This is a genomic window from Stenotrophomonas maltophilia, assembly GCF_039555535.1.
Lineage (GTDB): Bacteria > Pseudomonadota > Gammaproteobacteria > Xanthomonadales > Xanthomonadaceae > Stenotrophomonas > Stenotrophomonas maltophilia_Q.
In genome coordinates, this window is sequence record NZ_CP154630.1 from 1,454,083 (window position 1) to 1,511,753 (window position 57,671).

Annotated in this window: 45 protein-coding genes (2 of these 45 only partly in view); 28 read left to right on the top strand and 17 right to left on the bottom strand. The window is 66.5% G+C overall.

The features are described 5' to 3' along the window. Positions 1 to 1,835, top strand: partial view of a TonB-dependent receptor gene (locus tag AASM09_RS06735; RefSeq protein WP_049430121.1) — the 3' portion only. Its footprint begins 1,189 nt before the window's first position; only the last 1,835 of its 3,024 coding nucleotides appear in the window; the start codon falls outside the window, past its left edge; the stop codon is at positions 1,833 to 1,835. A gap of 131 nt (positions 1,836 to 1,966) precedes the next feature. Here the strand turns inward: AASM09_RS06735 and AASM09_RS06740 are convergent, their stop codons facing one another. The 5 genes from AASM09_RS06740 to AASM09_RS06760 all read right to left on the bottom strand — a co-directional run bounded on the left by AASM09_RS06740 (position 1,967) and on the right by AASM09_RS06760 (position 14,754). After that, positions 1,967 to 3,976 carry a M13 family metallopeptidase gene (locus tag AASM09_RS06740; protein WP_049430122.1) on the bottom strand — a complete coding sequence of 670 codons (2,010 nt, stop codon included), beginning with the start codon at positions 3,974 to 3,976 and terminating at the stop codon, positions 1,967 to 1,969. Positions 3,977 to 4,198: 222 nt separating this feature from the next. Then, positions 4,199 to 6,301 carry a M13 family metallopeptidase gene (locus AASM09_RS06745; RefSeq protein ID WP_100443862.1) on the bottom strand — a complete coding sequence of 701 codons (2,103 nt, stop codon included), beginning with the start codon at positions 6,299 to 6,301 and terminating at the stop codon, positions 4,199 to 4,201. 170 nt (positions 6,302 to 6,471) lie between these two features. Beyond that, positions 6,472 to 8,499 (bottom strand): alpha/beta hydrolase family protein, encoded by a 2,028-nt coding sequence (locus AASM09_RS06750; protein ID WP_049427108.1) that lies wholly within the window; start codon positions 8,497 to 8,499, stop codon positions 6,472 to 6,474. Between the two features lie 91 nt (positions 8,500 to 8,590). Then, the gene (locus AASM09_RS06755) at positions 8,591 to 11,563 is read right to left on the bottom strand and encodes a TonB-dependent receptor plug domain-containing protein (protein WP_049427105.1); all 2,973 of its coding nucleotides are present in this window, start codon (positions 11,561 to 11,563) and stop codon (positions 8,591 to 8,593) included. Positions 11,564 to 11,946: 383 nt separating this feature from the next. Beyond that, positions 11,947 to 14,754 carry a TonB-dependent receptor plug domain-containing protein gene (locus AASM09_RS06760; RefSeq protein ID WP_049427103.1) on the bottom strand — a complete coding sequence of 936 codons (2,808 nt, stop codon included), beginning with the start codon at positions 14,752 to 14,754 and terminating at the stop codon, positions 11,947 to 11,949. 212 nt (positions 14,755 to 14,966) lie between these two features. Between AASM09_RS06760 and apbC the strand changes: the two genes are divergently transcribed. Together apbC and dcd are read left to right on the top strand one after the other, a co-directional pair. Next, positions 14,967 to 15,821, top strand: a complete 855-nt coding sequence (gene apbC / locus AASM09_RS06765) for an iron-sulfur cluster carrier protein ApbC (protein WP_005414099.1) — start codon at positions 14,967 to 14,969, stop codon at positions 15,819 to 15,821. 78 nt (positions 15,822 to 15,899) lie between these two features. Continuing rightward, entirely contained in the window at positions 15,900 to 16,472 is a 573-nt protein-coding gene (gene dcd / locus AASM09_RS06770) for a dCTP deaminase (RefSeq protein ID WP_005410499.1), read from the top strand. Between the two features lie 86 nt (positions 16,473 to 16,558). Here dcd and AASM09_RS06775 read toward each other — a convergent pair whose 3' ends face one another. From AASM09_RS06775 to AASM09_RS06785, 3 genes are read right to left on the bottom strand one after another with little or no spacing between them, the layout of a single operon-like run. After that, positions 16,559 to 16,726, bottom strand: a complete 168-nt coding sequence (locus AASM09_RS06775) for a LiaI-LiaF-like domain-containing protein (protein ID WP_005410498.1) — start codon at positions 16,724 to 16,726, stop codon at positions 16,559 to 16,561. A 15-nt stretch (positions 16,727 to 16,741) separates the two neighbouring features. Next, entirely contained in the window at positions 16,742 to 17,164 is a 423-nt protein-coding gene (locus AASM09_RS06780; protein ID WP_049427102.1) for an HIT domain-containing protein, read from the bottom strand. Beyond that, positions 17,161 to 17,832: a dienelactone hydrolase family protein gene (locus AASM09_RS06785; RefSeq protein WP_049427120.1), complete on the bottom strand. Its 672-nt coding sequence runs from the start codon at positions 17,830 to 17,832 to the stop codon at positions 17,161 to 17,163. The genes AASM09_RS06780 and AASM09_RS06785 overlap by 4 nt, the downstream gene beginning before the upstream one ends. 205 nt (positions 17,833 to 18,037) lie before the next feature. On the opposite strand from AASM09_RS06785, the gene rimO reads away from it, so the two are divergent. Both rimO and AASM09_RS06795 read left to right on the top strand, forming a co-directional pair. Next, positions 18,038 to 19,399, top strand: a complete 1,362-nt coding sequence (gene rimO, locus AASM09_RS06790; RefSeq protein WP_100443788.1) for a 30S ribosomal protein S12 methylthiotransferase RimO — start codon at positions 18,038 to 18,040, stop codon at positions 19,397 to 19,399. After that, a complete protein-coding gene (locus AASM09_RS06795; protein WP_049432402.1) occupies positions 19,396 to 20,235 on the top strand; it encodes a DUF3025 domain-containing protein in 840 nt (279 codons plus the stop codon). Before rimO ends, AASM09_RS06795 begins: the two co-directional genes overlap by 4 nt. Positions 20,236 to 20,257: 22 nt before the next feature. On the opposite strand, the gene greB is transcribed toward AASM09_RS06795, so the two are convergent. After that, positions 20,258 to 20,764, bottom strand: a complete 507-nt coding sequence (greB, locus tag AASM09_RS06800) for a transcription elongation factor GreB (RefSeq protein WP_049432400.1) — start codon at positions 20,762 to 20,764, stop codon at positions 20,258 to 20,260. A 117-nt stretch (positions 20,765 to 20,881) separates the two neighbouring features. Further along, positions 20,882 to 22,387, bottom strand: coding sequence for a helicase HerA-like domain-containing protein (locus tag AASM09_RS06805; RefSeq protein WP_049432398.1), 1,506 nt, complete (start codon positions 22,385 to 22,387; stop codon positions 20,882 to 20,884). Between the two features lie 122 nt (positions 22,388 to 22,509). Between AASM09_RS06805 and AASM09_RS06810 the strand changes: the two genes are divergently transcribed. Beyond that, entirely contained in the window at positions 22,510 to 24,114 is a 1,605-nt protein-coding gene (locus AASM09_RS06810) for a transglycosylase SLT domain-containing protein (RefSeq protein WP_100443789.1), read from the top strand. 24 nt (positions 24,115 to 24,138) lie between these two features. Then, on the top strand, positions 24,139 to 24,486 hold the full coding sequence (locus AASM09_RS06815; protein ID WP_049432396.1) for a ribonuclease E inhibitor RraB: 348 nt from the start codon (positions 24,139 to 24,141) through the stop codon (positions 24,484 to 24,486). A 141-nt stretch (positions 24,487 to 24,627) separates the two neighbouring features. Here the strand turns inward: AASM09_RS06815 and asd are convergent, their stop codons facing one another. Continuing rightward, positions 24,628 to 25,470, bottom strand: coding sequence for an archaetidylserine decarboxylase (gene asd, locus AASM09_RS06820; RefSeq protein ID WP_049432393.1), 843 nt, complete (start codon positions 25,468 to 25,470; stop codon positions 24,628 to 24,630). Continuing rightward, positions 25,467 to 26,117, bottom strand: coding sequence for an SCO family protein (locus AASM09_RS06825; RefSeq protein ID WP_049432390.1), 651 nt, complete (start codon positions 26,115 to 26,117; stop codon positions 25,467 to 25,469). Before AASM09_RS06825 ends, asd begins: the two co-directional genes overlap by 4 nt. A gap of 122 nt (positions 26,118 to 26,239) precedes the next feature. Here AASM09_RS06825 and prmB point away from each other — a divergent pair, with 122 nt between their 5' ends. The 13 genes from prmB to AASM09_RS06890 all read left to right on the top strand — a co-directional run bounded on the left by prmB (position 26,240) and on the right by AASM09_RS06890 (position 44,627). Continuing rightward, positions 26,240 to 27,169 carry a 50S ribosomal protein L3 N(5)-glutamine methyltransferase gene (gene prmB, locus AASM09_RS06830; RefSeq protein WP_005410487.1) on the top strand — a complete coding sequence of 310 codons (930 nt, stop codon included), beginning with the start codon at positions 26,240 to 26,242 and terminating at the stop codon, positions 27,167 to 27,169. Further along, entirely contained in the window at positions 27,166 to 28,269 is a 1,104-nt protein-coding gene (gene aroC / locus AASM09_RS06835) for a chorismate synthase (protein ID WP_049432386.1), read from the top strand. Before prmB ends, aroC begins: the two co-directional genes overlap by 4 nt. Continuing rightward, on the top strand, positions 28,262 to 29,299 hold the full coding sequence (locus AASM09_RS06840; RefSeq protein ID WP_049432384.1) for a 2-hydroxyacid dehydrogenase: 1,038 nt from the start codon (positions 28,262 to 28,264) through the stop codon (positions 29,297 to 29,299). The genes aroC and AASM09_RS06840 overlap by 8 nt, the downstream gene beginning before the upstream one ends. A gap of 93 nt (positions 29,300 to 29,392) precedes the next feature. Beyond that, the gene (locus AASM09_RS06845) at positions 29,393 to 30,421 is read left to right on the top strand and encodes an aspartate-semialdehyde dehydrogenase (RefSeq protein ID WP_012511725.1); all 1,029 of its coding nucleotides are present in this window, start codon (positions 29,393 to 29,395) and stop codon (positions 30,419 to 30,421) included. Positions 30,422 to 30,551: 130 nt separating this feature from the next. Then, on the top strand, positions 30,552 to 32,594 hold the full coding sequence (locus tag AASM09_RS06850) for a FimV/HubP family polar landmark protein (protein ID WP_100443790.1): 2,043 nt from the start codon (positions 30,552 to 30,554) through the stop codon (positions 32,592 to 32,594). A 26-nt stretch (positions 32,595 to 32,620) separates the two neighbouring features. Further along, positions 32,621 to 32,983: a VOC family protein gene (locus tag AASM09_RS06855; RefSeq protein ID WP_049429540.1), complete on the top strand. Its 363-nt coding sequence runs from the start codon at positions 32,621 to 32,623 to the stop codon at positions 32,981 to 32,983. A 32-nt stretch (positions 32,984 to 33,015) separates the two neighbouring features. Next, the gene (gene truA / locus AASM09_RS06860; protein ID WP_049429514.1) at positions 33,016 to 33,786 is read left to right on the top strand and encodes a tRNA pseudouridine(38-40) synthase TruA; all 771 of its coding nucleotides are present in this window, start codon (positions 33,016 to 33,018) and stop codon (positions 33,784 to 33,786) included. Beyond that, a complete protein-coding gene (locus AASM09_RS06865; protein WP_049429515.1) occupies positions 33,783 to 34,439 on the top strand; it encodes a phosphoribosylanthranilate isomerase in 657 nt (218 codons plus the stop codon). Before truA ends, AASM09_RS06865 begins: the two co-directional genes overlap by 4 nt. Positions 34,440 to 34,607: 168 nt before the next feature. Beyond that, positions 34,608 to 35,279: an OB-fold-containig protein gene (locus tag AASM09_RS06870; RefSeq protein ID WP_049429516.1), complete on the top strand. Its 672-nt coding sequence runs from the start codon at positions 34,608 to 34,610 to the stop codon at positions 35,277 to 35,279. Beyond that, complete coding sequence (locus AASM09_RS06875) at positions 35,279 to 37,297, top strand: hypothetical protein (RefSeq protein WP_049429517.1); 2,019 nt, start codon at positions 35,279 to 35,281, stop codon at positions 37,295 to 37,297. Before AASM09_RS06870 ends, AASM09_RS06875 begins: the two co-directional genes overlap by 1 nt. A gap of 84 nt (positions 37,298 to 37,381) precedes the next feature. Then, positions 37,382 to 42,769 carry a DNA repair ATPase gene (locus AASM09_RS06880; RefSeq protein ID WP_049429518.1) on the top strand — a complete coding sequence of 1,796 codons (5,388 nt, stop codon included), beginning with the start codon at positions 37,382 to 37,384 and terminating at the stop codon, positions 42,767 to 42,769. Then, entirely contained in the window at positions 42,766 to 43,473 is a 708-nt protein-coding gene (locus AASM09_RS06885) for a hypothetical protein (protein WP_049429519.1), read from the top strand. The genes AASM09_RS06880 and AASM09_RS06885 overlap by 4 nt, the downstream gene beginning before the upstream one ends. A gap of 44 nt (positions 43,474 to 43,517) precedes the next feature. Further along, a complete protein-coding gene (locus tag AASM09_RS06890) occupies positions 43,518 to 44,627 on the top strand; it encodes a toxic anion resistance protein (protein WP_049429520.1) in 1,110 nt (369 codons plus the stop codon). A gap of 71 nt (positions 44,628 to 44,698) precedes the next feature. On the opposite strand, the gene AASM09_RS06895 is transcribed toward AASM09_RS06890, so the two are convergent. Beyond that, positions 44,699 to 45,586, bottom strand: coding sequence for a LysR family transcriptional regulator (locus AASM09_RS06895; RefSeq protein ID WP_049429521.1), 888 nt, complete (start codon positions 45,584 to 45,586; stop codon positions 44,699 to 44,701). Between the two features lie 96 nt (positions 45,587 to 45,682). Between AASM09_RS06895 and trpB the strand changes: the two genes are divergently transcribed. The 5 genes from trpB (at position 45,683) to glmM (ending at position 50,832) form a co-directional block, all read left to right on the top strand. Next, positions 45,683 to 46,900 (top strand): tryptophan synthase subunit beta, encoded by a 1,218-nt coding sequence (trpB, locus tag AASM09_RS06900; protein ID WP_049429522.1) that lies wholly within the window; start codon positions 45,683 to 45,685, stop codon positions 46,898 to 46,900. Continuing rightward, the gene (locus AASM09_RS06905; protein ID WP_049429523.1) at positions 46,897 to 47,577 is read left to right on the top strand and encodes a hypothetical protein; all 681 of its coding nucleotides are present in this window, start codon (positions 46,897 to 46,899) and stop codon (positions 47,575 to 47,577) included. The genes trpB and AASM09_RS06905 overlap by 4 nt, the downstream gene beginning before the upstream one ends. Before the next feature lies 1 nt (position 47,578). Then, the gene (gene trpA / locus AASM09_RS06910) at positions 47,579 to 48,388 is read left to right on the top strand and encodes a tryptophan synthase subunit alpha (RefSeq protein ID WP_049429524.1); all 810 of its coding nucleotides are present in this window, start codon (positions 47,579 to 47,581) and stop codon (positions 48,386 to 48,388) included. 207 nt (positions 48,389 to 48,595) lie between these two features. Continuing rightward, entirely contained in the window at positions 48,596 to 49,471 is an 876-nt protein-coding gene (accD, locus tag AASM09_RS06915; RefSeq protein WP_005410473.1) for an acetyl-CoA carboxylase, carboxyltransferase subunit beta, read from the top strand. After that, entirely contained in the window at positions 49,471 to 50,832 is a 1,362-nt protein-coding gene (glmM, locus tag AASM09_RS06920; RefSeq protein ID WP_049429525.1) for a phosphoglucosamine mutase, read from the top strand. Before accD ends, glmM begins: the two co-directional genes overlap by 1 nt. A gap of 80 nt (positions 50,833 to 50,912) precedes the next feature. On the opposite strand, the gene AASM09_RS06925 is transcribed toward glmM, so the two are convergent. The 3 genes from AASM09_RS06925 to AASM09_RS06935 are packed head-to-tail and all read right to left on the bottom strand — an operon-like array spanning position 50,913 to position 54,806. Next, a complete protein-coding gene (locus AASM09_RS06925; protein WP_049429526.1) occupies positions 50,913 to 51,770 on the bottom strand; it encodes a polysaccharide deacetylase family protein in 858 nt (285 codons plus the stop codon). Beyond that, positions 51,763 to 52,908, bottom strand: coding sequence for a glycosyltransferase family 4 protein (locus tag AASM09_RS06930; protein WP_049429527.1), 1,146 nt, complete (start codon positions 52,906 to 52,908; stop codon positions 51,763 to 51,765). Before AASM09_RS06930 ends, AASM09_RS06925 begins: the two co-directional genes overlap by 8 nt. Before the next feature lie 20 nt (positions 52,909 to 52,928). Continuing rightward, positions 52,929 to 54,806 (bottom strand): DUF3413 domain-containing protein, encoded by a 1,878-nt coding sequence (locus AASM09_RS06935; RefSeq protein WP_049429528.1) that lies wholly within the window; start codon positions 54,804 to 54,806, stop codon positions 52,929 to 52,931. Between the two features lie 146 nt (positions 54,807 to 54,952). Between AASM09_RS06935 and AASM09_RS06940 the strand changes: the two genes are divergently transcribed. Continuing rightward, the gene (locus AASM09_RS06940; RefSeq protein ID WP_049429529.1) at positions 54,953 to 55,933 is read left to right on the top strand and encodes an isopenicillin N synthase family dioxygenase; all 981 of its coding nucleotides are present in this window, start codon (positions 54,953 to 54,955) and stop codon (positions 55,931 to 55,933) included. Here AASM09_RS06940 and AASM09_RS06945 read toward each other — a convergent pair. After that, positions 55,920 to 56,144 carry a hypothetical protein gene (locus AASM09_RS06945; protein ID WP_152906583.1) on the bottom strand — a complete coding sequence of 75 codons (225 nt, stop codon included), beginning with the start codon at positions 56,142 to 56,144 and terminating at the stop codon, positions 55,920 to 55,922. The two genes, AASM09_RS06940 and AASM09_RS06945, sit on opposite strands and share 14 nt — an antisense overlap. 412 nt (positions 56,145 to 56,556) lie before the next feature. Between AASM09_RS06945 and tpiA the strand changes: the two genes are divergently transcribed. Beyond that, positions 56,557 to 57,312 (top strand): triose-phosphate isomerase, encoded by a 756-nt coding sequence (gene tpiA / locus AASM09_RS06950; RefSeq protein ID WP_049429530.1) that lies wholly within the window; start codon positions 56,557 to 56,559, stop codon positions 57,310 to 57,312. 31 nt (positions 57,313 to 57,343) lie between these two features. Further along, positions 57,344 to 57,671, top strand: partial view of a preprotein translocase subunit SecG gene (gene secG / locus AASM09_RS06955; RefSeq protein WP_049429531.1) — the 5' portion only. Its footprint extends 110 nt past the window's final position; the window shows 328 of its 438 coding nt (coding positions 1-328); its start codon is at positions 57,344 to 57,346; its stop codon lies beyond the right edge, outside the window.

A 57,671-nucleotide genomic window follows, 5' to 3' on the forward strand; every position in this document is an offset into this window, starting at 1 on the left:
TCCCGAACACCACGAAGCTCAAGGACGACTTTGACATCTTCAAGTACACCGGCTACCTGAACGATGACCTGACCCTGAGTGCGGTATGGGGTCGTAGCAAGGAGAGCAATCTGGAGTCGAATCCGCTGGATACGGCCAACCCCTATCTCAGCAGCCCGGGCAATCAGGATCCGTCCATTACCGGTGGCCGCCCCATCCGCAATGACCAGTCGGCGCTCTATACCAAGTCGTCCGATGCGGGCAGCAAGACCCGAGGTCTGCGTGTAGACCTGCAGTACCGTATCGGCAACCACGAGCTGACTGGTGGCATCGACAACATGTACTTCCAGGGGCATAACGAAGGCCAGGCGATGACCGGGCCGGGGTACGCCTGGATCTATGGCCGTGTCGATCCGGCCTCGTCGCCGAATCCGGGCTTTGACATCACCCCGCCGGGCGGCAATGGCTACTTCGTGCAGAAGTACATCTTCTCCACGACCACCAGCATGTCGGTCAAGCAGAAGGCCTACTATCTGGAGGACCGTTGGCAGGTCACGCCGAACTGGTTGGTGACCCTCGGCATCCGCAATGACAAGTTCACCAACTACAACAGCGCGGCCAAGCCTTACGTCGACAGCGGTGACCAGTGGGCGCCGCGTCTGGGCGCGAGCTGGGACGTGTTTGGCGATTCGTCGCTGAAGGTGTTCGCCAACCTGGGCCGTTACTACCTGGCGTTGCCCAACAGCGTTGCCATTCGTGGTGCGTCCGCCTCGACGTTCACCCGCGAGTACTTCACCTATAGCGGAATTGATGCCAACGGCAACCCGACCGGGTTGACCGCTCTGGGCCCGGGCCCGGTGTCAGCCAACAATGAATATGGCCAGACCCCTGATCCGTTGTCGATTGCGCCGACCGACCTGAAGTCGCAGTACCAGGACGAGCTGATCCTTGGCTTCGAGAAGACGCTGGGCGAGCGCTGGAGCTCCGGTGCCAAGTTCACCTATCGTCGCCTGCAGACGGCCATCGACGATACCTGTGACTCCGATCGCATCCATGACAAGCTTGCCGCGATGGGCGTCGACGACAGCAATCTCGATGTCCCGGGCTGTGTGATCTTCAATCCGGGCAAGACCAATACCTTCATGATCCGGCACGCGGATGGTTCGGGTTACACGCCGGTGCAGATGAGCTCCGCCGACTGGGGTTACGGCAACAAGAAGGCCAAGCGTGACTACATCGCCGTCGATCTGTTCATCGAGCACCCGCTGAGCGACAAGTGGTACGGACGTCTGGATTACACCTGGTCGCGCAGCTTCGGCAATACCGAAGGCCAGGTGAAGTCGGATATCGGCCAGGATGACGTCTCCAAGACCCAGGACTGGGATGCCGCGGCACTGATGGAATACGCGGGCGGCTATCTGGCGAACGACCGTCGTCACCAGCTGAAGGGCTATGGCGCCTATATGTTCAACGACGAGTGGTCGGCGTCGGCCACCCTGCGGATCATGTCGGGAGCGCCGAAGAGCTGCCTGGGCTACTACGGCACCGATGAGAGTGATCCGCTGGGCTACGACGCTGCCTATCACTATTGCGGTGGCAAGCCGTCGCGCCCGGGTGACGCAGGCCGGCAGCCCTGGACGACCCGCCTGGATCTGGGCGTGATGTATCGCCCTTCGTTTGCCGATCACAAGCTGGCTTTCAGCCTGGATGTTTTCAATGTGCTGAACCAGCGTCGTGCCGTGCAGTCTGACGCGGTCTATGAAGATGGCCCCTATACGGTGTCCAACACCTACGGCATGGGTACCTACTTCAGCGCACCTCGTTCGGTTCGTGTCAGTGCGTCCTACGACTTCTGATCGCAGCACCTGATCGATCTCTCCAGAAAACGACCTGGACCCCGGCCATGCCGGGGTTCCTTTTTTGGGTCGCCAGGCGAAAAAAAGGGCGCCCGAAGGCGCCCTCTGCATTACCCGTTGCAGCAGCTAGCTCAGCGCCAGACCTTGATCTGCTCGGCTTCGCTGCGCTGCATCGGCTGGCCGGCCTTGCAGCTGAAGGTGGCACCGAATGCCGGCAGGTTGGCCAGCGTGCCGTTGCTGCGCCACAGGCCCGGCGCACGGATGTCGGCGGTCAGGCGACGCACGGCCTCGTTCGGCGACAGCTGCTGCGCCCACAACGCCGACCACGCGCGGAAGAAGCCCTGCTGCTGTGCCTGCTTGGCTTTCGGCTCCTGCGCGGTGTACGCGGCCCAGGCCAGTTCCAGGCCGGCGATGTCGGCCAGGTTCTCTTCCTGGGTGAGCGTGCCGTTGACCTTGGCACCCTTCACGCCCGGGAAGTCGTAGGCGCTGTACTGCGCGGCCACGCGATTGCCGAGCAGGGTCCAAGCGGTCTTGTCTGCCGGAGTCCACCAGCTGCGCAGTTCGCCCTTGGCGTCGACCAGCGCGCCCTTGGCATCGATCGCGCGGGTCAGCTCATGGCCGACCAGGCCACCGAAGCTGCCGAACTTGTCGGCGGCGTCGGCCTTGGCGTTGAACACCGGGCCCTGCAGGATCGCAGCGGTGACGATCAGGCGGTTCTGCGCCAGATCATAGGCCAGCGACGGCTGCTGCGGCAGCACGTCCCAGCGACGGTCAGCGTTGCCCTTGCCGATGCGCTTCATTTCCTCGCGATGGCGCCAGGTCGAAGCAATCAGCATGTTGCCGCCGAAGGAACCACGGCCCATCGGCTGCACGCTGTAGTCCAGGTCGCGCAGCGGGGTGCCGATCTCGATCTTCAGCGCGGCCAGCTTGGCCTGCGCTTCGGTCTTGGCTTCGGCACTCATCCAGCTGCTGTTCTTGACCGCCTCGATCTGCACTTCGCGCACCTTGTCGACGATCCATGCGGCCTGGCGACGATCTTCTGCCGACAGGTAACGGGCGGCGTATTCGCGGCCGAGCATCGGGCCGGCGGCCACGTTGATCGCCTCCAGCACATCTTCCCAACGCTGCGGCGGCAGCGTTTCGCCACGCAGCACGCGGCCACGGAATTCAAACTCGGCGTCGCGGTAGGCCTTGGACAGATACGGCGCCATCGAGTCGCCCACGCGCCAGCGCAGGTAGGCCTTCCACTGGTCCGGCTTGAGCTTGGTGACCATGCCGTCGAGCTGCTTGAACAGGCCCGGGTCGGCCAGCGAGACCAGGTCGTCGTCCACGCCCTGGGCCTTCAGGAAGGCATCCAGCTGCAGGTTGCGGTAGCGGCTGTTGAGCTCCTTGGTGGAGATCGGTGCGTAGTTGTTGAACGGGTTGTTGATGCCGGCCAGCGACTGCGCGTTGCGCGCCAGTTCGGTTTCCAGCGCGATCACCGATTGCGACTCGGCATCCAGCTTGGCGGCCGGAGTGCCGGTCAGTGCCAGGATCTGCTTGACGTAATTGCGGTAGCGGCCCATCAGCGCGACGGTGTCGGCGTCGGTGCGGGTATAGAACGCCGGGTCCGGCAGGCCCATGCCACCCTGCATGAAGTAGCCGATGTGGCGGTCCAGCGCCTTCAGGTCCACGTCCGGGCCGAAGTTGAAGGCCACCGGGATGCCGACCTGGTGCAGCGCGGCGATCGAGGCCGGCACGTCCTTGGCTTTCTTGATGGCGTTGATGCGGGTCAGCAGCGGGGCGATCGGATTGGAACCGTCGGCTTCCACGGCGGCTTCGTCCAGGCCGCTGGCCCAGAAGTCGCCCAGTAGTTTCTGCACGTTGCCCTGCGGCGCCTTCATCGCTGCGTCGAGCAGTTCACGCTGCTGCTGACGGCTGCGGTCGACCAGCTGGCCGAGCGCGGTGGTGGCACCGGTCTGTGGCACCGGATTGGCCTTCAGCCAGCCTGCGTTGGTGGCGTCATAGAAGTCGCTGCACTGGGCACTGACAGCCGGGGCGCGGGCGGCCTTCTTCTTGGCGGCGGCGAACGCATCGTGGGTCGGGACCAGGGTCGCCAGGCTGATGCCCAGGGCGATGGCAAGCGGACGGAAATTGGGCATGTGGAACGAATCCGTGATGGATTGAGGGCGCGCGCACTATAGCAAGCCGGGCATGGACGCGGCATGCACGCATCACGCTGCTTTCGCCGGCCAGGGTCGGCCGCTACCGGGGAGCGCCGAGATCAGTGGATCCACGCCATGCGTGGATGAAAAGCACCCCGGAAAAACAAAGGCCCGGGAATTCCCGGGCCTCTGCAGGTCTGCAACAGCGTCAGCCGTGGCTTACCAGATCACCACCTGCTGGTCGCCGCTGCGGGCCATCGGCGAACCGGCCTTGCACTGGAAGGCGGCCGCGAAGGTCGGCAGGTTCGACGGCGCACCCATGGCGCGGAACTGCGCCGGGGCGTGCGGGTCGGTCGCCAGGCGGACCTTGGCGTTTTCCGGGGTGTACTTGGTGCGCCACACGGTGGCCCAGTTGAAGAAGAAGCGCTGGTCGCGGGTGAAGCCGTCCACCTTCGCGTCTTCCTTGCCTGCGCTGGCCTTCTGCAGTGCGTCGTAAGCGGTGGCCAGGCCGCCCAGGTCGGCGATGTTCTCGCCCAGGGTCAGGTGGCCGTTCACCGCCTGGCCGTCGACCTTGTACTGGTCGAACTGCTTGACCAGCTTGCCGGTCAGGCCTTCGAAGTTCTTCTTGTCAGCGGCGGTCCACCAGTCTTCCATGTTGCCGGTCGGCCCGAATCGTGCACCCTGGTCGTCGTAACCGTGGGTCATTTCGTGGCCGATCACCGCGCCGATGCCGCCGTAGTTCAGCGCGTCGTCGGCCTTCGGATCGAAGAACGGCGGCTGCAGGATGGCGGCCGGGAACACGATCTCGTTCTGCAGCGGGTTGTAGTAGGCGTTGACCGTCTGCGGGGTCATGCCCCACTCGGTCTTGTCCACCGGCTTGCCGATCTTGGACAGGTTGAACTTGTAGTTGAACTCGTTGGCCGCGCGCACGTTGCCCAGGAAGCTGTCGCGCTGGGTCTGCAGGCCCGACCAGTCACGCCACTTGTCCGGATAGCCGATCTTCGGGGTGAAGGTTTCCCACTTGGCGATGGCCTTGGCCTTGGTTTCATCGCTCATCCAGCTCAGGCCCTGGATGCGTTCCTTCAGCGAGGCAGCCAGGTTCTTCACCAGTTCTTCCATCTTCGCCTTGGCTTCCGGCGAGAAGGCCACCTTCACGTACAGCTGGCCGAAGGCTTCACCTGCGTCGTTCTCGATGGTGCCCAGCACGCGCTTCCAGCGCGGCTTCTGTTCCTTCTGGCCGTTGAGGGTCTTGCCGTAGAACTCGTAGTTCTCCTGCACGAAGGCGTCGGCCAGGTACGGCGAGGCGCTGTCCACGGTGTGGAAGCGCAGGTAGGCACGCCACACAGACGGATCGGTGTCGCCCAGCGCCTTGCTCACTTCCTCATGGAAGGCCGGCATGGCCAGCGAGAACTTCTCCGGTGCGGCCACGCCCTGCGACTTGAAGAACTCGGTCCAGCTGAAGTTCGGGGTCAGCTTGTCGGCGTCGGCCAGGGTGACCGGGTTGTAGTACAGCTCGACGTTGCGCGACAGTTCGACGCGCGACTTGGAGGCCTTGGCCAGGCGGGTCTCGAACCTGACCACTTCCTCGGCCTGCTTGGCAGCGTCGGCAGCGGCAACACCAGACAGCTCCAGCACCTTGGCGACGTGTGCCTGGTAGGCCTTCAGCTTGTCGGCGTTCTTGGCGTCGGTGTAGTAGGTGCTGTCCGGCAGGCCCAGGCCGCCCTGGCTGGCGTAGGCCATGTTGACGGCCGAGTTCTTGAAGTCGGCTTCAGCGCCGAAGCCGAACAGGACGTTGTCACCCTTGGCGGCGCTGGTGCGCAGGTAGTTGGCAATGGCCGCCTTGTCCTGCAGCCCATCGATCGCGGTCAGGTCGGCCTTCAGCGGCTCGATGCCCTGGGCGTTGATCTTGGCCTCGTCCATGCCGGTGGCCCACAGGTCGCCGACGATCTTCTCGATGTGGTTCGGGGTCTTCACCTGTGCCACCTGCTCGGCCAGCTGGTGCTGCACGGCCACCGAGCGCTCGTCGAGGATGGTGAAGGCGCCCCAGCTGGTGCGGTCGCCCGGGATTTCATTGGCGGCCAGCCACTTGCTGTTGACGTAGTCGCCGAAGGCGCCGCAGGCGTCCTTGCTGGTATCGAGGTCGCTGGGCTGGAAGGCGTTGTAGGCCGGCAGCTTGCTCTCGTCCAGGGTGTAATTGGTGGCTTCGGCGGCAGCCGGCGTGGAGGCGGTGGCGTCCTTGGCCGGGGTTTCGTTCTTGCCGCAGCCAACCAGCGCGGCCGAAACGGCCAGGGTCAGCAGCACGATCTTGGGAGTACGGGTCACTTTGATGGCCTCCAGGCCGAGTGAGTCAGGGAAGGGCCGCAGGGACGGCCGTGGGCCGAACGATACGCCGCCGGCCTGCCCTGCAAGGGTGTCGAAGGTCATGGCCGGGCGCAAGGGCCAGAACGAGCAAGGGCGCCCGGTGGGGCGCCCTTGCCTGGGTAACGCATCGATTACAGGCCGCCGCCGCCGCAGCCCTTGCCCAGGTAGTCGTCGATCAACCTGAGCTGGTCGCCCATGATCGCGCGGGTCCAGGCCGGCCCATGCGCATAGTCGGCGATGGCGTGGAACTCGACCGGCTGCCCCGAGCCCTTGGCCTTGTTCACGAACCACTCCGACTGCTCGATGGGAACCGTACGATCGCGGTCACCGTGGTAGACCATCAGCGGAATCTTCATCTCTCTCGCCTTGTCCAGCGGGTTCAGGCCCGCCACGGTCGGTGCCTGTGCCTGGCGGAAGAACGGATTGGTATAGAAGCGCGACCAGATCTTCTTGATGTCCGAGACGCCGGCACCGGCAATGGCGCATTTGTACAGGCCGTTCGGGCGCACCGAGGCCGCAAACGCCGAGTAGCCGCCATAGGAGAAGCCGAACATGGCGATGTGGCCGGGGCGGGCGATCTTCTGGTCGATCATCCACTGCGCGCCGTCGTCCTTGTCATCCTGCATCTTCTGGCCCCACTCGGCGTCACCGGCCATCCACAGCTTGCGGCCCCAGTCGGCCGAGCCGCGGAACTGCGGGCGCAGTACGGCCATGCAGCGCGATGCCATCAGCGGCACCCACATCGAGCCGTCGAAGTCCATGCCATCGCGGGCCCACGGACCGCCATGCGGGTGCACGACCGCCTTCCAGGGACCGGCACCACACAGTTCGGTGTTGGGCGTGGTCAGGAATGCCGGAATGTCCAGCCCGTCGCGGGCCTTGTAATAGACCAGTTTGGTGTCGCCCAGGGCTGCAGGCTGGATGTCCGGATAGGCCTTGGCCAGCAGGGTCAGCTTGCCGTTGCGCAGCAGGTGGTACTCGGGCGGGTTGGACGGGCCCGACGTGGCCACCAGCACGGTGGACAGGTCGGGGGTGTAGTCCACCACCTGGTAGCTGCGGCCAGTGTCGTAATTGGTGGTGAAGCGCTGGCCATTGGCGGTGTCGACCATTTCCAGCGGTTGCTGCTGGATGCCCAGGGCCTGGCGAAGGCCCTGGTCCAGCGCCTTCATCCGCGGCGACGTCCACTGCAGGTCGTCACCGCGCGGGCCCGCATAGCGGATGCCGAGGATCTCGCCGAACGGAATCGCGCCGTTGCGATAGCGGTTGATCGACATCGAGCTGGCGTTGAACAGCTTGTGTTCGTACAGCACTTCCTTCTGCTTGCGTGCGGCGATGTCGTACTCGTACACGATCGCCTTGTCACGGCCGACGTTGCTCAGCACGAAGGCGATGTTCGGGTCATCGGCAAAGCCGATCACCTGGTTGACGTCGCGGTTCTTCACATAGGAGCGGAAGTGCTCTTCCCACGCACCGCTGCCGGTGTTGCGGAACTCGGTAGCGACGTAGGCGCCGGTTCCGTCCACGTCCTGGCGCAGGCGTGCACGCAGTTCGCTGTCCAGGTCGGTGACATAGCCGGCCACACGCTCTTCGGTCTTCTGCACGCGCTGTGAGGTGAAGCTGCGCAGGTCGACCTTGTAGACATCGCCGGAGCTGCCGCCGCTGCCGTTGATCACCAGGATGTGGTCCGGATCATTGGGGAGCGTGTCCAGCACCGTCGGGTTGGACAGCGCCTGCTCGAGTTCCTCGCTGCGGCTGCTGGCACGCGGCGGCGTAATGGGCTCCTTCCACTGCTTGCCCTCGATGTCGGTGATGAAGAACTTGCTGACGAAGGTCTTGGTGACACGGTCGGCGCGCAGGTCGAAAGGCTGCCATAGCACCACGGCGAGCTGCCCATTCTTGATGAACGATACGCTCTGGAACTTCATCCGGTTGGCACCGATCACCGTGGGCGCCTTGTCCAGCGCATCGGTGCGCCAGACCACGATCACGCGTTCTTCGCCGTTGGCGCGCAGGCCGGCGATGTGCTGCCCATCCGGAGACAGTGACAGGCTGGAGATGGCAGGGAAGGCCGCCAGCTGTTCAATGGTGGGGGCGACAGGCTTGGCATGCAGCCAGGGGGAAATGCTGGCCAGGGCTGCCAGCAACAGGGTTCGCTTCATTGCTTGCCTCGATCTCAGGGCGATCCCGGCGCAAGGCCGGGGCCGGAAACGAAACCGCCGCCCCGAAGGGCGGCGGTGGGTAACGACTGGATCAGAATGACCGTGTGATGTTCACGAAGTACGTACGGCCGAAGTAATCGAAGCCGCTGTACAGGGGCGCGTTGCCAACCGTGCTCAGCACGCCCTGCGAAATGGTAGGCGGCTTCTTGTTGGCGAGGTTGCGCACGCCACCGGTGACCGACCACTTGTCCGCTTCATACTGCAGCGAGGCTGCCTGGATGAAGTAGTTCGGGGTGTACATTTTGTACTGGCTGGTGGCCGGATCGAACAGGCCCGGGTTGCGCTCCTCGTAGTAGGCGTAACTGTCCATCTTGTCGATCCAGTCCAGACCGTAACGGACTCGCCAGTTCTTCCACTTGTAGTTCAGGTCCAGGGTGGCGGTATTTTCCGGCGAGCCGATCATGCCGGCCGAGTCGACCTTCGGATCGTCCGAGAACAGCTGGCTGGTCTGCTCGAAGTAGTGCGTGCCCTGCAGGGTGGCACGGAACTCGCCCGGGCCGATGTCACGCACATAGCGCAGGGTGAAGTCCAGGCCGCGGACCTTGTTGGTGGAGACGTTGATGAAGCCGTTGGTGACCGTCAGCTGGTTGGTCTGCGGGTTGCGCTGGATCAGGCGGCACAGGCCGTTGCCCGCAGTGAAGTCCGCGGTGGAGCTGCCGTAGCAGTTGCGCAGGATGGCGGCGCCGCCTGCGTCCTGCACACCGTTCTCGACCTTGATGTCGAAGTAGTCCAGGGCCAGCGACAGATCGCCGAAGGCCGGGCCAAATTCCGGCTGCAGGACCACGCCGAAGGTTTTGGCGGTGGAGGTTTCAGCCTTCAGGTTGTTTTCCGCGCCGCCCTGGGTGTAGACGGTGATGCCCTGCAGCTGGGTGAACTCCGGATCCAGGCCCAGCGACGCGCAGTTCTGGTAGCGCATCGATTCCGGGCGGGCCTCAATGTAGTTGTCGCAGGGGTCGGACGACTGCGGCAGGAAGCCGGTGGTGGCGCCCAGGAACTGTTCGAACAGGGCGGGTGCGCGGTACGAGGTGCCGTAGGATGCGCGGAACGACAGCCACTTCACCGGGGTCCACAGGGTGCCGATCTTGTAGGTCTCGTCGGAACCATAGGACTTGTAGTCGGTATAGCGGCCGGACAGGTTGACCGACAGCTCCTCAGCGCCGGTGACGCCGGACAGCAGCGGCAGTTCCAATTCGCCGTAGGCTTCGAACACCGAGTCGCTGCCGCGGGTCGGCGAGGAAGCGGTCAGGTTGTACAGGTCCTGGTCAATGGAGTACTGCGACGGGCTGTCGTCGATGCGGGCCTTGCGGTACTCCACACCGAACGCGCCACCGGCCGAACCATAAGGCATGTCGAACAGCGGGCCGTTGACGTTGAAGTTGACCGTGGTTTCCTTGTACAGCGTGTTGCCGGTGACCGGGACGAACACCCAGTCCTTCCAGTCCTGCGGCAGACGGCCGCCGATCGTGTTGTTGTTCACCGGGGGGGCGGCGACGCAGCCGTTGGAGGCATCACGGCAGACGAAGCCACCGGCGCCGTTGGAGACCACATCCAGGCTCTGCGCCAGGCGGCTGGTCAGGAAGCTCTGGAAGGTGTAGTCCGCATCGCTGCGCGAATGCATGATGTTGAAGTCGTAATTCCATTCCGAGCTCAGGTGACCGCGAAGGCCAGCGTTGAAGCGCAGGAAGTCGACCTTCTGCTTACTCTGGTCGTTGCCGAAACCAATGAAGGCACGTACGCCCATCGGCACGCCATTGGTCTGGTCGGTGGCCGGGCCCGCAACGCTGTCGCGGAGGTTGGCCGGGATAAGCGGATTGCCCACTGCATAGTCCAGGGTCAGCTGGCGATAGCCGGTCTGGGTCGACTTGCGGTGGTTGCCGAGGAACTCGTAGTACAGCTCAGCGTCGCCCAGCGCGTTCAGGTCGAAGCCGCCCTGGAAGTAGGCGGTGTGGGTCTTGACCGGGGAGATCAGCGACTGATTGAGCATCTGCGGGTCGAAGGTGTCGCGGTTCAGCGCACCCACGCCTTCGTAGCCGACCAGGCCGGTGGTGACCGACGAATTCGGGCGCCAGCGGTTGAAGCGGGTGCCGCTGCCTCCCGGCGCGGCGACGCCGGTACGGGTGTTGGTGCCAAGCGTGTTGATGGTCACGCCGCCGCCGTCGAGGGTGTAGCACTTGGACTTGCCGGTCAGCGGATCGATGAAGTCGCCGCTGCCCCAGTAGTCGCCGGCCTCGATGTCGCGATACTTGTCGGTGGCGCAGCGGGTCCAGTCGCGGTCGCCGAGGTTAAGTGCGTTGCGCACCGTGTACTCGTACGAACCGGAGAAGTGCGAGCGCTCGCCGGTGCTGCCGAAGGTCAGCGCATAGCGACGCTCATCGCCGCCACCGCCGTCGGTCGCGTTGTGCTGACCTTCGAAGGTGACACCGTCGACCTTCTTCTTGGTGATGATGTTGATCACGCCCGCGACCGCGTCGGAGCCGTAGATCGAGGACGCGCCGTCCTTCAGGATTTCGACGCGGTCGACGATCGAGTTCGGCAGCACGTTCAGGTCGGTCGAGCCGACCGAGCCGCGCGAGCCGGCCGGCGAAACGCGGCGGCCGTTGAGCAGGATCAGGGTACGGGTCGGGCCGAGGCCACGCAGGCCCAGGGTGTTGGCGCCGGGGCCGCCGTCGGTGACGTAGCCACCGTAGGCGTTGTTGATCTGCGATGCACCTGCGGTCACCGCGGTGCTCTGCAGTGCGGCGGTGGTCGAGTTGAAGCCGGCCAGCGTGGTTTCCTCACGGGTCACGACCTGGACCGGGGACACCGAGTTGAACACGTCGCGGCTGATGCGCGAGCCGGTGACGGTCACCGTGTCCAGATTGGTTGCCTTCGACTTGGCCGCTTCCTCGGCCGTCTGCGTCGAACCCGCGTCCTGGGCGAATGCCGGAGCGGCTGCGATGAGCAGCACGGCAGAAGCGAGGGCAAAGCTCAGCGGATGCCTGCCGAGCGACTTGCGATTGATCATCTGAAATCCCCTTGAATCCAATGATTGCGTCGTACACCGGGGACATTGCCTCGCGGGCGTCTCCGTGTGCCCCTTGCCCGGTGTTGGCAGTGGTTATGCCCCCGGTTGCACCGGCTTCACGGGCCGGTAACTCGAGATTAACACGGCATTAACTGATGCTGTCAAACGTTCATAAGGGAGTCATCAAGCTGTGGTCTGGAGCCTCCTCGCTCTCCGTGTAGTTCGATCCAAATTCATACAACTTATTGATTTTATTTATTTTACTCGAGAGGCGCGAAACATGTCTGGATGCTGAATGATTCCTGCAGGCCCGACGCGGCCGCAAAAAAAGGCCCCGCCGAAGCGGGGCCTGGTCCAGATACAACGTCCGGAAAACGACGGGATCAGAAGTTGTACTTGACCTGGGCCGAAATCTGGCGGCCGTAGACGCTGTAGAAGCCGTCATTGAACGGGGTCGATTCGTTGCCCGGGTAGTTGTAGCGCTGGCCTTCCGGCAGCTTGTTGAACACGTTGTTGACCATCAGCGACAGGACCAGATCGTCCTGTGCCTGGTAGTTCATGCTCAGGTTGTACGTGGTGTACGAACCCCACTTGCCGGCCTTGGCGCCGGAAGAGTGGACATAGCCGTAGCTGCGGCCGGTGTAGGCCAGGTAGTTCGGGGTGCTGCCGACGTAGTTGGCGTACACGGTGGTGGTGAACTTGGCGATGTTCCAGGCCACCGACAGATCGCCACGGACCTTGGCGAAGTTGTCGTAGTACCACATGTTGTACGGATCGCTCAGCAGGTCGAGCTTGGCGGCGCCCGGCATCGGCTGCACTTCACGCTTCAGCATGTTCGTGTAGTTGCCGGAGAACATCAGCGAGCCGAAGCGACCGATATCCTGCTGGTACTTGGCAGCCACCGTCACCGCTTCCAGGTTCTGGCTGGCGACGTTGAGCTTCGGCGTGTACACGCGGGTCAGGTTGCCGCCGGCATCGCGCGACACCCAGTCGGTGACGTTCTGGCAGCTGGCCGAGGTATTGTTCGGCAGGCCGTTGTGGCACTGGTACTCGGCCAGCAGCAGCTGGTCGGTGCTAAGGGTCTTGACCTCGTTCTTGATCTTCCAGTTGTAGTAGTCGGCCGACAGCGAGAAGTTACTCACCGGGGCCCACACCACGCCTGCGCTCCACACGTCGGCGGTGATCGGCTTCAGGTCCGGGTTGCCGGACTTTTCGCTGTACACCGAGGTGTTCTTGTAGAACGCGCACTTCTCGTCGCGCAGGCCGTAGCCCAGCTGGCTGCAACGGTAGTAGTCGTTCTGGCCGGACGAGTACGAGCCGCTCATGCCCTGGAAGGCATCGGACAGGGTCGGTGCACGGAAGGCGGTGCCGTACTTGCCGCGCAGCAGCAGGCTCTCGATCGGGCGGAATTCCAGACCGATGCTGTAGGTGGCCTTGTCGACGGTCTTGTCTGCGATCTTGAACGCGTCATAGCGGCCAGAGGCGCTGACGGTCAGCTTCTCGAGCAGCGGCATGCGCAGTTCGCTGGTGACCGCGTAGTTGCTGCGGTGGCCGGCGCCGGCGACGGCGGTGGTGCCCCACACGTTGCCGTCGACGAAGGCCTGGTCCGGCGAGTAGTCCCAACCTTCGCTGCCACCTTCCAGGACGACGGCAAGGCCGGCGTCACCGCCCGGCAGGCTGAACAGCGAGCCGTTGGTCACCTGCACGCGACCCAGGTTCTGCCAGGTCTTGCTGCGGTGGGTACCGTAGCCGGTGAAGCTGGCGAACTGGTCCGGGGTGATCGGCGAGTAGAAGGCAGCGTAGTTCGGGTTGTAGATGCCGAACGTGGCGGTCGGGTCCTTCGGATCGGTGTAGGTGCCCAGGCGCGGGCCCAGCACGGTCTGGCCGAAGAAGTCCTCGATCTTGTCCTTCCAGCGCACGAAGCGGTTCTGGTCCAGGCGGTACTCGCCACGGGTGAAGCTGGCGCTGTAATCCCAGTCGCCGACCATGCCCTTGCCGCCCAGGGTGACCTGGTAGGCGCGGCTCTCGTCGGAGTTCAGGATGTTGTTGTAGTCGCCCGCGCCGATCTCCTCCGGCGCGAAGGCGCGCTGCAGGTTCACGACCTTGCCGGCGCCCTGGTCGTAGAAGCCACCCATGACTGACTTGGTGCCCCACCACAGGGCGCTGGAGCCGGAGGTGAACTCGGTCTTTTCCTTGCTGTACAACACGTCGGCGAACAGCTGGAAGTTGTCGTTCACGTCGAAGGTCATCGACGAGTAGAACTGGCCGCTGTTCTTGCCGTTCTTCAGGGTCTTGTAGCCAGCGCTGTATACCGAACCGCAGGACTCGCCCGAAGCGCGCTGGCCAACGACGGTGGTGCCGTCGTACAGGCCTGCCACGTTGGCGCAGCGGCTCGGGTCCATCATCAGCAGCTTGTTGTCTGCGTTGGTGATGACTGCGAAGTCGTTCGACGGCACCTGTGCGGTATAGCCAACCGGGTTGTTCTGCTTGGTGATGTCACGCTGGTAGCCCCAGATCGGGCTGCCGTTTTCGATCTGCACGTTGACCAGCGCATGGAAGCGATCGTCGAACGCGTTGAAGCCCTTGGCTGCGCTGAAGCGGATGTTGCTGCCGCCGCCTTCGGTGTAGGTGCCGCCACGGACGGTCATCGTGCCGCCGTCCATGCGCTCCTTCAGGATGATATTGACCACACCGGCGATCGCATCCGAACCGTACAGCGAGGACTGGCCGCCCGGCAGCACTTCGATGCGCTCGACGATGTCGATCGGAATGCCGCTGATGTTGTTGAAGGTGTCGCTACCGTTGTACAGCGCCGGATACGAGAGCATCGGGCGGCCGTTGATCAGATACTTGGTGTAGCCCGGGTTCAGGCCGAACATGCCGGCCGCTTCGGCGCCCTGGGTGAACGAACCCGAGGTCTGGCCGCCCTGCAGGCCGCCAGTGGTCAGCGACGACTGCTGCAGTACTTCAGCAACGCTGCTGAAGCCACGGGTCTGGATGTCTTCGGCGGTGATGGACATCACCGGGGTCTGGGTTTCAACCTGGGTCTGCGGGATCAGCGAACCGGTGACGGTGATCTTGTCCAGGTTGGTCGCCTTGTCCTGGGCCATTGCCGGGGCGGCGGCCATCAGGGCGGAAATCAGGGCGACGGCGAGCGTGTTGCGACGTGCGGTGTTGCTTACGTATTTCATGTAGTTCCAATAGAGAGCAAAAACAAAAACGGCACTGCGCATGCGCCATCGTGCGCGCTGGGAACCAGCTTCGCAGCCCAAAACAGTGCTTCAGGAACGTAACATGAACTTAACAATCTGTGCACGAATCTGTAGCAATCCTGAATTTCAGTCAGGCTACGTCCAGCTTGTATGATGTTGGGTTATTCCCCCTGATACAGCTGGTGCCCGTTGTGAACAGTTCCCCCCGCCGCCCCCATGCCAGCCAGGTCCAGAAGGGACTGACGCCACATGCCCGCATCCGCAATGTCATCGCGGTCGGCTCCGGCAAGGGCGGCGTGGGCAAGTCGACCACCGCGGTCAATCTGGCCGTCGCGCTGCAGCAGCTGGGCGCACGTGTTGGCGTGCTGGACGCGGACATCTACGGCCCCAGCGTGCCCGCCATGCTGGGCTTGTCCGGGCGGCCGGAAAGCCCCGACAACAAGAGCATCGAACCGCTTCGCGCGTTCGGCGTGGACACCATGTCGATCGGCTACCTGATCGAAGAGGACACGCCGATGATCTGGCGCGGTCCGATGGCCACCTCGGCAATGACCCAGCTGTTCAACGACACGCTGTGGGATGACCTGGATTTTCTGCTGATCGACCTGCCGCCGGGCACCGGCGACATCCAGCTGACCCTGACCCAGAAGATTCCGCTGGCCGGTGCAGTGATCGTCACCACGCCGCAGGACATCGCCACGCTGGACGCAAAGAAGGCGTTGAAGATGTTCGAGAAGGTCGAGGTGCCGGTACTGGGCATCGTCGAGAACATGGCGGTGCATACCTGCAGCAACTGCGGGCATGTCGAGCACCTGTTCGGTGAAGGCGGCGGTGAGCGCATGGCGGCCCAGTACGGCGTACCGCTGCTGGGTTCGTTGCCGCTGCAGATCGGCATCCGCGAGCAGGGCGATAGTGGTACCCCGATCACCGTGGCGCAGCCCGATTCGGTACCGGCCCAGGCGTACCGCCATGCCGCACAGCGCCTGATCGAGGAAGTGGGCAAGCGCCCGCGGGCCTCGATCCCGATCCTGTCGTCGCTGCTGTAAGCACCTCGGCGGGGGCCGCCGGCGACGCCCGGCCCCCTGCTAGAATCCTCGCGCCCCCTCGTACCCCCAGGACAAAGCATGAGCATCAAGAGTGACCGTTGGATCCGCCGCATGTCCGAGCAGCACGGCATGATCGAGCCGTTCGAGGCAGGGCAGGTCAAGCAGGCCAACGGCGAGCGCATCGTCAGCTACGGCACCTCCAGCTACGGCTACGACGTGCGCTGCTCGCGTGAGTTCAAGGTGTTCACCAACATCAACTCGACCATCGTCGATCCCAAGCATTTCGACTCGGGAAGCTTCGTCGACATCACTGCCGACGAGTGCATCATCCCGCCCAACAGCTTCGCGCTGGCGCGCACCGTGGAGTACTTCCGCATCCCCCGCGACACCCTGGTGGTGTGCCTGGGCAAGAGCACCTACGCGCGTTGCGGCATCATCGTCAACGTGACGCCGCTGGAACCGGAATGGGAAGGCCACGTCACCCTGGAGTTCAGCAACACCACGCCGCTGCCGGCGCGCATCTATGCCAATGAGGGCGTCGCGCAGATGCTGTTCTTCCAGGCCGCGGCCGATGACATCTGCGAGACCTCGTACCGCGATCGTGGCGGCAAGTACCAGGGCCAGACCGGTGTGACCCTGCCGCGGACCTGATCGCCCGCGTCATCGCACGACGAAAACGCCGGGCATGCCCGGCGTTTTCGTTTGTAGCGCGCGCCCGGGCATGGCCGGGCGCTACCTTACTTCCCGCGCCCGAACAGCATCGCGATGCCGACACCCACCAGCGCCACCGGCCACCAGGTCAGCAGCAGCTTGGACAGGTTCAGGTGCGTCCAGCCGAGATTGCTGGCGAGCATGAACAGGCCGATCAGGATCAGCAGGATGGCGGCAACGAGGTTGAATCGCATCGGGTCGGCGAAGGCTCAGGAGTGGGCCGGATATCCTAGCCGTTCCTTCCAGTAGGCGACATGCTGGTCCAGCGTGCCTGGCTCGTAGCGGTGCGCGGGACCGCTGCCCCAGACCGGGCCCGGCCAGGCCGGATCTCCGTCATGGCGGCCGATCACGTGGAAGTGCAGCTGGCGCACGATGTTGCCCAGCGCGCCGATGTTGATCTTCTCCACCCCGTCGGAGCCCTTCAGGGCCTTGCAGGCGCGGTTGAGCTCGGTGCGCAGCTTGTCCTGCTGCTCGCCGTCCAGCTCGATCCACTCGGTGACCCCGGCCAGGCGCGGTACCAGTACCAGCCACGGGAATCGTTCGTCGTTCATCAGCCGCACTTGCGACAACGGTCCTTCGGCCACCAGCACGCTATCGGTGGCCAGGCGTGAATCGAGTTCGAATTCGCTCATCCAAGATGCTCCGAGAAGAAGTCCAGGGTGCGTTGCAGCGCCAGGGCGGCGCTGTCTGGATCATACGCATGTCCGACCTCCCGGTTGAAGGCGTGGTCGGCCGGATAGACGAAGGTGGCCATCCGCGGCAGCTTTTCGCGGTGGGCCTGGACGGCCTCCGGCGGGATGCTCCTGTCCTGGGCGCCGAAGTGGAAGATCACCGGCGCCTTCGGCGTCTCATCGAGGAACTGGACGTTGCGCGCACCGTAGTAGCTGACAGAAGGCAGGCCCAGGCGCACTGCGGACAGCATCGCCACCGTACCGCCCCAGCAATAGCCGACGGTGCCGACCTTGCCGTAGGGGGCCAGGCGGGTGGCCGCCGCGCGGACCACTTCCAGCGCCCGTTCCATGCCCAGCGCGGCTACCCGTTCCAGCCCCTGCTTCACGCCGTCGGCGTCGTAGGGCAGGGCATCCGGATCGGCCTCGGGTCCATCGACCAGGTCGAAGAACGAAGGTGCCAGCACCGCATAGCCTTCGGCGGCGAAGCGCTCGGCCACGCTGCGGATATGCGGGTTGGCGCCGAAGATTTCCTGCACCACCACCAGCCCGCCGCGCGGGGTGCCCTCGGGGAGTGCCTGCCAGGCCCGTACCGCGCCGTGGTGCGTATCCAGGGTGATCCACTCGGCCATCGTCATCTACTCTCGTTGCAGGGGACAGGGCTGCATTGTCGGTGCTGCGCGGGTTAGCGCGGTGTCAGCGGCTGTGCGTGATCGGGCGGCTGGCCGTTCAGAGCGAGGCCGCCAACCCCGGTATACTGGCGCTCTTTCAGGCCCCGGCCCCCAGGAACCCCTGCCATGCCGGCAGGGGCCCAGGCCCCCAGAGTCCCGCGATTCCATGTCCCAGCTGAACCCCAAAGTCGGCTTCGTCAGCCTTGGCTGCCCGAAGGCCCTTGTCGATTCCGAGCGCATCCTCACCCAGCTCCGCTCGGAAGGCTACGACATCGTCCCGTCCTACGATTCGGCCGATGTGGTGGTGGTCAACACCTGTGGTTTCATCGATTCGGCGGTGACCGAGTCGCTGGACGCGATCGGCGAGGCGATGAACCAGAACGGCAAGGTCATCGTCACCGGCTGCCTGGGCAAGCGCCCCGAGCAGATCCGCGAGGCGTACCCGAACGTGCTGGCGGTGTCCGGTCCGCAGGACTACCAGAGCGTGATGGAGGCGGTGCACGAAGCGCTGCCGCCCAAGCACGATCCGTTCGTGGACCTGGTGCCCGACTACGGCATCAAGCTGACCCCGCGCCACTACGCCTACTTGAAGATTTCCGAAGGCTGCAACCACAAGTGCAGCTTCTGCATCATTCCGTCCATGCGCGGCAAGCTGGTCTCGCGCCCGGTCGATGAGGTGCTGCGTGAGGCCGAGCGCTTGGTGCGTGGCGGTGTGCGCGAGCTGCTGGTGGTGTCGCAGGACACCTCGGCCTACGGCGTGGACGTGAAGTACGCCGAGAAGATGTGGCGCAACAAGGCCTACCAGACCCGACTGAAGGCATTGTGCGAAGGCCTGTCCGAACTCGATGCGTGGGTGCGCATGCATTACGTCTACCCGTACCCGCACGTGGACGAGGTGGTGCCGCTGATGGCCGAGAACCGCATCCTGCCGTACCTGGACATTCCGTTCCAGCACGCCAGCCCACGCATCCTGCGCCTGATGAAGCGCCCCGGCGCGGTCGAGAAGACCCTGGAGCGCGTGCAGAACTGGCGCCGCATCGCGCCGGACATCACCGTGCGTTCGACCTTCATCGTCGGCTTCCCGGGCGAGACCGAGGCCGAGTTCGAAGAACTGCTGTCGTTCCTGGACGAAGCACAGCTGGATCGCGTAGGTGCGTTCGCCTACTCGCCGGTCGAGGGCGCGACCGCCAACGACCTGCCCGATGCCGTGCCGGAAGAAGTGAAGCAGGAACGCCTGGCCCGCTTCATGGAGAAACAGGCGCAGATTTCCGCCGCGCGCCTGGAAGCCAGGATCGGTACCGTGCAGCAGTGCCTGGTTGATGCCATCGAAGGTGACATCGCGGTTGCCCGTTCCAGGGCCGATGCGCCTGAGATCGACGGTCTGGTGCACATCCAGAACGCCGATCAGGTGCCGCTGCGCGTGGGCGAGTTCGTCGACGTGGAGATCACCGAGAGCGACGAGCACGACCTGTACGGCGATGCGCTGGCGGCTGCGGGCCGCCCGGCGTTCGACCTCAAGGTGCTGTGACCGCAACGACGACCGCCGCTGGCGACGGCGGCGGTTCCCGGCGCTTCGTGCCGCCGCCGCGTGCGGCGGTCGATCTGCAGGTGTTTGAACATCCGCTGTTTGCCGGCTTGCAGGACTTCCGTGATCTGCTGGACGGTGCGGCATGGCCGTCCATTGCTGCGCTTGATGCGCGGCTCGCGTTGCCCGGCAAGCGCCTGGTGGAACAGGATGCCGCGCTGCTGGCCGACGGCCTGCATTACGAAGCGCGCATCGCGCAGGGGCATATCGCCACCCGTGCCGGCAACTGGCATGACCTGTTCAATGCGCTGGTGTGGGCCTCCCATCCGCAGCTGAAGCGTGCATTGAACGCGCAGCAATGCCGGCATATCGATGCCATGCCGCCCGGCCAGCGCAATCGCGCACAGGCGGCGCTGACCCAGTTTGATGAAACCGGCGTCATCGTGCGCGTGCGCGATGAGGCGGTGCTGCGCGCGTGGGACCGGCATGACTGGCCTGCATTGTTCGAGCCGTCATGCTGGCAGAGCGGTGACATCGCCATCGCTGTGGTGTTCGGGCATGCGCTGATGGAGCAGGCACTGCTGCCGGGGCGATTGCTGGTCGGCAAGTGCGTGGTGGTGCAGGGCGATGTCGATGCCGCCTGTGTTGACGCGGTGACCGCGGCCATTGCCGAGGGCAGGGCAGTGACTGATCCGCTGCAGCTGCGGCCCCTGCCATTGGCCGGTACTCCCGGCTGGCACGCCGTGCAGGATTGCGCCTTCTATCGCAATGCCGACTATTTTCGCCCGCTGCGAGCAGGACGCGCGTACCCGCCACCGTTGCTGCGGTTGCCGTTGTAGAGCCGTCGAACATGGCTCGACGCTACACAGGCGGGTATTCCACGCTGATCACCGCGAAGGTGAACTGGCCGCCGGGCAGCTCCACTGAAAACTCGTCATCCAGCCGCTTCTTCAGCAGCGCACGCGCCAGCGGCGAATCGATGCTGATCCAGCCCAGGCCCGCATCGGTCTCATCCGGCCCGACAATGCGGTAGCGGCTGGTGTCGCCGCTGTCCACGTTCTCCAGCTCCACCCACGCACCGAAGAACACCGCCTGCGGATCGGTTGGCGTGGTATCGACCACGCGCAGCGATTCCAGCCGCTTGGTCAGGTAGCGCACGCGGCGGTCGATCTCGCCCAACTGCTTCTTGCGGTAGGTGTATTCGGCGTTCTCGGAACGATCGCCTTCCGCGGCCGCGGCGGACAACGCCTTGACCACCTCCGGCCGTCGTACCCGCCAGAGTTCATCCAGCTCGGCCTTCAGGCGCGCATGGCCGGAGGCGGTGATCAGGGCGGTGCTTTTTTCTGCGGGCGGACGCCAACGGGACATGCGGTACGCTTTCTTTTCAGGGGAACGAAGGGGGCAGAGCCCTTCCATCCGGAAGGGAGCCGACCCCGGGGTCAGATCCCTTTCCCACGGAAAGGGCTCTGACTCCACGAAGCGATCTCAGCGCTTGCCGCCGAAAATGCCACCCAGGATGCCGCGCACGATCTGGTTGCCCAGCTTGGTGCCGACGGTACGCGTGGTCTGCTTGGCCATGGTCTCGATCATGCCCTGGCGGCGCTTGGTGCCGAAGATCGCATCCTTGATGGACTGGCCGAAGCCTCCCTCCTGCGCCTCGTCCTGCTCACGGCTGCGGGCGGCAGGTGCCTCGGCCTTCTCGGCCGCCTTCTGCGCACGCTGGGCCAGAAGTTCGGCGGCGGACTCGCGGTTGATCGCGGTGTCGTAGCGGCTGCCGACCGGGCTGCCGGCGCGCACCTGCGCGCGCTCGGCCTCGGTGATCGGTCCCATCCGGCAGCGTGGCGGCGCGATCATCGTCTGCTGCACCGGCATCGGCACGCCCTTGTCCTGCAGCGTGGACACCAGCGCCTCGCCGGTGCCGAGCTGGCTGAGCACCTTGGCGACGTCCAGCTTCGGGTTTGGTACGAACGTCTCGGCAGCGGTCTTTACCGCCTTCTGGTCGCGCGGGGTGAAGGCACGCAGCGCGTGCTGCACGCGGTTGCCCAGCTGGCCGAGGATGTTGCCCGGCACGTCATCGGGGAACTGCGAGCAGAAGTACACGCCAACGCCCTTGGAGCGGATCAGCCGAACCACCTGCTCGATGCGCTGCACCAGCGACGCGGGCGCGTCGTCGAACAACAGGTGCGCTTCGTCGAAGATGAAGACCAGCTTCGGCTTGTCCAGGTCGCCCACTTCCGGCAGCTGCTCGAACAGTTCCGACAGCAGCCACAGCAGGAAGGTCGAATACAGCTTGGGCTTGAGCACCAGCTGGTCGGCGGCAAGGATGCCGATCATGCCGCGGCCGTCATGATTGACCCGCATGATGTCGGCCAGTTCCAGTGCCGGTTCGCCGAAGAAATTCTCGCCGCCGTCCTGTGCCAGGCGCAGCACCGAGCGCTGGATCGCGGCGATCGACTGCGCGCTGACCAGGCCGTACTCGGTGGAGATGTCCTTGCGCTCCTCGGCCACCAGGCCGAGCAGGGCACGCAGATCGTCCATGTCCAGCAGCAGCAGGCCACGGTCGTCGGCCAGCTTGAACACGATGTCGAGCACCCCGGCCTGGGTGTCGTTCAATTCGAGGATGCGCGACAGCAGGGTCGGGCCCATCTCGCTGACCGTGGTGCGCACCGGGTGGCCGAGCTTGCCGTACAGATCCCAGAAGATGGTCGGGCTGGCGGCCGGCGCATAATCCACCACGCCGATCTCGGCGGCGCGCTGCAGCAGGTTCTCGGCGCCGGTGCCGGGCACGGCCAGGCCGGACACATCGCCCTTCACATCGGCCAGGAACACCGGAACGCCCAACCGCGAGAAGCCCTCGGCCAGGGTCATCAGGGTCACCGTCTTGCCGGTACCGGTGGCGCCGGCCACCAGGCCGTGGCGGTTGCCGAGTTTCGGCAGCAGGGTGACGGCAACATCGTCGGTAATGCCTTTGCCGAGCAGAATCGGATCCATGGTCCAGCCCTTGTGGTGAATAGCCCAATGTTAACCGCCGGCGGTGACGGGCCGAAGGTCGGCTTGCCCGGACCTTGGCGGCGCCGCTACTCTGCCTGCCTGTTTCGCACACAGTGCCATCAATGCCCGTTCCTGTCCTGATTTCCCGTGGTTGGCCGCTGCTGGCCCTGGCCGGCCTGGTTTCCCTGGCGCCCGACGCCCATGCGCAGCGGGTTTCGGCCCGGGACAAGGTGAAGGTGGATGCGCTGCAGCAGCGCATGACCGCCGCCGAGAAGCGCTACAGCGACGCCCTGTTGCTGGTCGCCAATTCCGACCCGAAGGGCAGCAACGAGGCCGATGCCGCGCTGGAAGACATGGAAGACGTCCTCAACGACTGCGTGAAGCAGAAGGGCTGCCAGATGGGCACCCTGCTGGCCAGCTACAAGCGCCTGCTCAAGCACGACGCCGATGCGGCGGGCAGCGATGAGGTGACCGACGAGAGTGGTGACCGCCTGGAAGCCGACCCCGACCATATCGGCCCGCTCACCGCCGATGTGCCCGAGGCCGCCCGCGCCGCCGCGCTGCTCAACGACAAGCGGCACGCCTTCGACACCATGGTCGAGTACAACCCGGCCGTGCAGGCCGGCATCCGCCGCTGGCTGACCGACATGCGCCCGGCGTTGCTGACCAGCTACGAGAACTACCAGAACCTGCGCGCGGTGATGTGGCCGGAGTGGGAAAAGCGCGGCCTGCCCGAGGCGCTGCTGTTCGGCATCATGGCCAAGGAATCCAACGGCCGCGTGCATGCCTCCTCGCGCGCGGGCGCCGCCGGCCTGATGCAGTTCATGCCGGCCACCGGCCGCCGCTTCGGCCTCGGCCCGGACGGCACCGGCTTCGATACGCGCTTCGATGCACGCAGCGCCGCCGAGGCCAGCGCCAGCTATCTCAACGAACGCCTGCGCGAACTGAACAACAACGTGGAAATGTCGGTGGCCGCCTACAACGGTGGCGAAGGCCGCGCCGCGCGCGTGTTCAAGCAGAGCGGCGGGCAGAGCTTCTGGACCGACAGCGTCTACAACCAGTTCCCCGGCGAGACCAAGGACTACGTGCCGATGGTGATCGCCGCGGCGTGGATCTTCCTGCACCCGCAGCAGTACGGCGTCGAATTCCCGAAGATCAGTGCGCAGCCGGCCACGCTGCGCCTGGCCAAGTCCACCACCATCTATGAACTGACCATCTGCCTGGGCAGCCACGGCACCCGCGATGGCTACATGCGCGCGCTGCGCAACCTCAACCCGCGCTATGAAGCCGACGGCTGGATTCCGGCCGGCACGTTGATCAACGCCACCACCCGCATCGCCGGCCTGTACCAGCGCAACTGCGTCAGCGGCCCGCGTGCGGACCTGGCCCGCACCCTGATCACCGCCGATCTGAACGCAGCCATCGTCCGCCCGACCGCCGCCAGCTACACCGGCAGCGTGGCCGTGGGTGGCGTGGTGCCGGTGGCGGACGCTGCTGCATCCACCAGCGTGCCGACCACGCCGGTCGCTCCGGTGGCGGCCCCGCGCCCGGCGGCGCGGCCGAAGCCGGTGCGCAGCCACAAGGTGGGCAAGGGCGAGACCCTGGGTGCCATTGCGGCGAAGTTCCAGTGCGACGTGCCGACCCTGGCCCGCGCCAATGGCCTGAAAGCCCCGGCCTACAGCCTGCGCCACGGCCAGACGCTGAAGCTGCAGGGCTGCGACAAGTAATCCCCCACGACCCCTGGAATCCGCATGGACCTCGAAGACACCCGCAACCTGTTCGCCAACCTCCGCGAAAACACCGACTGGGACATCACCGGCCCGTTGCTGTGGGGGTATTTCTTCGTCCATTCCACCGCTGAGCCACTGCGGGCGCTGGCTGACCATCTGCAGGCGCAGGGCTACACCTTCGTGGAACTGTTCGAGCAGGAGCCGGAAGAGGGCGACGCGCCGTTCCACGTGCTGCATGTGGAGCGCGTGGAGATTCACGACGAAGCCTCGCTGGACCGTCGCAACCAGGAGTTCGCCGCGCTGGCCGCGGAGAAGGGCGTGGAAGACTACGACGGCATGGACGTCGGCCCGGCCCCGGCCCTGCAGTAACGCGTTTCTGGCTGTAGAGCCGAGCCCATGCTCGGCTGTTTTTGCCGGCAGCCGAGCATGGGCTCGGCTCTACAGACCCGGTAGTGCCGGCCGCTGGCCGTCATTCCGTTGAATCCATCCACGCATGGCGTGGATCTACGGTCAGCGCAGCTTCGCCAGCGCCTGGCCCAGCTGCACCGGGCTTTCGGCGCCCAGCTGCGGGGCGAACTCAGCCACGCCCGGCGGCAGCAGCACGATCACGGTCGAGCCATAGTTGAAGCGCGCCATCTCGGCGAAGCGCTCCAGCACGATGCCCTGGCCACGGTAATCCTTGCGGGTGATGCGGTCACCGTAGGCCGGGATCTCCTCGCCGCTCCACACCGTTTCCACGCCGGACACCAGCAGCGCACCGACCATCACGCTGACCATCGGGCCGAAGCTGGTGTCGAAGTGGCAGACCAGGCGCTCGTTGCGGGCAAACAGGCGCGGCACGCCGTTCACCGCGGCCGGGCCGACGCTGAACAGGCGGCCCGGCACGTGCACGGTCTCGCGCAGGGTGCCGGTCCACGGCATGTGCACGCGGTGGTAGTCGCGCGGCGACAGGTACACGGTGGCGTACAGGCCATCGTTGTACGGCTTGGCGTCCTCGTCGCTGCCCAGCAGCTCGGCGGCGGTGAACGACTGCCCCTTGGCCTGGAAGATGCGGCCGGCCTCGATCTTCCCCAGCTGGCTGATGCGGCCGTCGGCCGGCATCACCAGGCTGCGCGGATCGGCGTCGGCCACGCGCGCGCCCGGCTTCAGCGCACGGGTGAAGAACTGGTTGAAGGTGGCGTAGCTGCGCGGGTCCGGGTTGGCCGCTTCGTCCAGGTTGACGTTGAACTTGCGGGTGACCGTGTCGATCAGCCAGCGCGATACGCGCGGATCGTCCGAGTACGCCAGCGAACGCGCCATCGAAGACAGCAGGCGGTGGGGCAGGGCGTACGTCAGGGCGGTGGTGAGGCTCATGGGGCGGTTTTCTCGGTCAGCTTCTGCAGGTCGCGGGCAATGGCCGGCGCATTGAACGGGGGGCGCACCAGGCCGGCAAGGCGGCCCTGCGGATCGAGCACGGCCAGGCTGGCCGAATGCTCGACGGTGTAGTCCTCGGGGTTTTCGTCGAAGTGCTTGCCCGGCACCTTCTGGAACACGAAGCCCAGCGAGGTGGCGAAGCGTTCCAGCGAGGGCACATCGGCGGTGGCGGCCAGGGTGTCCTTGTGGAAGCCGTGCACGTACTCGCCCAGCCGCGTGGCGCTGTCGCGGTCGGGGTCGACCGAGATGAACAGCACCCGCGGGCGCAGCGTGTCAGGCAGCGCTTCCCACTGGTTCTGCGCGCCGGCCAGTTCGGCCAGGGTGGTCGGGCACACGTCCGGGCAGAAGGTGAAGCCCAGGAACACCAGGGTCCAGTGGCCCTTCAGTTCGCCCGGGATCAGGCGGGTGCCGTCGGACTGGGCCAGATTGAAGTCGGGCAGTTCACGCGGCTGCGGGTACAGCGTGACCGCTTCGGTGGCCGGGGCGTTGGCCGGCGGCTTCGGCGCAAACACCTGCTGGGCGGCCAGCAGGCCCAGGCCCGCCGCCAGGGCGATCAGCAGGATGATGCCGGCGTTGCGATTGAACATGGGTGCCCCCGCGCGAAGTGGGCTCCATCATACCGGCTGCGGCCCGATCGTTTCCGCCGCAACGGATGCCGCCGCGGGCGCCAGCCCCTATAATCGGGGGCCACTTTGCCCGCAGTACCGCCATGACCGCTGAAACGGCCGCCGAACTCCACACGATCATCGATCTGATCCGCTACGGCACCAGCCGTTTCAACGAAGCCGGGCTGACCTTCGGCCACAGCTACGACAATGCGCTGGACGAGGCCACCCAGCTGGTGCTGCACAGCCTGCACCTGCCGCACGACCTCGGCCCGGCGTACGGCCAGGCGCGCCTGCTGCAGGCCGAGAAGCTGCGCGTGCTGGAACTGTTCCAGCGCCGCATCGACGAACGCATCCCGGCCGCCTACCTGACCGGCGAGGCCTGGTTCGCCGGCCTGAGTTTCAAGAGCGACAAGCGCGCCCTGGTGCCGCGCTCGCCGATCGCTGAACTGATCGAATGTGGTTTCGAGCCGTGGCTGGCCGGCCGCGATGTCAGCCGTGCGCTGGACCTGTGCACCGGTTCGGGCTGCATCGCCATCGCCATGGGCCACTACTACCCGAACTGGGAAGTGGATGGCGTCGACCTCAGTGACGACGCACTGTCGCTGGCTGAAGAGAACAAGGAACGCCTGCAGGCGCACAATGTCACCCTGCTCAAGTCGGATCTGTTCAACGGCCTGACCGGCCGCCATTACGACCTGATCGTCACCAATCCGCCGTACGTCACCAACGACGAGACCGATGCCCTGCCGCAGGAATACTCCTACGAGCCGGAAATGGGCCTGCGTGCCGGCGACGACGGCCTGGACCTGGTGCTGAAGATCCTGCGCGACGCCCCGCTGCACCTGAGCGAGGACGGCCTGCTGATCTGCGAAGTGGGTGAATCCGAGCAGCACCTGATCAAGCTGCTGCCGGAAGTCGATTTCGCCTGGATCGAGTTCAAGGTCGGCCAGATGGGCATCTTCGCGGTCGAGTGCCGCGAGCTGATCGCCCACAGCGCGCGCATCACCGAACTGGCGGCGCAGCGCCCGTGAGCTCCAATTCGTTCGGCAAGCTGTTCACCGTCACCACGTTCGGCGAGTCGCACGGGCCGGCCATCGGCTGCGTGATCGATGGCTGCCCTCCGGGGCTGGCGCTGGACGCGGCCGAATTCGCCCACGACCTGCAGCGTCGCGCTACCGGCAAGAGCCGGCACACCTCTGCGCGGCGAGAGGCCGATGAGGTCGAGATCCTCTCCGGCGTATACGAGGGCCTGACCACCGGCACCCCGATCGCGCTGCTGATCCGTAACACCGACCAGCGCAGCAAGGACTACGCCAACATCGGCCAGCAGTTCCGGCCGGGTCATGCCGACTACAGCTACTGGCACAAGTACGGCATCCGTGACCCGCGCGGTGGCGGCCGTTCCTCGGCGCGCGAGACCACCATGCGCGTTGCCGCCGGCGTGGTCGCCAAGAAGTGGCTGGCCGAGCGCTTCGGCGTGACCGTGCGTGGCTACCTGTCACAACTGGGCGACGTCACCCCGGTCGGTTTCGACTGGTCGGCGGTGGAAGACAATCCGTTCTTCTGGCCGCACGCCGAGCAGGTGCCCGAGCTGGAGGCGTACATGGATGCGCTGCGCAAGTCCGGTGATTCGGTCGGGGCGCGCGTGGACGTGGTCGCCGACAACGTGCCGCCGGGCTGGGGCGAGCCGATCTACGGCAAGCTCGATGGTGAACTGGCCGCTGCCCTGATGAGCATCAACGCGGTGAAGGGCGTGGAGATCGGCGATGGTTTTCTCAGTGCCGCGCAGAAGGGCACCGAGCACCGCGACCTGCTGACGCCGCAGGGCTTCGCCAGCAACCATGCCGGCGGCATCCTCGGTGGCATCTCCACCGGCCAGCCGGTAGTTGCGTCGATTGCCCTGAAGCCGACTTCCAGCCTGCGCCTGCCGGGCCCGTCGCTGGACACGGCCGGCAACGTGGTCGAGGTGGTCACCACTGGTCGCCACGATCCCTGTGTCGGCATCCGCGCCACCCCGATCGCCGAGGCGATGGTGGCGCTGGTGCTGATGGACCAGGCGCTGCGCCATCGTGCGCAGTGCGGCGATGTCGGCACGATCACCCCGCGCATTCCCGGGCAGATCGATGGCTGACACGCGGCCGACCGTGTGGGTGAGCCAGCCGCTGATCGACGCGGCCATCGCGCCGTTGCGCGATCGCGTACAGCTGCGCAGCACCGACTCCGTCACCGCCTGGACGCCCGCGCAGATCGCCGAACAGCTGGCCCGCGCCGACGGCGCGATCATCACCCTCAACGAGCGCATCGGTGCGGCCCAGGTGGCCGGCGCCGCGCAGCTGCAGGTGATCGCCAATGTCGGCGTCGGCTACAACAATCTGGATGTCGACGCGCTCACTGCGGCCGGCATCCTCGCCAGCAACACGCCGGACGTCCTGACCGAGACCACTGCCGATCTCGGCTTCGCGTTGCTGATGGCCACTGCGCGCCGGATCACCGAGTCCGAGCGCTGGCTGCGCGAAGGCCAGTGGCAGCAGTGGTCGTTCCAGACCATGCTGGGCGCGGATGTCCATGGCAGCACGCTGGGCATCCTCGGCATGGGCCGCATCGGCCAGGGCATCGCACGCCGCGGTGCACACGGGTTCAGCATGAAGGTGCTGTACCACAACCGTTCGCGGTTGCCGGCCGATACCGAGGCGGCGCTTGGCGCGACCTACGTGGACCTGGACACGCTGCTGGCGCAGTCCGACCACCTGGTCACGGTACTGCCCTACACGCCGGCCTCGCATCACATCATCGATGCGGCGGCACTGGCGAAGATGAAGCCGTCAGCCACCCTGGTGAACATCGCCCGCGGCGGCATCGTCGACGAACTGGCGCTGGCTGACGCACTGGCCCACGGCCGGCTGGCCGCTGCCGGCCTGGATGTCTACGAGGGCGAGCCGACGGTGCGTCCGGAGCTGCTGGCGCTGCGCAATGTGGTGCTGACCCCGCATATCGGCAGTGCCTCGCTGGCCACGCGCACGGCGATGGTACAGCTGGCCGTCGATAATCTGGTTGCCGGGCTCGGCCTGGATGGCGCACCCTCGTGCATGCCGAGCGCGATCAACGCTGACGCGGCCATGGCTGCGCGTGTGACCTTGGGCAAAAAAACCGGGAAACGATAGGGAACCTCCGCGCGCCCCGCCTGAGGAGGTTCCCCGAACCCAGCTGTCGTGCGTGTTTCTTCCCCATTCCCGTTTTCGTGAGAGTTTTCCCCCATGAGCAATGCACAGCGCAGTTTCCACGTTGCCGTCGTCGGTGCCACCGGTGCGGTCGGCGAGACCATGTTGTCGATCCTGGCCGAGCGTGATTTCCCGGTCGGCACCCTGAGCGTCCTCGCTTCGGAACGTTCGGCCGGTGGCGAGATCGAGTTCAACGGCCAGAAGGTCAAGGTGCAGGATCTGGCCACTTTCGATCCGAGCGGTGTCGAGATCGCGCTGTTCTCGGCCGGTGGCAGCGTGTCCAAGGAATACGCACCGAAGTTCGCCGCTGCCGGTGCGGTGGTGATCGACAACTCCTCGGCCTTCCGTTACGACGATGACGTGCCGCTGGTGGTGTCCGAGGTCAATCCGGAACAGGTGGCCAACCGTCCGCGCGGCATCATCGCCAACCCGAACTGCTCGACCATGCAGATGCTGGTGGCGCTGGCGCCGCTGCACCGCAAGTACGGCATCGAGCGCATCAACGTCTCCACCTACCAGTCGGTGTCCGGCGGTGGTCGTTCGGCCACCGAAGAGCTGGGCAAGCAGACTGGCCAGCTGCTCAGCTTCCAGGAAATCGATCCGCAGCGCTTCCCGGTGCAGATCGCCTTCAACCTGATCCCGCACATCGATGACTTCCAGGACAACGGTTTCACCAAGGAAGAGATGAAGCTGATCTGGGAGACCCGCAAGATCCTCGGCGACGACAGCATCCTGGTGAACCCGACCGCGGTGCGTGTGCCGGTGTTCTACGGCCACTCCGAGTCGGTGGCGATCGAGACCCGCGACAAGGTCACCGTGGCCGAAGCGCGCGCGCTGCTGGAGCAGTCGCCGGGCATTGAAGTGGTGGACCGCCATGAAGCCGGTGGTTATCCGACTCCGGTCACCCATGCCTCGGGCACCGATGCGGTGTACGTCGGCCGTATCCGTGAGGACCTGTCGCATCCGCGCGGCCTGAACCTGTGGATCGTGTCGGACAACGTGCGCAAGGGCGCGGCGTTGAATGCCGTGCAGCTGGCCGAGCTGGTCGCCGCCGAGCAGCGCTGATGGAGAGGCCGGGCAATGCCCGGCCTTTTCTGCAGGGCCGGGCCCACGCTCGGCTCAGGCCATGCAGCCGGGCATGGGCTCGGCTCTACATGGGTGCGGACCCCGGTCCGCACGCTTTATAGTGTCGCCCATGAATAAACGGGCCAGGGGCGCAAAGCGCCCGCTCCTCTATCTTTCCACCGCGCTGCTGGCCCTGGCCAGCAGTTCGGCACTCGCATTGGGCCTGGGGGACATCCGTGTCCTGTCCAAGCCGGGGCAACCGTTGCTGGCCGAAATCCCGGTGGTGTCGGCTGACCCGTCCGAGCTGGAGAACCTGCGCGTCGCACTGGCCTCGCCGGTTACCTTCGAGCGCGTCGGCCTGCAGCGGCCGACCGGGCTGGTCAGCGAGCTGCAGTTCGAGCTGACCCGCAATGCGCAGGGCAGGGCGGTGGTGCGGGTGACCTCGCAGGCGCCGGTCGAGACCCCGTCGCTGAGCTTCCTGATCGAAGCCGACTGGGGCCAGGGCCGTCTGGTGCGCGAGTACTCGGCACTGGTCGATGCACCGTCCAGCGCGCTGGCCGTCACCGAGCCCGAGATCGTGGCGCCGGCCGGTACCCTGTCCAACACCATCGCGCGCGAGCTGGCACCCGCGCCTGCTGCAACGGTGCCCGATGTGCCACCGCGGGCGCCTGCTGCGGCACCTGCAGCCACGCCGGCTCGGCCGCGTGCGGAACCCGCACCGGTTGCGGCAGCGCCGGCCGACGGCAGCATCACCGTGCAGCGCGGTCAGACCCTGTCGCAGATCGCCAGCGCGGTGGCGCGTGGCAACCAGGTCAGCCGCGACCGCGCGATGATCGCCCTGCTGCGCGCCAATCCCGAAGCCTTCATCCGTGGCAACGTCAATCTGCTCAAGCAGGGCGCGGTGCTGCGCATGCCGGGCAGCGATGCGCTTGCTGCTATCGATGCAGCCGAAGCCGCCGCGCTGGTGCGCGAGCACGCCGCGCAATGGCAGCAGGCGCGTACCGTGCCGCAACCGGCGGGTGCAGTGGCACCGGCCGCAAGGGCGGCAACCGCGAATGCTTCTTCCCCGGCTGCCGCCAACGGGGCACGACTTGAGATCGCTCCGGCGCTGGCGTCCGACGCCGCGCACGCGGGCACAACCACCGGCACCGCTGCCGGCAGCGAGGGTGACATGCTGGGCAACGAACAACTGCGCCAGGCGCGTGAGGACATCGCCACCCGCGATGCCGAGATCGGTGAACTGAAGCAGCGCGTGGCCGATCTGGAGAAGCTGAAGGAGCAGCAGCAGTCGTTGATCGCGATGAAGGACAACGACCTGGCTGCCGCGCAGCAGCGTCTGGCACAGGCGCCGGGTTCCCGTGATGCAGTGACGCCGTGGTACTGGCTGGGCCTGCCGGTGCTGCTGCTGGCAGCAGGCGCAGCCTGGTTGCTGCGCCGTCGCAAGCCTTCGCCGCTGCCCCCGCTGCGCGAAGAGGGTGACGCCGCCGGGCTGGCCGCTGCGGTTCCTGCGGGTGCGGCGCTGGACACGCTGGCCGAACAGTCTTCATGGTCGTCGGCGGTGGCCGATGGCGGCCGCCAGGAACCGGCGATGCCAGCCTGGGCGAGCGAGCCCGAGGGCCATGCCGAAGCAGCGGTCGATCCGATCGCCGACCACGCGGTGCAGGCCGACTGGAAGGCTGACATGCTGCGCGACGAAGACGTGGTCGTACTGCCCGAGGCGGTGACCGATCTGCCGCGCTGGGACGAGCCCGCGACCGCACGCGAAGATGTTGTCGAGGCGCCGGTACAGGATGAGCCGGCCGCACCAGGGACGCCATCTGAAGTGGCGGTGCCGGACTACGCGCTGCATGCCGAACAGCAGCCGCAGTTCCGCGGCGTGTTCGATCTGCCGGCCGAAGCGCATCAGAACGCGTTCCCGGTTGATGCCAGGCACCATGACGGAATCGACGGTATCGGCACGTCGCATCCCGAGGAGACTGCGGCGAGCGCGGCTGCGGACAACGGCGATGCCGGCTGGCTGCCGCGTGCCGGCCAGGAGCGCCTCGAGCTTGCCATCGCATACCTGGACCTGGGCGACGCGCAGACCGCGCGTACCCTGCTGCTGGAGGTCGCCGAAGGCGGCGATCCGCACAGCCAGGCCCAGGCCCGCGAACTGCTGGCCCGCCTGCCGTGACCGAACCTGCCGACAAGGACCCTGCCATGAGCCGCGAGCGCCGCATCGACTACGTTGAATTCGCCTCCAGCGACCCGGCCGCCAGCCGTGCCTTCTTCGAGAAGGTGTTCGGCTGGTCGTTCGTCGACTATGGCAGCGACTACACCGCGTTCGACGATGGCCGCCTGCAAGGGGGCTTCTTCCGCGGCCAGCCCCAGCGGGCCAGCGACAGTGGCGCACCGCTGCTGGTGCTGTATGCCGACCAGCTGGTGCCGGTCGAAGCGGCGGTGCGCAACGCTGGCGGTGAGATCGTGCGGCCGGTGTTTTCCTTTCCCGGCGGCAGCCGCTTCCAGTTCGTCGAGCCCGGTGGCAACGAACTGGCGGTCTGGTCCGAACGCGATCCGGCCTGAGCGCCGCCCCATACGCAATATCGAGGTAGCACATGCGTTACGCGCTTGGCGTCGAGTACGACGGCAGCGATTTCAGGGGCTGGCAGAACCTGGGCGAGGGCGGTCCCAGCGTGCAGGCCAGCCTTGAGCAGGCCCTGTCGTCGGTGGCCGATGCGCCGCTGCAGGTGGTCTGCGCCGGCCGCACCGATGCCGGCGTGCATGGCCAGTGCCAGGTCGTGCATTTCGATACCGACGTGGTGCGCGATCCGCGCGCCTGGATGCTGGGCACCACCACCCGCCTGCCGCGCTCGATCGCGGTGCGCTGGTGCGTGCCGGTGGCCGATGACTTCCACGCCCGCTTCTCGGCACGCGCACGCCGCTACCGCTACCGCCTGCTCAACCGCGAGGTGCGGCCAGCGCTGGACCGGCAGACCCTCAGCTGGGAGCGCCGGGCGCTGGACGAGACCCTGATGCACGCCGCCGGCCAGGCCCTGATCGGCGAGAACGACTTCAGCGCATTCCGCTCCGTGCAATGCCAGGCGCTGCATGCGCGGCGTGAGCTGCAGTCGCTGCAGGTCAGCCGCCAGGGCGAGGTGATTGAAGTGGCCGTGCAGGGCAATGCATTCCTTCATCACATGGTCCGCAATATCGTCGGATCGTTGATCCTGGTGGGCAGCGGCGAAAAACCGGTGGACTGGATCGCCGAACTGCTGGCCGGGCGCGATCGCACCGTAGCCGGTCCCACCGCACCGCCGCAGGGCCTGGTGTTCCTTGGGCCCCTGTACCCCGACAACTGGCATCTGCCCGCCGAGGTCACGCTATGAGCCGCTCCTACTACCGCACGCGCATCAAGTTCTGTGGCATGACCCGTGCAGGCGATGTCCGCCTGGCCGGTGAGCTGGGCGTGGACGCAGTGGGTTTCATCTTTGCCCGCGAGAGCAGCCGCCGGGTTGCTCCTGCCGAAGCACGCGCGATGCGCCAGGCGATCGCGCCGATGGTCGATGTGGTGGCCCTGTTCCGCAACAACAGCAAGGAAGAGGTGCGCGAGGTGCTGCGCACGGTGCGGCCGACCCTGCTGCAGTTCCATGGCGAGGAAGACGAGAGCTTCTGCCGCAGCTTCAACATGCCCTACCTGAAGGCGATTGCCATGGGGGGCCGGGAAGAGGTCAATGCGCGCACGTTGCAGCTGCGTTACCCCAGCGCGGCGGGGTTCCTGTTCGACAGCCACGCCCCTGGTGGCGGTGGCGGTACCGGCGTGGCCTTCGATTGGGGCCGTATCCCGACCGGCCTGCATCGGCCGTTCCTGCTGGCCGGTGGCCTGAACCCGGAAAACGTCTACGATGCCGTGCTGGCTACCCTGCCGTGGGGCGTGGACGTGTCCAGCGGCATCGAACTGGAGCCGGGCATCAAGGACGGCTACAAGATGCGTACCTTCGTCGAGGAAGTGCGCCGCGCGGACTGCACGGTCCTGGAGTGATTTGCGTCACCATTTGCCGTGATCTGGACCTGGATTTGAGCCTGCACGTATTCTTCACATAGGATGGACCCAAGCGCGCCAGCCATGAGGGCCGGCGCGGGGATCCACGGGGCGCGCTCTGCGCGTTCCGAACGGGCGATCGCCGCCCACAGCCCAGGAAGGCAAGCGATGCAGGAGTTCCTCAGCGTTGTGTTCGGTTTTCCGACCCTGCCGTACAGCATCGTGCTGGCGGTATCGCTGATCTATTGGGGGCTTGCCGCATTTGGCCTGGTCGACGATGGCTTCGGCGATCTTGGCGCCGATGGCGCCCTGGACGGCGGCAACGATCTCAGCGGCCTGTCGGCCCTGCTGCAGCGCTTCGGCCTGGGTGGAGTGCCGGTCATGGTCGTGGTCACGCTGCTGGGCTTCTTCGGCTGGGCGCTGACCTATTTCATCCATCTTTTCGTGCTGCTGCCGTTGCCGGACCTGCTGCGCTGGACGATCGGCGCGGTCGTGGCCGTGCTGGCTCCCCTGCCTGCGGTGCCGGTCACCGCGCTTCTGCTGCACCCCATCCGTCGGTTCCTGCTGCGCCTGCGGCCGGTGGCCCAGGCCTCGTTGCTGGGGCGCATCGGTGTGGTCGCCTCGCCGAAAGTGGATGCGCGCAGCGGCCACGCCACCTTCGATGACGGTGGCGCCGGGCTGGTGCTGCAGGTGCGCAGCGACATTGAACTGCAGCGTGGCGAGCGCATCGTGCTGGTCGAGCACGTGGCCGCACAACACCATTACCGGGTGGTCCGCGCCGATGCGGTCGCCCTCGACTTCCAGGACAACCTGCTTCCGGGCAACAAGGAGAATCACTGATGACGTTGGCAACCATGGCCCCCTTCCTGATCGGCGTCGCCGTCCTGCTGGTCGGGCTGCTCGGCCTGGCCGGCCTGTTCAAGGCCTTCTACCGCAAGGTCGACCAGGGCGTGGCCCTGATCGTCAACGACATGAGCTCCACGCCCAAGGTGCACTTCACCGGTGCGCTGATCATCCCGGTGCTGTACCGCGCCGAGCTGATGCGGATCAGCCTGATCACCCTGCAGATCGACCGCCGCGGCAAGGAAGGCCTGATCTGCCGCGACAACATGCGTGCCGATATCGCCGTGGCCTTCTACCTGCGGGTCAATGAAACCCAGGCCGACGTGCTGCGCGTGGCCAAGGCCATCGGCGCCGATCGTGCCTCGGACAAGCACGCCGTCGACGAGCTGTTCAACGCCAAGTTCTCCGAAGCGCTGAAGACGGTGGGCAAGAAGTTCGACTTCACCGAGCTGTTCGAGAAGCGCCAGGAGTTCCGCGACGAGATCATCGCGGTCATCGGCAACGATCTGAACGGCTATGTGCTGGAGGACGTGGCGATCGACTATCTGGAACAGACTCCGAAATCGCTGCTGGACCAGTTCAACATCCTCGACGCGCAGGGCATCCGCAAGATCACCGAGCTGACCGCCGCGCAGAACGTGGTGACCAACGAGCTGGAGCAGAACGAGAAGCTCGCCATCACCAAGAAGAACGTGGAAGCGCGTGAGGCGCTGCTGGCGCTGGAACGCCAGCAGGCCGAAGCGGAAGCCCGTCAGAAGCGCGAGATCGAGACCATCCGCGCGCGCGAGGAAGCCGAGACCGCCAAGGTGCAGGAAGAACAGCGCCAGCTGTCCGAGAACGCCCGCATCGAAGCGCAGCAGCTGATCGAGATCCGCGACCAGAACCGCCTGCGCGAAGTGGAAGTGGCCGAGCAGAACCGCCAGCGTGCGGTGGCCATCGAAGCCGAGCGCGTCGAGCGCGCACGCCAGCTGGAGCAGGTCACTACCGACCGTGAAGTGCAGCTGCAGGGCGTGGAACGTGACAAGGTGGTCGAGCAGGGCAAGATGGACGTGGCCAACATCACCCGCGAACGCATCTCCATCGACAAGACGGTGGCCCAGGAAGAAGAGCGCATCAAGGAAGTGCGCGAGGTCTCCGAGGCGGACCGTCAGAAGCAGGTGCTGATCCTGGAAGCCGAGGCCAAGGCGCAGGAATCGCTGGTGCGCGAAGTGAAGGAAGCACAGGCGCGCGAAACCGCGTCGAAGCACCGTGCCGTTGAACTGACCACGCTGGCCCAGGCCGAGCACGAAGCGGCCGGCAAGCAGGCTGAAGCCAAGCGCCTGCTGGCCGACGCGCTGCGGGCCGAACAGGCGGCGCCGGGCCTGGCCGAGGCGCAGGTACGCGAAGCGTCCGCGCTGGCCATCGAGAAGGTCGGTATTGCCGAGGCCCGCGTGATCGAGGCCAAGGCCGAAGCCAGCCTGAAGCAGGGCAGCAACGAGGCCCGGGTGCTGGCCGAGACACTGCAGGCGCAGGCCCAGGGCGAAGAAAAGATGGGCCTGGCGCGTGCCACCGCCACCGAATCGCTGGGCAACGCCGAAGCCGGCGTGGTGCAGAAGAAGCTGCTGGCCGAGGCCGAGGGCCTGGTGCGCAAGTTCGAGGCGATCGCTTCGCTGAGCGACCAGGCGCGCGGCCACGAAGAGTTCCGCATGATGCTGGACAACAGCCTGAAGCAGGCGCTGGCCTCGATCGAAGCCGGCAAGGAAGTCTCGCGCGAGAACGCCAGCGTCATCGCCAGCGCGCTGCGTAATGCCGACATCGACCTGGTCGGTGGCGACGGCGGCATGTTCGAGAACCTGGTCAAGGCGGTGTCGCTGGGCAAGTCGATCGAGGGTTTTGCTGGCAAGAGCCCGATCGTGCAGGAACTGATGCAGCGCTACCTGGGCGTGGCCGTGGCCGAGCCGGCACCGCGCCAGATCGCCGAGGACGCCGAAGCGGTGCCCACCGTGTCGGCCACCGTGGTCGACAGCGCCCGTTGATGCATCGGGCGATGGCCACGCCGCCATCGCCCGCCCGCGCCGGCCGCAGATGCGGCCGTTCGCCCGTGAGCCGGAAGCCTGCTGATGCCTGAAACCCATCCGTCCGCCGAAACCACCGCAGCGGAGGCCGGCGGCAACACCGTCGACCAGGCCGTCGCCCAGGGCGGTGCCTATGAAGTCCTGCGCCGCCGCCTGGCCGAGCAGGGCCAGCGCCTGCAGGCCCTGGCCGAAGTGCTCAACCGCCAGCGCCTGGCCGAGTTCGGCGACAGCCGGCTGGAAGTGGTCGGGCGTTTCCGCATCCGCAGCGAGAACAACTGCGTCGGCCGCGACATCGTGCAGGTGGGCCCGGACCGCCTGCTGTTCGGCTACAACGTCTTCATCGGTCTGAAAACCCAGACCCGCATCGAGGATGTGTTCGGCCTGTACCGGCTGGTGCAGGGCAGTGACGGCTACGACGTCGCTGCGCTGGAGCTGAAGGGCAGCTTCCTCGACCAGCCCGGCTTCGTGCACGACTTCAATGAGCTGTACGCCTACTACAAGCACGCGCGCCTGCTGCAGCTGATCGTGGTCGGCGACAAACTGCTGGCCTCGTTCCAGATCGGCGAGCGCAGCAGCGACGTACGCGTGTTCCGCTGGGCGCTGTCGCGCGAAGGCGAGCTGACCTACCTCGACGCGCGCGGCGAACGCGATATCGCGCTACCGCCACCGTTCGATTTTGAATGGACCCGGGCCACGCGTGACCTGGCGGTCAGCGGCCGCCATTCGCACCTGAACATCCTCGACACCCTGTTCGTGGAAACCACCGGCGGTGACCTCACCATCAAGGTGGAGAACAACACCGAGACCGGGCAGGGCATCTACAGCGAACCGGTAGAGGACAGCACGCAGTCGCTGGACGATGCCCAGTTCGAGTTCGCCCGCGTCGGTTCGCTGCTGCTGTTGAAGGTGCTGCCCTATCGCGAAACCGTCTGGCGCGGGCTGATCTACAACACGATCACCGGCGACATCGTGCGCAACGATGCGATCGTGCAGGCCTGCGTGCAGCTGCCCGAAGACCACGGCGTGATCTTCCCGGGCGGCTATTACCTGCAGGGCGGCGAGCACAAGGCGTTCGACGCCTCGATGGCCGGCATGCAGTTCAAGCGCAGCATCCGCTCGCCCAACGGCGAGGACGTGCTGTACATCTTCTACGAACGCGAGGGCGGTCGCTCGGCGCTGTTCGTGTACAACACCATCCAGCGCGTGCTGCAGAACCCCGTGTTCGGCCACGGCTATGCCTTCCTGCAGGATGGACGCATGGTGTTGTTCCATGCCGAGGGCGCCGAACCGACCCGCATCCATCCGATGCAGGTGTGGCAGACGCCGTTCAGCAGCGACGAATTCGCTGCCAGCCGACCGCCCGGCAATACCTTCATGGGCCGCATCGGCAATGCCGAACTGGTGCGCGGCATCTCCAACCTGTTCAACCTGGCGCGCGAGATCGACGGCCAGCACGTGTCGGTGCAGCGCTACCAGCGCCTGGTCGCCGATACCCGCCGCCTGTTCGACACCCACCACTGGCTGGGCGACGATGCCTGCGATGGTGCCGAGGCGCTGCTGCGGCAGATCAGCGCCACCGGCGAATCGGTGCTGGACGAATACGAGAAGGTGCAGTCGATCCGCCAGCAGTCGGCGCAGGCGATGGTTGACGCCGAGGCCAGGCACAAGGCCCTGCTGGGCCGCCTGCAGCCGCAGAACTGGAACGAGGTGCAGGCCTTCGTCGAGGCGCTGAACGAAATCACCGCGCTGCGCGGGCGGCTGCTGACCATCCGCGAGCTGCGCTATATCGATACCACGCGCATCGAGGCCATGGCTGCCGAACTGGTGCAGGCCCAGGACCGCGTCGGTGCGGCAACCGGTGAATTCCTGGCCGGCGATGTCGCACTGGCACCACTGGGCAGCCGCCTGCAGGCGCTGGACGAAGCCGCCCAGCAGGCCAGCAGCGCGCGCCAGCTGGACGAGCAGCTGGACGGCATGCGCGCCATGGCCGCCGACCTGGACATGCTGTCCGAACTGATGGCCGGGCTGAAGGTGGACGATGCCACCGCGCGCACCCGCGTGGTCGAATCCATTTCCGCGCTGTACGGGCGGCTGAACCAGGCGCGCACCCGCGCCGAACAGCGCCGCCGTACCCTCGGTTCGGCCGAGGCCGTGGCGCAGTTCGCTGCCCAGTTCGCGTTGTTCTCGCAGTCCATCACCAGCGCGCTGGCGATGGCCAACGATCCGGAAAGGGCCGACGAACAGCTGTCACGCCTGCTGGTGCAGCTGGAAGAACTGGAAAGCCAGTTCGGCGAGCATGAGCAGTTCCTCGGCGACATCCTCAGCAAGCGCGAAGAACTGGTCGAGGCCTTCGAAACGCACAAGCAGGCGCTGCTGGACGACCGCCAGCGCAAGGCGCGTTCGGTACTGGATGCTGCCAACCGCATCCTCGATGGACTGGCCAAGCGCACCGAGCGTTTCGCCACCGCCGATGAACTCAATGCGTTCTTCGCCGGCGATCCGTTGATCCTCAAGCTGCGCGAGCTGGCCGAGCGGCTGCGCACGCTGCGCGACAACGTCAAGGCCGATGACATCGAGGCGCGCCTGAAGGGCGTGCGCGACCAGGCCGTGCGCCAGCTGCGCGACCGCAGCGACCTGTACGAAGCCGGTGGCAACGTGGTCCGGCTTGGCCCGCGCCACCGCTTCAGCGTCAACACCCAGGCCCTGGACCTGACCCTGTTGCCGCGCGGCGACACGCTGGCCATCCACCTGACCGGCACTGACTTCCTGGAAACCCTGCACGACCCGGAACTGGAGGCACTCAAGCCGTTCTGGCCGGTGACGTTGGATTCGGAATCCGATGCGATCTACCGCGGCGAATACCTGGCCGGCAGTCTGCTGCTGGCCGCACAGCAAGGCCACGATGGGCTGGACCTGGCCCAGCTGCAGCACGATGTCGCCACACCCGAAGCACTGGATCAGCGCGTTCGTGCCTTCGCTGCGCCGCGCTATCGCGAAGGCTACGAGCGCGGCATCCACGACCACGACGCCGCGCTGATCCTGCGCGCGCTGCTGCCCTTGCAGCGGTCTGCCGGCACGCTGCGTCACGCCCCGCAGGTGCGTGCGCTGGCCCTGCTGTTCTGGGCGGCGCAGCAGCGCGAAGAAGCGGTACTGCAATGGCCCAGCCGCCAGGCCGGAGCGGAAACCATCGCTCGCCTGTTCGGCTCCGACGAAGGGCGTGACGCCCTGCGCGCGGAAATGGCTGCTGCGCTGAGTGCGTTCTCGCAGTCGCAGTCATTGCCCTTCGACGAAGAAGCCGCCGATGCGGCGGCCGCCTATCTGGGCGAAGAACTGGTCAACGGCGAACCCGTGTTCAGCACCAGCAAGCATGCCCAGGCCCTGCTGGAGGCCCTGGCCCATCAGCTGGACCAGGCCGGGCAGCGCGAAGCACTGGAGCGCGCCCTGCAGCGTACGCAGGATCCGCTGGCCGCGCGCTGGGCACTGGCCGGGCAATGGCTGCGCGCGCTGGCCGGCCTGCCTGCACAGGCCGCGCATGCCGGTTATGCGGACGAGGCCGCTGCACTGCTGTTGGTGCAGCGCCAGCTGCGCACGCGGGCCAGCGATGCGCCGCTGCGCGTGGACGTACCGGGCCTGCTTGGCGAACACCCGCGCATCCACAACGGCTCGCTGTCGTTGTCGCTGGATGACTTCCTGGCGCGCCTGCAGCATCATCTCAAGCGCTTTGTGCCGGATTTCCACGCCTACCAGACCGTGCGCCAGGGCATCATCAACCGCGAGCGGCAGACTCTGCGCCTGTCCGAATTCAAGGCGCGGCCGCTGTCTTCGTTCGTCCGCAACAAGCTGATCAACGACGTCTACCTGGGCGTGATCGGCGACAACCTGGCCAAGCAGATGGGCACGGTCGGCGAGAACAAGCGCAGCGACCTGATGGGCCTGCTGATGATGATCTCGCCCCCGGGTTACGGCAAAACCACGCTGATGGAATACGTGGCGCACCGGCTGGGCCTGGTCTTCATGAAGATCAACGGCCCGGCGCTGGGTCACGAGGTGCGTTCGCTGGACCCGGCACAGGCGCCCGATGCCACCTCGCGGCAGGAACTGGAAAAGCTCAACCTGGCGCTGGAGATGGGCAACAACACCATGCTGTATGTCGACGACATCCAGCACACCCATCCCGAGTTCCTGCAGAAGTTCATTTCGCTGTGCGACGGCACGCGCCGCATCGAAGGCGTGTGGCGTGGCCGCACCCGCACCTACGACATGCGTGGCAAGAAGTTCTGCGTGGTCATGGCCGGCAACCCGTACACCGAGTCCGGTGAGGTGTTCAAGATTCCGGACATGCTGGCCAACCGCGCCGACATCTACAACCTCGGCGATGTGCTGGGAGGCATGGAAGCGGCGTTCACCCTCAGCTACATCGAGAACAGCCTGACCTCCAACCCGGTACTGGCGCCGCTGGCCACGCGTGACATGGCCGACCTGTACGTGCTGGTCGATCGCGCGATGGGCAAGGACGTATCCACCAATGGCCTCAGCCACGCCTACAGCAGTGCCGAGATCAACGAGATCACCGCCACCCTGCAGCGCATGCTGCGCGTTCGCGACGTGGTCTACCGGGTCAACCAGCAGTACATCGCCAGTGCCGCGCAGGACGATCGTTACCGTACCGAGCCGCCGTTCCGGCTGCAGGGCAGCTACCGCAACATGAACAAGCTGGCGGAGAAGATCTCGCCGGTGATGAACGAGGATGAGCTGCAGCAGCTGATCTCCGACCACTACCTGGGCGAGGCGCAGCTGCTGACCACCGGCGCCGAGGAGAACCTGCTGAAGCTGGCCGAACTGCGCGGCGTGCTGGATGAGGTGCAGTCGCAGCGCTGGGCCCAGATCAAGCGCGATTTCCTGCGCAACAAGGCCATGGGCGCCGACGACAGCGATGTCGGTGGACGCGTGGTCGCGCAGTTGGCGGACATCGCCAGCGCGTTGCAGTTGCCGCCGCCCGCGCCGGAAGCGATCGCCGTTGCGGACCCGGCGCCGTGGCCGGCGCTGCTGGAGGCCCTGCATCGCCTTTCAGAGGCGCGTCCCGCCGCTGCGCCGCCGCCGGTCGCGGCAGCCCCCAGCGTGCCGGCCACGGCCCTGGCCGAAGACCTCCAGGCGGGCCTGGCGCCACTGGTGGAGCTGCTGGCGGCATCGCAGGCGCAGCAGGTGCAGGTGTCGCAGACCCTGGCCGCGTTCGCCGGCTGGGCGCGACAGCAGGTCGAGCGGGGCACGCCGAGCGCTGTGGTGGCGCAGCGCGCGCGCGTGCGCCGCGCCGCGACGCCGGAGGAGCGGGCGCTGGATGAGGCGCTGATGCGCCACTTCTACGGCGAGTCATTGCCACCGGAAGACGGCGATGGCATGCCGGCATCCACGCCGCAGCCGCCGCCGCTGCCGTGACCACGCGCGTGCCACTGCCGCCACCGATGCTGCCGGATACGGTCGATGTCGCTGCGCTGGCCGACTATGGTGCGCCGTTGCTGCAGGCGCTGGCGCGGCGCGAAACGCCGTTGCCACCGGATGCGGGCGAGCGCCTGGTGGCTGCGCTTGCGCGCATCGCGCTGGCCTTGCAGGCCGGCAACCCGACGCAGATCCGGCAGCAGGAAGGCTGGTGGGGGCGACTGCTGGGGCGCGATGTCGCTCGCGAAGCAGAAGGGCACGCGCTGCAGTCTCAGCTGGGCGTACTGGCCCTGCAGGCGCGTGAGCAGGCTCAGCACCTGCAGCAGCACATGCAGCTGCGGGCCATGGCGATCGTTGAGCATTCCGCCGCAGCCGCGGCGCTGGACGGCTGGGCCGAACTGGCTGCGTCGCGGCTGACGACGCTGGATAGCGCCGGTCAGGCCGCGCTGTCGCATCGGCTGGACCATCTTCGCCGGCTGGCCTCGCTGCACCGCCTGGAAGCCGGCCAATCGCAGCTGCTGCAGGACCAGGACAACATGCTGCTGCAACGCTTCGCGCGCATCCATGACGTGCTGCTGCCGGCCTGGCGGCAGGCTGTACTGGCGAGCCAGGCCGCTGCGGGCGCTGCGTTGGCTGGCAAGGCTGCCACGTTGCACGCACAGATCGATGACGAGGTGGCCGCGGCTCAGGCTAGACTGCCTTGAGCCGGCCGCCGCTGCCGCTTACCCAACTGCAAGGAGACTGCCCGATGACCCAGGACAGCCAGACCCCCGGTGCCCTCGTACCCGGCACGACCACCGCCACTGCGCTCGATGAAGGTGCGCTGCAGGCGCTGGGACTGGTACGCGAGGATCTGCCGCGCATCGCCGAGATCCGTCTGGAACTGGACGATCTGCGCCCGGGCAACCTGCAGGTGTTCGGCCGCGAGGCGGCCACGCGCACCGCCGCGTTCTCCAGCCAGCTGCTGGACCAGGTCCGCAATCGTGACCTGGATGCCAGTGGCGAGAAGCTGGGCGAGGTGGTGCGCATCGCGCGCAGCCTGAAGCTGGACGGCTTCGCCCAGCGTTCGAAGGTGCCGGTGATAGGTGGTCTGATCGACCGCATACGCGCCTCCAAGGGCGAGCTGGTGCAGAAGTTCAGCGACACCAACGCGCAGATCGAACAGCTGCTGGCCGACGTCGGCGTGCAGCAGGCGTTGATGGGCAAGCGTGTGGGGGAGTTCGACCGCATGCACGATATCGTCCGCGAAGAACGTCGTGCGCTCGGCCTGTATGCGGCAGCGGGCAAGCAGCGGCTGGCCGAACTGCAGGCCGAACAGCTGGCCGGGCAGGGCAGTGAGGACCCCCAGCAGCGCATCCGCCAGGGCGAGATCGACAATGCGATCCGGTTGATCGAGAAGCGCGTGTCCGACCTGCTGCTGATGCAGCACGCCGCCGACCAGTCGCTGCCGATGATCCGCCTGATCCAGGCCAACGCGCTGCAGCTGATCGAGAAGTTCAACACCGTCCGCGACATCACCATTCCGTCGTGGAAGCGCCAGTTCGCCATCCAGCTCTCGCTGGGCGAACAGAAGGCTGCGGTCGAACTGTCCACGGCCATCGATGACGCCACCAACGAATTGATGCGTCGCAATGCCGACCTGCTTCGCCAGGCCTCGGTGGATACCGCGCGCAGCAACCAGCGCGGCGTGATCGACGTGGCCACGCTGCGCCATGTGCACGACCAGCTGATCGCCACGGTGGAAGAAGTGCGCAGCATCCACCGCGAAGGGATGCAGCAGCGGCAGCAGGCCGAAGTCGAGCTGTCGCGCCTGCGCGAAGACCTGCAGCAGCGCCTGGCCACACCGACCGCCAGCTGAAAAAAGGGGACGGAGGGAATTAAGTCGTTTGTGCCACTTGCGACTTAATTCCCTCCGTCCCCTTTTTTTTGTCAGCGGAGTTGCTGGCCCAGCCAGTCGGCGAGCGCATCCACGCGCGCATCAGGTGGTCCGTCCGGTCGCGCCAGCACCCAGAAACCACCGGTGGCGGCAAACCCCCACGGCGCGAACAGTCGCCCGGCGGCCAGATCCTCGGCCACCAGTGGCTCGGGTGCGATCGCCGGGCCCAGCCCGGCCACCGCTGCCTCCAGCAGGTAGTACAGATGCTCGAAGGCCGTCCCCAGCTGCAGCTTCGCGGGGTCCAGAGCGTGCGCCTGCGCCCACGCCGGCCACGCCTGCGGCCGCGAGCTGGTGTGCAGCAGCGTCTCCTGAAGCAGCGCTGCGGGCGGTACATGCCGCAGGCGCTGCGCGGCCGGATGCGAGGGGGCCACCACCACGCCGACCCGTTCCGGGGCCAGCTCACGCACCTGCCAGCCGCGCGGCCACGGCCCCTGCGCCAGCAGCAATACCGCATCCAGTGCCGCCTGTGCCTCGGTGAAGCTGCCATCCAGCGCTGACCACTGCAGGCGCACGCCGGGCAGGGCGGCCTGCAGCGCAGGCAGGCGCGGGATCATCCAGCGCGCCAGCACGCTGCCGCTGCAGCCCAGTACCAGCGCCGGGGCCGCCGCAGGCCGCCGCAGTTCGCGCACGCAGTCTTCGATGCCGCCGAAGGCCTCGCTGCACGCTGCCTGCAGCCGCGTGCCCGCAGCGGTCAGGCGCAGGCCGCGACCGGCACGCTGGAACAGCGCCAGGCCGAGATGGTCTTCCAGCAGCTTCAGCTGCCGACTGACCGCACCATGGGTGACGTGCAGGTCCTGCGCGGCGCGACCAACGCCGCCGAGACGGGCCGTGGCCTCGAACGCGCGCAGTGCATTGAGTGGAGGCAGCAGGGAATGGATCATGTGAGATTTCCTGACGATATGCGCCAGATAATATCCATTTTCCGGTCACGACCCGTGCGCTAGAGTATCCACCTGTCTGAACCACCGGTCGTATCCATGTCTGCCTCCCCCATTGCCGACTATCACGCTTTCCCGGATGCCCAGGGCCACTTCGGCCGCTACGGCGGCAGTTTCGTTGCCGAAACCCTGGTCGGCCCGCTGCAGGAACTGGCCCAGGCCTATGACCAGGCGCGCCAGGATCCCGCATTCCAGCTGGCCTACGACCGCGACCTGGCCCATTACGTGGGCCGGCCAAGCCCGATCTATCACGCCCAGCGCCTGAGCGATCACGTCGGCGGCGCGCAGATCCTGCTCAAGCGCGAGGACCTGAACCACACCGGCGCGCACAAGATCAACAACACCATCGGCCAGGCCCTGCTGGCGGCGCGGATGGGCAAGAAGCGCATCATTGCCGAGACCGGCGCCGGCCAGCATGGCGTGGCCAGCGCCACGGTCGCAGCGCGGCTGGGCCTGGAATGCGTGGTGTACATGGGCGCCACCGACATCGAGCGGCAGAAGATCAACGTCTACCGCATGAAGCTGCTGGGCGCGACGGTGGTGCCGGTCACCTCCGGCTCGGCCACCCTGAAGGACGCGCTCAACGAAGCCATGCGCGACTGGGTGACCAACGTGCAGGACACGTTCTACATCATCGGCACCGTGGCCGGCCCGGATCCGTATCCGCGCATGGTGCGTGACTTCAATGCCATCGTCGGTCGTGAAGCGCGCGAGCAGATGCTGGCCGAGTACGGCCGCCTGCCGGATGCGATCACCGCCTGCGTGGGCGGCGGCAGCAACGCGATCGGCCTGTTCCATGCCTTCCTCAACGACCGCCAGGTCGAGATCGTCGGCGCTGAAGCGGCAGGTGATGGCATCAGCACCGGCCGTCACGCCGCCTCGATCGCTGCCGGTCGCCCGGGCGTGCTGCACGGCAACCGCACCTATGTGCTGTGCGATGACGACGGCCAGATCATCGAGACCCATTCGGTGTCGGCAGGCCTGGACTATCCGGGCGTCGGCCCGGAGCACGCGTTCCTGGCCGATACCGGTCGCGCACGCTATCTCGGCATCACTGACGAGGAAGCGCTGCAGGCATTCCATCTGCTGGCCCACACCGAAGGCATCCTGCCGGCGCTGGAGTCCAGCCACGCGCTGGCGCAGGCGATCAAGCTGGCGCGTGAGCGTCCGCACGACCAGATCGTTCTCTGCAATCTGTCCGGCCGTGGTGACAAGGACGTGCATACGATTGCCGCGCGCGAAGGGCTGGTACTGTGAGCGCGCTGCTGCGGAACAGCGGCGTGCTTCTGCTGGCACTGGGCCTGGCCGCGTGCCAGCCGCCGGAACCACCAGTGCTTGCGCCAGCTGCCAAGGCCACCGCGCAGCCCGCACAGCGGCCGGCCGCCAATGATGACCTGGATCCGATGGCGCGTACGCCCATTGTCGATGCCCCCTCCGAAGAAGGGACCAGCGGCGATGACGCGCCCGCGGTGGTTTCGGTGGCGCTGGATCATGCCGGTGACGTGCTGGTTGGCCAGCACATGAGTGACCTGAAGGCACAGGGTCCCTGGAAGGCGCAGGGTGCGAGGGAATTCTTCGAAGGCGACTGCGAGTACTACGACGGCAAGGGGCTGCCGCCGGGCGTGTCGATGATGACCGACGACGACCGCGTGGTCCGTTTTGATCTGAAGCCGGGTGATGAGGCGGAACTGCCGGTTGAACAGCCGGGGCCGTTCGGACTGCGCATCGGCATGACCCGTGCCCAGGCCATGGCCCAGTTCCCGAAACCGCCGGTGTCCAGCCCGCATGCCTACGACGGTGACCAGGGCGAGTACCTCACCTGGCAGGACCCGGGTTCGGACCTGGGCATCCGCCTGGAACTGTTTGAAGGGAAGGTTACCCGGATGTACTGGGGGACCAGCGATGCGATTGAACTGATTGAAGGATGTGCCTGAGATGCCTGTATCCCGACTCGATGCCTGTTTCCAGCGACTGCGCGAGCAGCAGCGCAAGGCGCTGATTCCCTTCATCACTGCCGGTGATCCTTCGCTGGAGGGCACCGTGCCGGTGATGCACGCGCTGGTCGATGCCGGTGCCGACGTGATTGAACTGGGCGTGCCGTTCTCCGACCCGATGGCCGACGGCCCGACCATCCAGCGCAGCTCCGAGCGTGCGCTGGCACGCGGGGCGGGCAGCCGCTACGTGCTGCAGGCCGTGGCGCAGTTCCGCGAGCGTGACGCGCAGACGCCGGTGGTGCTGATGGGCTACCTGAACCCGGTGGAGATCCACGGCTACGCGGCCTTCGCCAAGGCGGCCGTGGAGGCCGGTGTGGATGGTGTGCTGCTGGTCGACCTGCCACCGGAAGAAGCCGGTGAAGCGCAGCAGGCCTTTGATGCAGCGGGCCTGGCACTGGTGCTGCTGGCCTCGCCGACCACCAGCGAAGCGCGGGCCGACAAGCTGTTGGCACTGGCCCGTGGCTACCTCTACTACGTCAGCTTTGCCGGTGTCACCGGCGCGTCCGAGCGGCTGGACAGTGATGCTGCCAGCGCCCGCCTGCAGGCCCTGCGTGCGCGCGCGTCGGTGCCGGTGGTGGCTGGCTTCGGCATCAAGGATGCAGCCAGTGCGGCGGCGATGGCGCGCCAGGCCGATGGCGTGGTGGTCGGCAGCGCTCTGGTGGCGGTGCTGGCCGAAGCGGATTCGGCCGAAGACGCAGCCCTGCGCGCTCGGACCTTCCTGGCCCCGTTGCGCCAGGCGCTGGACGCGTAATGGTAGCGCCGGGCCATGCCCGGCGGTGCGGCAGGCGGGACATCCGCCGGGCATGGCCCGGTGCTACCCAGCACCTAAACGTACGTCCCAGCATGGTTTTTTCCAGCACCCCCATGCCCGGCAAGGGGGTGCACGGGCAGGGAAAGCGGAGCTAGACTGTCCGCCTTTGCGGCCCCCGGGCCGCCCTGAACGGAAGTGTCCTCCCGCATGAGTTGGCTCAGCAAGTTGATGCCGTCCGGCATCCGCACCGACAACACCCCCAGCAAGAAGCGCAGTGTCCCCGAGGGCCTGTGGGAAAAGTGCAGCAACTGCGGCAGCGCGTTGTACCGTCCGGAACTGGAAGAAAACCTGGAGGTCTGCCCGAAGTGCGGCCATCACATGGCGATCCGCGCGCGCGCGCGCCTGGCCGCCCTGTTCGACGCCGACAGCACCACCGAGATCGGTGCGCGCCTGGGGCCGACTGACCTGCTCAAGTTCAAGGACCAGAAGAAGTACAGCGAGCGCATCAAGATCGCGCAGAAGAACACGGGTGAGTACGACGCGCTGATCGCCATGCGCGGCCTGCTCAAGGGCCGTGCGTTGGTCGCCTCGTCGTTCGATTTCGCCTTCATGGGCGGCTCGATGGGCTCGGTGGTGGGTGAGCGTTTCGCGCTGGCTGCTGAAACCGCAGTGGAGATCGGTGCGCCTTACGTGTGCTTCTCGCAGAGCGGCGGCGCGCGCATGCAGGAAGGCCTGTTCTCGCTGATGCAGATGGCCAAGACCTCGGCCGCGCTGGGCAAGCTGCGCGAAGCTGGCCTGCCGTACATCTCGGTGCTGACCCACCCGACCACCGGTGGCGTGTCGGCCTCCTTCGCAATGCTGGGCGACATCAACATCGCCGAACCGCAGGCGCTGATCGGCTTTGCCGGCCCGCGCGTGATCGAGCAGACCGTGCGCGAGAAGCTGCCGGAAGGCTTCCAGCGTTCGGAGTTCCTGCTGGAGCACGGTGCCATCGACCAGATCTGCGACCGCCGCGAGATGCGTGACCGCCTGTCCGATCTGCTGGCCATGCTGGGTCGCCAGCCGGCGCCGGAGGTGGCTTGATGGGAGGCCGCAAGTACTTCGGTACTGACGGCATCCGCGGACGGGTCGGCCAGGGCGTGATCTCGGCGGACTTCGTGCTGCGGCTGGGCAATGCCCTGGGCCGTGTCCTGGTGGCCCAGCGCGGCCAGGACGGGCGCCGACCGATCGTGGTGATCGGCAAGGACACCCGCATTTCCGGCTACATGTTCGAGGCGGCGCTGGAGGCCGGCCTGGTCGCTGCCGGTGCCGATGTGCAGCTGCTGGGACCGATGCCGACGCCGGCAGTGGCGTTCCTGACCCGCACGCTGGGCGTGGACGCCGGCATCGTCATCAGTGCCTCGCACAATCCGCATTACGACAACGGCATCAAGTTCTTCTCCGCCCAGGGCGAGAAGCTCGACGATGCCACCGAACTGGCCCTGGAAGCGGCACTGGACGTTCCGTTCACCACCGTTGAGTCGGAAAAACTGGGCAAGGCATCGCGCGCGCGCGAGGCGGTCGGCCGCTACATCGAGTTCTGCAAGGCCAGCGTGCCGCGCACATTCGACCTGCGTGGCCTGCGCCTGGTGCTGGATTGCGCGCACGGTGCCACCTACCAGATCGCGCCGCTGCTGTTCCGCGAACTGGGTGCCGAGGTGATCGGCATCGGTGCCGAGCCCAATGGCGTGAACATCAACGCCGGCGTCGGTTCCACCCATATCGACAACCTGGCGGCCAAGGTCCGCGAGACGCGTGCCGATCTCGGCATCGCGTTCGACGGTGATGGTGATCGCGTGCTGATGGCTGACGACCAGGGCAACCCGGTGGACGGCGATGACCTGCTGTACATCCTGGCCCGTGCGTGGAAGGCCGAAGGCCGCCTGCGCGGCCCGGTGGTCGGTACGCTGATGAGCAATTACGGCGTGGAGAAGGCGTTCGCCGACCTGCAGATACCGTTCGTGCGCAGCAACGTTGGTGATCGTTACGTGCACCAGGCGCTGGTGGAAGGTGGTGGGGTGCTTGGTGGCGAAGCCTCCGGCCACCTGCTGTGCCTGGACCGGGCCACCACGGGGGATGGCATCGTGAGCGCGCTGCAGTTGCTGGTGGCACTGCGCAACAGCGGCCAGACCCTGCGCCAGGCGCTGAAGGGACTGGAGCGGGTACCACAGAAGACGGTCAACGTGCGGTTGGGCAATGTCTCGGCCAAGGCCACGGTGCAGGCCGACAGCGTGCAGGCCGCGCTGGCGGCCGCGCAGCAGTCGGTGGCCGGTCGCGGTCGCGCGTTCCTGCGCCCGTCCGGTACCGAGCCGGTGGTGCGGGTTACCGTGGAGGCCGATGACGCCACGCTGATGCAGGAAACGCTGGATCGGCTGTCTGCAGCGGTGCGCGAAGCCGCTGCCTGAGGCAGCTGTGCATTGGCCCAAACAAGAACGCCCCGTAAAGTCGGGGCGTTTTTCGTTCAGGCGGCAGGGCTGCGCGAGGCTCACGGCCCCGGCACCATCTTCTTCTGCCGCGCCTTGAAGCCATTGAACAGCGGCGCGATCAGGGGGCTGTAGCTCTGGGCGATGCGCTTGCGCAACCAGCTCGCAGGGCGGTTGCGGATCGCGAAGCGGTAGATGCGTTCCGGATCGCCGCCCACAACGTTGCGGCCGAACGGGTGGGTGGTGTGCAGGTAGCGGAAGCCGTGCTCGCGTGCCACCTCGATGTGGTCCTGGTCGAAATCGCCATAAGGCCAGCACAACGTATCGGACACCTCGCCGAGCTTGTCCCGCAGGACTTCGCGCGAGACTGCCAGATCGTGGCTCAGGCCCGCACGGCGCTGTGCGCGGTCCAGGTCATCGCGGCGCAGCCAGCGGGTGTGGGTATGGGTGTGGCAATGCACTTCGAAGGTGCCGGCGGCGATGGCCGCGCGCGCTTCGCTCCAGCGCATCATCACGTCGTCGCTGCGGTTATGCTCGTAGATCGCCGCTTCGCAGCCGCGGTGGTCCGGCGTGGCAGGCAGCACTGCCCCAGCAAGCCCCGCATGGGGCCGCTCCGAGCCTTCGCCCATCCAGCCGGTGACCACGAACACCACTGCGTGCATGCCGTACTTCTGCAGGATCGGGTGCGCATATACCCAGTTGTCCAGGTAGCCATCGTCGAAGGTGATCACGATCGACTTGCGCGGCACCGGCTTGCCGGCCAGGAAGCCGGCGTACTGGTCCAGTGTCAGCGAAGTCCAGCCGTTGCCGGCCAACCAGGCGATCTGGCTTTCGAAATTCTCCGGTGACACGGTGATCATGCCCGGCGACGGACTGACGTGGTGGTGCATGAGCACCGGTACGGTTCGGGCATCAGCCATGTCCCAGCTCCCTCAGCCACTGGCGGTAGTAGTGTTCGGTGGTCTCACCGTGGCCATCGGGGGTGAACCGGTGCGCGCCGTGCATCCAGTCCCACCCGGCGCGGCCCATCTGCCGCCGCCGTTCCGGATCTTCCACCAGCAGGCGCAGTGCGCCTGTCAGGGCTGCATTGTCGCCCAATCGGGTGAGGATGGCATTGCTGCCATCGACCACCATCTCCGGCACGCCACCCACGCGCGTGGCCACGATCGGCACCCCGACATAGGCGGCCTCCAGGAACACGGTGCCGGCCGCTTCCTTGTGCGAAGCCAGCGCGAAGATGTCGAAGCCGGCCATCAGCCGGCACGCGCCGTCACGATAGCCGAGCAGGTGGACCTGCTGCTGCAGCCCGTGCTCGTCGCGCAGCGCCTGCAGCCGATCCATGACCGGCTGGCCATCGCCGATCACTACCAGATGCAGGTTCGGATGCGTCCTGCACAGCGGCACCATCGCCTGCAGGAGGTCGGCATGACCCTTGGGTTCGCGCAGCACCGCCACGCAGCCGACCACGATGTCCTGTTCGCCGAAGCCGAGCTCGGCGCGCACTTCCGCGCGCACCTCCTGCAGGCATTGCCAGGGATCGGCCTTGCGGATCTCGCTCCAGCGCGGCGGGACTGCCATTGGCGGCACGATGCCGATGTGCTCGGCCGCAATGCCGCGCTCGGCCAGCAGCTGCTTGACGAAGCTGCTGACGGTCAGCACCCGGTGCGGCAGGCCGGTATAGGTCAGCAGCGAGTTGACCGGGCTCATCAGGTGGCGCGAGCGTACTACCAGCGGCGTGCCGCCCAGGCGTGCGCCGGCGGCGGCGATCAACGTGTCACGGCGGCTGGTGGTGTTGACCACATCGTAGCGCTCGCGCCGCACCAGGCGCGAGACTGACCAGATGCCGCGCAGCAGGCGCAGCAGGCCGCCCATGCGCAGGGTGTGCACGGTGAAACCGTCGTCGCGGGCCAGCTTGGCCAGTCGCGCTTCGGGCTGGCACAGCAGCGCCACCTCATGGCCACGCGCGCGCATCACCTGCATGTGGCGAAAGATGTAGATCTCCTGTCCGCCCATTCCCTTGGCGGCTTCGGTGTGCAGGATGCGCAGCGGACGGTTCATGCGGGATCGATCCTTGAAGGTCAGCGGTTGCGGAAGCGGGTCAACGCTTCCCATGCAGTGCGTACGGCAGCCGCATCAGGGGCCTGCTGGGGCAGCGGGAGGTAGTGCCGGTCCAGGGCTGTGGCGTTGCCGAACTTGTCGAACACGTAGATCGCCTCGCCATGGCGTATCGCGCGCTGCGACCAGCTTTCGACCACCAGGGCACGCGGGCCCTGCGGTTCGGCCAGCAGATCCTGGCCGGTGCTGAAGTCGCCCAGTGCGTTCTCGCAGCCCAGGGCATGGCGCATCAGGGTCGGTACCCAGTCCTCATGCGAACTGATGCGTGCTTCGCGGCCGCTGCCCTGGCCGGGCCAGTGCAGCACGAACGGGACCTGCAGCTGGTAGTCGGAGAAGTTGCCGTTGTGGCCCCAATAGTTCAGCTTGAGGTCGTTGAACTCTTCGGCATGGTCGCCGGTGACCAGCACGATGGTGTCCTCGGCCAGGCCCTGTGCGCGCAGGTCGTCCAGCAGCGAGCCGATCAGGCTGTCTGCGTAGTGCACCGCGGTGCGGTAGCGGTTGAGTTCCGGCGTAGGGTCATGCTCCGGGCCGAATTTGAGGAAGTCGATGTCCGCGGCCATCGGCGTCGCCACTGGCGGGTAACCGTCGGGCATGTGGTAGGGCGCGTGGGTGGAGTCGAGGAACACGAAGCCGAACCACGGGCGCTGCGCCGCCTGGCTGGCGCGGATGTCCTGCTGCAGTGCACTGATGATCGCGCGGTCGCGGCCGTCGGACTTCAGTGCCGATGGCCCCTGGTGCAGCTGGTCGCGCACATCGGCGAATGCCGTGCGATCGAATTCCGGGCTGTACAACGGCGCACTGCCGTACAGGTGCAGGTCGTAGCCCTGCTGGCCCAGCACCTGGAACAGCTGCGAGCCGCGCTGCTCGTCGAGCATGCTTGGCCAGTAACCACCGGGCAGGCCGTACAGCAGCCCGAACAGGCCGTAGCGGGTGGCATTGCCGGTGCTGAAGTGGTGGTCGAACACGCGCGCGTCCTGCGCCAGCGCCGACGTGTTGGGCATCAGCTGCGGTGTCAGCACGTCCTGGCGCAGCGATTCCAGCACCACCATCAGCACATTGGGACGATGCGGGTTCTGGCAGCGCAGCGGGTGCAGTGGGTACTGCAGCTGCGCATGCCGCGGGTCGGGCAGGCCGGCCTGCTGCTGGCTGACCACGCCCAGGCGCCGCATGAAGCTCTTGGCGGTGATCGGTTGCGCCCACGGCAGGTAGTTCCACTGCCCGATCACATCGCGCTCGCCGCGGGCGTCGTAGTAGGCGGTGGCGACCTGGCCGCCAGCCATCAGAAGCGCGACCGCTGCCCACGTCTGCAGCACCCGTCGCCGGCGCGGCGCTGCCGGCAGCAGCTTCCAGCACGCCCAGGCCAGCAGGCCTTCGGCGGCAAAGACCGCGGCGACCAGCAGCGCGACCTGCAGCCAGGTCTTCCAGGACAGGGCGACCTGGTCCTGCAGGGCGCCGCCGAACACCATATTGACGACCATGGCGTTGAGGTGGAAGCGGTACAGGGTGAACACCTTGGCGTCGACCAGCAGCAGGCACAGCCACAGGCCCTGCAGGAGAACGGCGCTGATGCTCAGCGTACGGGCAGTGCGTGGCCACAGCCCCAGCAGCAACGGCAGCAGGCCGGCCAGCGTGCCGAACGCGAGCAGGTGGCCGGGCAGGGCGATCGCGAGGTAGGCCAGGCCCGCGCTGCCGCCTGGATTGTCCCGCAGCGGCACGTTGCCCAGTGTGATCGCCGCAGCCAGGGCCGCATTGCCGGCGACGAACAGCGACCACCAGGCCAGCCGGCGCCAACGCCGGGTGGAACCTTCAAGGGCGGGTGCGGCAGGGGCGGCTGCGGACATGGCGGGGCGGATTCAAGGAGCGGGCAAAGGGTCGGGCCCAACGTGACGGAAGCGTTAATCCGCGCGCGGGTCGCGCATTGTATCGGTTTGTTTCTTCGTATCGAGTGGCGTCCCCCGGGCGATCTGGCACAATGTTCAGGCGGGCCATGAATACGCGGGCCCCCAGACCCAATGACAAGCCAGGAATCGCTGTGAGCCAGATCCCCACCCTCGACATCACCCGTTTCGACAGCGACCGCGAGGCCTTCGTGGCCGAGCTGGGCGCGGCCTACCGCCAATGGGGATTCGCGGGCATCCGCAACCACGGCATCCCGCAGGCCGACATCGACGCGGCCTACGATGTCTTCAAGGCCTTCTTCGCCCTGCCGGACGAGGTCAAGCGCAAGTACCACGTGGCTGGCAGCGGCGGCGCCCGCGGCTACACCCCGTTCGGCGTGGAAACCGCCAAGGGCTCCAAGCACTTCGACCTGAAGGAGTTCTGGCACATCGGTCGCGAGATCGCCGATGACTCCAAGTACCGTGACGTGATGGCGCCGAACCTGTGGCCGACCGAGGTCGAGGGCTTCCGTGAGCGCGGCTACGGCCTGTACCAGGCGCTGGACAACCTGGGCTCGCGCGTGCTGTCGGCGCTGGCCCTGCACATTGGCCTGCCGGAGGACTTCTTCGCCGACAAGACCAACTTCGGTAATTCGATCCTGCGCCCGATCCATTACCCGCCGATCACCACCGACGACATTCCGAACGTGCGTGCCGGCGCCCATGGCGACATCAACTTCATCACTCTGCTGGTCGGTGCCAGTGCCGCGGGCCTGGAAGTGCAGTCGCATGATGGTGAGTGGGTGCCGTTCACCTCGGACGCGGACACCATCGTGGTCAACATAGGCGACATGCTGCAGCGCCTGACCAACCATGTGTACCCGTCGACCATCCACCGCGTGGTCAACCCCCCGGGCGAGCTGGCCCGCCAGCCGCGCTACTCGGTGCCGTTCTTCCTGCACCCGAACCCGGATTTCCTGATCGACGTGCTGCCGTCCTGCATCACCCCGGAGAACCCGAGCCGGTACCCGGAGCCGATCACCGCCCACGGCTTCCTCGAGGAACGCCTGCGCGAGATCAAGCTGAAATAATGAAGAAGCCGCCGAAAGGCGGCTTTTTCATTACGGGTAGCGCAGGGCCATGCCCGGCGAGCGCAGCGGAGGGTGTTCGGCAGGGTTGCACCCTGCACCCGCAGAGGCCAAAGCCAAAGCCAAAGCGGCTCTGGATTTCTGCGCCTTCGACAGTTTCCCGGTGACGGTTGGCAAATCGTGATTTCCGGTAGGTGTCGACCTTGGTCGGCACGGTAGATCCACGCCATGCGTGGTTGAGATCTGTCAGATCGAAGCGGGGTAGGGGGCTGGTCCAACCCGGCAGCCACCCGGAATGCCGCTTTTGCTTTTGATCTTCTTTTTCTTTCCGTCGCGGGCGGAACCGCCGGAATGTGTCAGGGGCCGGGCGGGTGGGGCTGGCGGGGGTGTCCGCGGCATGGATGCCGCGGCCAAGCCCCCAGGGACGGGTTTACGGCGTCCCCCGCCAGCCCCGCCCGGCCAAGCCCATCAACCCAACCGGGCTCTCCGCGATCAACCCCACCCAGCCGGCCCGCCACGAGGGGCTGCACCGTTGGCTGAAAATCCATGTAACCGCTTACACGGAAACGGATTTTTGCCGTAACGGGTATCATGACCGGCTGACTTCACACAGGAGCCACCCGCTCATGCGCCGAAAGATCGTCGCCGGAAACTGGAAGCTGCATGGCAGCCGTCAATTCGCCAATGAACTGCTGGGGCAGGTGGCCACCGGGCTGCCGCTGGACGGGGTGGACGTGGTGATCCTGCCGCCGCTGCCGTATCTGGGTGAACTGGTCGAGGACTTTGGTGACACCGGCCTGGTGTTCGGTGCCCAGGACGTGAGCAGCAACGAGAAGGGCGCCTACACCGGCGAGGTCTGTGCCGCCATGCTGCACGAGGTCGGGGCCCGCTATGGCCTGGTCGGCCACTCCGAGCGCCGCCAGTACCACCATGAAAGCAGCGAACTGGTCGCACGCAAGTTCGCCGCGGCCCTGCATGCCGGCCTGGTGCCGGTGCTGTGCGTGGGTGAGACCCTGGAGCAGCGCGAAGCGGGGCAGACCGAGGCGGTCATCGCCAGCCAGCTGGCACCGGTGCTGGAGCTGGTGGGTGCCGCCGGCTTTGCCCAGGCGGTGGTTGCCTATGAGCCGGTCTGGGCCATCGGTACCGGCCGTACCGCCAGCAAGGAGCAGGCACAGCAGGTGCACGCGTTCATCCGTGGCGAAGTCGCGCGCATCGATGCTAGAATCGCTGATTCACTGCCCATTGTTTACGGCGGTAGCGTGAAGCCCGACAATGCCGGGGAACTGTTCGCGCAGCCGGATGTCGATGGTGGGCTGGTCGGCGGCGCCTCCCTGGTGGCCGCGGACTTCCTGGCCATCGCAAGGGCGGCGGCCGCGAACTAATCCTAGAAGTATTGTCCGAGGGCGGTTTCCAATGCTGATGTTGATCCTCAATGTCGTCTACGTGCTGGTCGCTGTGGCCATGATCGCGCTGATCCTGATGCAGCGTGGCTCGGGTGCGGCGGCGGGTTCGGGCTTTGGTGCCGGCGCCTCGGGTACGGTGTTCGGTGCGCGCGGCGCCTCGAACTTCCTGTCCAAGTCGACCAAGTGGCTGGCTGTCGTGTTCTTCGGCATCAGCCTTTTCATGGCCTGGTATGCCGGTCATGGCAGCCGTCCGGCGGCCGACCAGGATCTGGGCTTGATGTCCGCCCCAGCGGTGACTGCTCCGGCGGCTCCGGCGGGCGAATTGCCGGCCGTTCCGA

Bases quoted from the DNA above. Each gene is read 5' to 3' on its own strand.
- AASM09_RS06940 (WP_049429529.1), top strand. From the start codon at position 54,953: ATGAATACGCGGGCCCCCAGACCCAATGACAAGCCAGGAATCGCTGTG.
- AASM09_RS06750 (WP_049427108.1), bottom strand. From the start codon at position 8,499: ATGAAGCGAACCCTGTTGCTGGCAGCCCTGGCCAGCATTTCCCCCTGG.
- AASM09_RS06785 (WP_049427120.1), bottom strand. From the start codon at position 17,832: ATGGCCGAGTGGATCACCCTGGATACGCACCACGGCGCGGTACGGGCC.
- asd (WP_049432393.1), bottom strand. From the start codon at position 25,470: ATGAGCCTCACCACCGCCCTGACGTACGCCCTGCCCCACCGCCTGCTG.
- glmM (WP_049429525.1), top strand. From the start codon at position 49,471: ATGGGAGGCCGCAAGTACTTCGGTACTGACGGCATCCGCGGACGGGTC.
- AASM09_RS06760 (WP_049427103.1), bottom strand. From the start codon at position 14,754: ATGAAATACGTAAGCAACACCGCACGTCGCAACACGCTCGCCGTCGCC.
- AASM09_RS06935 (WP_049429528.1), bottom strand. From the start codon at position 54,806: ATGTCCGCAGCCGCCCCTGCCGCACCCGCCCTTGAAGGTTCCACCCGG.
- truA (WP_049429514.1), top strand. From the start codon at position 33,016: ATGCGTTACGCGCTTGGCGTCGAGTACGACGGCAGCGATTTCAGGGGC.
- AASM09_RS06875 (WP_049429517.1), top strand. From the start codon at position 35,279: ATGACGTTGGCAACCATGGCCCCCTTCCTGATCGGCGTCGCCGTCCTG.
- AASM09_RS06815 (WP_049432396.1), top strand. From the start codon at position 24,139: ATGGACCTCGAAGACACCCGCAACCTGTTCGCCAACCTCCGCGAAAAC.
- AASM09_RS06865 (WP_049429515.1), top strand. From the start codon at position 33,783: ATGAGCCGCTCCTACTACCGCACGCGCATCAAGTTCTGTGGCATGACC.
- AASM09_RS06870 (WP_049429516.1), top strand. From the start codon at position 34,608: ATGCAGGAGTTCCTCAGCGTTGTGTTCGGTTTTCCGACCCTGCCGTAC.
- AASM09_RS06825 (WP_049432390.1), bottom strand. From the start codon at position 26,117: ATGTTCAATCGCAACGCCGGCATCATCCTGCTGATCGCCCTGGCGGCG.
- AASM09_RS06775 (WP_005410498.1), bottom strand. From the start codon at position 16,726: ATGCGATTCAACCTCGTTGCCGCCATCCTGCTGATCCTGATCGGCCTG.
- AASM09_RS06890 (WP_049429520.1), top strand. From the start codon at position 43,518: ATGACCCAGGACAGCCAGACCCCCGGTGCCCTCGTACCCGGCACGACC.
- AASM09_RS06845 (WP_012511725.1), top strand. From the start codon at position 29,393: ATGAGCAATGCACAGCGCAGTTTCCACGTTGCCGTCGTCGGTGCCACC.
- AASM09_RS06850 (WP_100443790.1), top strand. From the start codon at position 30,552: ATGAATAAACGGGCCAGGGGCGCAAAGCGCCCGCTCCTCTATCTTTCC.
- trpB (WP_049429522.1), top strand. From the start codon at position 45,683: ATGTCTGCCTCCCCCATTGCCGACTATCACGCTTTCCCGGATGCCCAG.
- dcd (WP_005410499.1), top strand. From the start codon at position 15,900: ATGAGCATCAAGAGTGACCGTTGGATCCGCCGCATGTCCGAGCAGCAC.
- accD (WP_005410473.1), top strand. From the start codon at position 48,596: ATGAGTTGGCTCAGCAAGTTGATGCCGTCCGGCATCCGCACCGACAAC.
- greB (WP_049432400.1), bottom strand. From the start codon at position 20,764: ATGTCCCGTTGGCGTCCGCCCGCAGAAAAAAGCACCGCCCTGATCACC.
- AASM09_RS06810 (WP_100443789.1), top strand. From the start codon at position 22,510: ATGCCCGTTCCTGTCCTGATTTCCCGTGGTTGGCCGCTGCTGGCCCTG.
- AASM09_RS06805 (WP_049432398.1), bottom strand. From the start codon at position 22,387: ATGGATCCGATTCTGCTCGGCAAAGGCATTACCGACGATGTTGCCGTC.
- AASM09_RS06755 (WP_049427105.1), bottom strand. From the start codon at position 11,563: ATGATCAATCGCAAGTCGCTCGGCAGGCATCCGCTGAGCTTTGCCCTC.
- AASM09_RS06780 (WP_049427102.1), bottom strand. From the start codon at position 17,164: ATGAGCGAATTCGAACTCGATTCACGCCTGGCCACCGATAGCGTGCTG.
- AASM09_RS06855 (WP_049429540.1), top strand. From the start codon at position 32,621: ATGAGCCGCGAGCGCCGCATCGACTACGTTGAATTCGCCTCCAGCGAC.
- tpiA (WP_049429530.1), top strand. From the start codon at position 56,557: ATGCGCCGAAAGATCGTCGCCGGAAACTGGAAGCTGCATGGCAGCCGT.
- AASM09_RS06880 (WP_049429518.1), top strand. From the start codon at position 37,382: ATGCCTGAAACCCATCCGTCCGCCGAAACCACCGCAGCGGAGGCCGGC.
- AASM09_RS06840 (WP_049432384.1), top strand. From the start codon at position 28,262: ATGGCTGACACGCGGCCGACCGTGTGGGTGAGCCAGCCGCTGATCGAC.
- AASM09_RS06925 (WP_049429526.1), bottom strand. From the start codon at position 51,770: ATGGCTGATGCCCGAACCGTACCGGTGCTCATGCACCACCACGTCAGT.
- rimO (WP_100443788.1), top strand. From the start codon at position 18,038: ATGTCCCAGCTGAACCCCAAAGTCGGCTTCGTCAGCCTTGGCTGCCCG.
- AASM09_RS06740 (WP_049430122.1), bottom strand. From the start codon at position 3,976: ATGCCCAATTTCCGTCCGCTTGCCATCGCCCTGGGCATCAGCCTGGCG.
- AASM09_RS06930 (WP_049429527.1), bottom strand. From the start codon at position 52,908: ATGAACCGTCCGCTGCGCATCCTGCACACCGAAGCCGCCAAGGGAATG.
- AASM09_RS06895 (WP_049429521.1), bottom strand. From the start codon at position 45,586: ATGATCCATTCCCTGCTGCCTCCACTCAATGCACTGCGCGCGTTCGAG.
- prmB (WP_005410487.1), top strand. From the start codon at position 26,240: ATGACCGCTGAAACGGCCGCCGAACTCCACACGATCATCGATCTGATC.
- trpA (WP_049429524.1), top strand. From the start codon at position 47,579: ATGCCTGTATCCCGACTCGATGCCTGTTTCCAGCGACTGCGCGAGCAG.